Genomic DNA, 50,916 nt, shown 5'->3' with positions numbered 1-50,916 from the left:
AATAAATTTGAGACAGCTTCTTCTGTTTATATAGACTTATATCTTTAAAACTTATAACTCAATGCAACCGCAGCATTTCTTGGATCGATCTGATTAATAAAACCACCGCGGAAGTATGAATTCAATCCGATCTCATTGGTGATATTATTTACAAAGACTTTCGCATCAAATTTGCGCCATTTGTATCCCACCTGCGCATTTAATGTGGTATATGCTGGCATATTGAAAGGTTCTGTACCATAATATTCGCCGTGCCCATTTGGGGTTAAGCTATATTCATTGACAGGTCGGTCTCCAACATAATAAACTCCGGCACTTAAGCTCAGGTTCCGAAGAGCTCCTTGATTAAATACATATTGTATCCATGCATTTGCCGTATGTTTTGGCGCATTCATCGGTGCCGATCCATCCATATAAGATGGTGAATTTTTATAACGTGCGTCTAAATACGCATAGCCCAACATCACTGTCAAATTTTCCAATACACGACCGTTCAACTCTGCCTCAATACCATCGCGCACCAAATCCCCGGCCTTAAAGTATAATCCTGTGGCGACATTCGTGCCTGGTGTATACTCCGCATTCGTCAAGTTTGAGGTATAAATATGGAAATAGGTTAAATTGAAACGTAAACGATTATTCAGCCAATCGGATTTAATTCCCCCCTCAAATTGTTCGGTTTTAGAAGCACCTGCCGCTGTACCATCTGTTAAAGGATTTGCCGCATTTCTTAAATTCGTTGAGTTTGTATAAGATCCAAATACGTTGAAATTCTCAAATGGCGTAACAATCACTCCCGCCATTGGATTCCAAGCCGACTCCCTTTTATTACCGTTTGATGTAAAATCTTTTGTTGTAATTTCGGAATAACGTAAACCTAATACAGCCTTAATGTATTTGTTAAATTCAATAACGTCTTGCCCCATAAATCCTATAGAAGAATAATAACTCCGTACAGGAGTTCCTGCTGTATAGACAATTTGCTTTCCTTTCCGCTGGTTACCCAACGAATCGACGTATACCACTTCCGAAAGATCATTCACCCAATCACCATGGATATCAATAATATCAATTACATTGCTATTTTGATCGGCTTTTTTCAAAAGAACATTTTTCTCCAGTGGACTTAATTTTCCGGCAAAAGAAGTTGTTGTCGCATCAGCAATACGATAGTCCACCCCTGCCTGAACCAAATGTTTTACTTTACCCGTATAAAGATCTTTTCCGATCAAGTCAAACTGAAAAGTTTTATTCTTGTCATCGCGCAGGCTCTTACTCATGGAACGCGAGAAGGTATTATATTGTTTTGCATCGTCTTTAATCAATGTGGAAGAAGATGACTGGTTATCAACCTGATAAGAGGACGTTGCAATAGAAGCTCTGATGCTCCAGCGATCGGTCAATTCATGATTGATCTGGGCCATAAAGCTCTTCATCTCTGTATTATTATTATCGGAATTGAAGCCCAAAAACTTATTGTTCGGGATAACATATAGCGCATTCACCCCTTGCGAAGGATTTAAATTGACTGCGGAATTAACGGGCGTACGATTATCATTAAAATAATCACCCTCCAAAGTAACTGTCGTCTTATCCGTTGGTTTCCAAGCTAAGGATGGATTTAGATAAACACGGTTGGAGGATACACTTTTGCGGTAGCTATCACTACGTTCATAAGCGCCATCCATTCGAAAAGCAACGGTCTCTTTCTTATCTAGTACCGTTTGGAAATCAAAGGTTGGGCGGAATTGCCCCCAGCTTCCTGCACGGACACCAATCTCTCCAGAATTCGTGAAATTAGGGGTTTTAGTGACCACATTAATTACCCCTCCTGCATTACCGATATCCGTAATAACACCCTGCGTAACCGCAGCAGACCCTTTAATCATCTGAATAGACTCCACACCTTGCATATCAACGACTCCAGATGCAGTCTGAAATTGAGAGTCCATCCGCACACCGTTCTTCAAGACAGGTACCCCTCTGAAACCACGTGTTGACAAAGATTCTTTAACACCGCCATAAGAACCGAACAAGGTTACACCCGGAATATTTCTTACAGCATCCGTCAACGTAAGAATACCCTGATCTTGAATGACCTTATTGGAGATGACAGAAATACTCTGAATTTGATCCGAAGGTTTTAATGGCATACGTGTAATCATTTCCAAGCCTTTTGGCTTTTTGTTGCGTTCACCAAACACTTCCACCTCATCAATGGCCTGCTCATTGCTCACCAGGATAATTGGATCAATAATCACTTCAGGGCTCTTCGTGCTAAAAACATAATCAATAACGGTTGTTTGGTAGCCCATATAAGTGAATTTAATGACCGTATTTTGGTCAATGCCATGTAGTCTAAAATGACCTCTATGGTCTGTACGGACCTTTTTATCTCCGATTGAAACGGTTACTGAACTTAAAGGATTATTTTGTGTATCGACGACTTTACCTTTGACGATTCCCGAGGTTTGACCATATACTGCACCTCCGATTAAAAATGTAGAAGCGAGAGCTCGTAAGTGTTTGTCCATGTTAATAATTTTGGTAATTATTTTTAATTATTCTAAATAATAGCGCAAAGGTATAAAAAATAACCTATTTAGAATGATTAAAAACAAAAAAAGTCCTGAACCACCTCAGGCTCAGGACTTTTTTATGTCGTCAGACAGTTATTTTATAGTCAGACAGGTATTTTAGTCAAATTTCCATCTTACGAACGCTTCAATAGCTTCATAATTTGCAAGACCTAATTGGTCATATAAAGCTGCGGTTTCGCTTGTACGGTCTTCAGCACGTACCCAGAATTCACGTGGATCATCTCCAGGGAATACAGGTAAATCTTTTTGAGATTGGTGTTTGAAGATGGCTAAACGTTTGCGATAAACTTCTTGCGGAGATAATGGAACGGCCATTTGGATCTCGTGGATTGGGTATTCATGCCATGCACCTCTGTATAACCATAACCAACAATCTTTGGTCCATTCATCTGTTTTGCTCAATCTGCTCAATGCTTCAAACAAGATATCGAAACATACTTTATGCGTACCGTGTGGATCTGCAAAGTCACCCGCAGCAAATACCTGATGTGGTTTTACCTGACGCAACAATTCCATTGTTTGTCGAATATCATCTTCAAAAGATACATTTTTTGAAAACTTCTGTCTATCATAGAAAGGTAGATCCTGGAAATGGATATTCTCATCTGGCAAACCAACCAAACGGGCTCCTGCGATCGCCTCACCCTTACGGATTAATGCTTTGATTTTACGGACAAGTTCAGTATCGATCTGATTTGGTTTTTTTGTTGCAAAAATTGCTCTTTCTTCATCATAAATGCGGCCGATCTGAGAAGCTTCTGCCTCTGCCCCAATTTGTTTTGCAAGATCTTCAGCAAACTCCAGATAACGTACCACATCATCATCCCAAACTGCTGTATTACCACAAGTTTGGTAAGCAACATGGACATTGTGTCCTTGATCTGCCAGGCGAATAAATGTACCGCCCATCGAGATGACATCATCATCCGGATGTGGAGAAAATACAATCACATTTTTCTTCGCTGGGTTAGCACGCTCAGGACGTTGTGAATCGTCAACATTGGGTTTACCTCCTGGCCATCCCGTGATCGTATGTTGAAGTTCGTTAAATATACGGATGTTAATATTATATGCTGGACCGGTCTCTGTAACCAACTTGGCCATCCCGTGCGCATTATAATCCTCGTCGGTAAGTTTCAGGATTGGTTTTTTGATCTCTAAAGCCAACCAAACGACTGCTTTTTTAATTAATGAAGGTGTCCAGGTAACATCTTCTGCCAACCAAGGAAGATCAAAACGTGTCAATAATGATGCTGCCGCTTCATCAAGAATAAATTCAACGTTGTCCGATAACTGAAGATAAGTTGCAGGAATCTCCGAGGAGATTTCACCTTCAACTGCTTTTTTAATGATCTCAGCCTTTGTCTCGGTCCAAGCCATTAAAATAATCTCTCTCGCTTTGAAAATTGTACCTACGCCCATGGTAATCGCTTTTGTCGGTACATTTTCTTTTCCACCAAAAGCACGGGAAGCATCGCGACGAGTCAAATCGTCCAACGTTACGACACGTGTACCTGAGTTAGGTGCAGAACCTGGCTCATTGAAACCGATATGGCCTGTACGGCCAATACCTAATAATTGAATATCTAAACCTCCTGCTGCTGTAATCTTCTGTTCGTAAGCTTCACAGAATGCATTTACTTGGTCAGGAGCTAAGGTACCATCTGGAATATTTACATTAGCCGCATCAATATCTACATGATCGAACAAGTTTTTGTTCATAAAGGTCACATAACTCTGATCGGCATCAGGTTGCATAGGGTAGTATTCGTCAAGATTGAAGGTAATCACGTTCTTAAAGCTTAAACCTTCTTCTTTATGCAAACGAATCAATTCTTGATAGACTTTTACCGGAGTGGCACCGGTAGCAAGGCCCAGAACAGCTTTCTCACCTTTCTCTTGCTTTGCACGAATAATTTCAGCAATACGATTTGCAACGTTTTTCGAAGCTGAATTTTGATCTGGATAGACGCTCACAGGGACTTTTTCGAAGCGTGTTTCTTCCAATAAATTTAATCTAGCCATTTTATGGGTATGTTGATAAACGTGAATTACAAATTTATAAAATTAGTACCTCAAGTTGAAGTAAAATTTTAATAAAGTGGTTCTTTCTTAGCGATATTTTAAATAAAACCTTTTAGCTATTCTTTTACCCCAATAATACAGCTATACCTTATTCAGAATCTCGACAGCTTTTAATAGCGTTTCATCCTTTTTAGCAAAACAAACCCGCAAAACTTGTTGATTTGTAGCTTCTTTATAGAACGCTGAAAGTGGGATGGTTGCAATTTTGTGCTCCCTGGTTAACGAGCAAGCAAATTCAAATTCCTTCTCCTGACTGATCGCGCTATAATCGATATTCAGGAAATAAGTTCCTTCGCAGGGAAGAATCGTAAACTGGGATCCCTTTAATCCGTCTTTCAATAGGTTTCTTTTTCGCTCAAAAAATTCCGATAGACCTTTGACATAGCTTATATCCTCCAAATATTCCGCGATAGCGAATTGCATGGGTGTATTTACGCTAAATACATTGAATTGATGCACTTTTCTAAATTCTTGCGTTAATTGCGGCGGGGCAATGCAATAACCAATCTTCCAACCCGTGGTATGCAACAACTTTCCAAAGGAAGCAATAACAAAGCTTCGCTCGCGCAAAGTCGGGATTTCCAGCACCGATTGTGGGGAAGCACCATCGAAAACAATATGCTCGTATACCTCATCGCTCAGCAACAACGCATTGGTACCTGATAACAAATCTCCAAGTTTAATCAATTCTTCTCTACCAAGTACTTTGCCTGTTGGATTATTCGGATTATTGATGATGATTAAACGGGTTTTGGAATTAATTAACGTAGCGACGTAATACCAGTCAATCTGAAAATCCGGAGCTAATAATCGCACGGGAACAACTTTACCGCCGAACAATTCGATCGTCGGCGCATAACAATCGTATGCCGGTTCAAAGATAATAACCTCATCTTGTGGCCTAACAACTGTGGCAATAGCTGTAAAAATTGCTTGTGTACCGCCAGATGTCACAGTAAGCTCCGCTGTTGCATCAACCGCCACGTCATAAACTTCACGATATTTTTTAGCGATCGTATCACGTAATGCCTGTGCCCCAATCATTGGCGCATATTGGTTATGCCCCTGTTCCATTGCCTTAGACACTAATTGAACCAACTTCGGATCAGTCTCAAAGTCAGGAAAACCTTGCGACAGATTTAAGGCTTGCTGCTCATTAGCAAGCATCGTCATTTTGGTAAAAATCGTCGTGCCGACATGTGGAAGTTTAGAAGTTAGGTTGAAGTTCATTTTTTGACATTTTATTAATCTACTAAATTAGTGGATTTTCTTATATTTGTAAATATATATAAGAATAATAACATGATAAAATACATCACACTACTTTTTTTAGTTCTGCCATTCTTTGGTTCTGCACAAAAAAAAGAACTTACCAAAGAGGAGTATATTGCACGCGTTAAGGCCGCCCCGGATTCTATATCGACATTGGTTGACTTGCGTAGAGTCGGCGGTTATGACCCTGTATACCCCGAGCTTCAGGCGCTTTATAATACCTTGAGTAAAAATGTCAAGAATTCAAGTGAAGGGAAAGAGTTCCAAGACTACTTAAATACATTGGAAACGGTTCAAGTTGGAAAAACAGCTCCCGCGTTTACGCAAAATGATACTACTGGTAACCCTGTAAAGCTTTCGGACTTTAAAGGAAAGTATGTTCTCCTTGATTTCTGGGCATCTTGGTGTCCGGATTGCCGTGTCGAAAGCCCAGATCTTGTAAAAACATACCAACAATTTAAAGGTGAAAACTTTGAAATATTGGGTATATCCTTTGATAAGGATCGCAATTCTTGGATTAAAGCCATCCATGCAGATAAATTGCACTGGAGTCATGTTTCGGATCTCAAACGTTGGCAAAATGATGTCGGAACATTATATGGCGTAAAATCTATTCCTCAGAATGTACTGATCGATCCCAATGGGAAAATCGTCGCCAAGAATTTACATGGTGATGCTTTACGCGCAAAATTGAAAGAAGTCTTGAAAAAGTAAACTATAGACGATCCATAAAAAAGACCATGTTTTAGTAAAAGCATGGTCTTTTAATTTTTATTCTTTGAAGAAGGCCATTTTTCTGAAAAAATCTATTTTAAGATGATCCCAGTAAATTAGGATATTAAACGATTGATTACCCCTTTTTGTCGCTTAGCCAAACAAGGCACTGAAGATGTCCTCCAATTTGGCAACCGGACGGATGGCAATATTATATTTTTTAGCGTCCAATCCTTTGGTATTGAATTTAGAAATAAAAATACCATCAAAGCCCAGCTTCTCAGCCTCCTGTATCCGCTGTTCTATACGGTTTACAGCTCTGATCTCGCCCGATAAACCAATCTCACCTGCGAAAGTCAGATTGGAGCGAATCGCGATATCCTGTTGTGAAGAAATAATTGCAACAACAACAGCCAAATCGATCGCAGGATCTTCGACACGTAACCCACCGGCAATATTCAAAAACACATCCTGTGCACTTAACCTAAAGCCAAAGCGTTTCTCCAAAACAGCCAGCAGCATATTTAATCGTTTCGTATCGTAGCCTGTAGAAGAGCGCTGAGCATTTCCAAACGCCGAATTACTCACCAGTGCCTGCACTTCAATCATCATAGGGCGCACTCCTTCGAGCATCGCCGCAATGGAAACGCCACTAACAGGTTCATCGCGCTGGGAAATCATAATCTCCGAAGGATTCGACACTTCCCTAAGCCCCGACCCCTGCATTTCATAAATACCCAGTTCTGAAGCAGATCCAAAACGATTCTTTACGGCCCGTAAAATTCGGTATACATGCTGACGATCACCCTCGAATTGAAGCACCGTATCCACCATATGTTCTAAAACCTTGGGACCTGCAATAGATCCGTCCTTGGTAATATGTCCTACAATAAAAACTGGTGTACTGGTTTCTTTTGCAAACCGCAGCAATTCTGCGGTACATTCGCGTACCTGAGAAACCGATCCTGGCGCCGATTCAATTTGTGCGGAATGTAAAGTCTGTATAGAATCTATGACAATGACATTCGGCTGTACCGTCTCGATCTGCTTGAAAATATTTTGAGTCGATGTCTCGGTAAGGATATAACAATTTGCTTTAGAAGATTGTGACAATCGCTCTGCCCGCATCTTAATTTGCTGTTCGCTTTCTTCCCCAGAAATATAAAGTGTCTTGACTTGTGGGATCGATAACGCGAGCTGTAACATCAACGTAGACTTCCCAATACCAGGTTCGCCTCCGATAAGTACCAATGAACCCGGAACGATACCACCACCAAGAACCCGGTTAAACTCCTGATCAGGAGTCAATATCCGTAATTCATCCTGATAGACAATTTCGTGGATGATCGCAGCTATATTCGCTCTTTTCGTGCTTCCACCTGTGGTAGAACTACGCCATTCGGGCACTTTTGAGCTCGTCTTTTCGACGACTTCCTCAACAAAACTATTCCATTGCTTACAAGAAGGGCATTGTCCCATCCATTTGGGCGATTCGTAGCCACAGTTTTGACAGAAGTATGCTGATTTTGATTTTGCCATGCTACGAAATTACAAATTTATAGCTGTTAAAAGCGCAATATCATCGTCGTACGTATTATATATTCACCAAGACCATACGCAAGGACTGGTTAGCCTTATCCTTCATTTTCTTTTAAGATCCGCAAGAAATTTTGTCCCATAATCTTCGCAACATCCGTCTTTGTATATCCTCTATCCAACAGCGCTTTGGTTAATAACGGAAATTTAGAAACATCTTCTAGACCTTGGGGTGAGGATTCTATACCATCGAAGTCCGAGCCTACAGCAACATGGTCTATACCCACTTTTTTGACCAAATAGTCAATATGATCCAATAATTTCGACAGTGGAGCATCGGCTTGCCGTTGAAGTTCCTTTGGCAACTTTTCATACATGGCCCAGGTACTCAATTTTGTATCTCCGGTATCGCCAAATTTACTTGCATACAAACCCTTAAGCCTTGTTTCATAGGCAGGATCCAAAAAACCTGAATAAAAATTCACACCAACAACGCCGCCATTTTTTTTCAGCGCCTCTAATTGTTCATCTTTCAGATTACGGAAATGTGGACATAATCCATAGGCGTTGCTATGCGAAACCAAGATCGGTTTGGTCGTTATCGACAGCACGTCATAGAAAGTCTGCTCTCCTCCATGAGACAGATCAATCATCATTCCCAATTCGTTCATTTTGCGGATAATTGCTCGCCCTTGCGCTGTCAACCCCTTATCTTTGGAACGCATATCTCCCGATTCCATCGCGGCACAGCTTGCCCAAGGCAAATTGTAGTTCCAGGTCAAAGTGAGGTATTTGGCGCCGCGCTCATGAAGCCGGACCAGATGGTCAACACTTCCTTCAATCATATTTCCACCTTCCACACCGATCAACGCAACTATTTTACCTGTTTTTAAGATCGCATCGATGTCACCTGAAGATTTTGCCAAACTTATTTTATCGGCATTTGCTGCAATCATCTTTTCCAATGCATCGATCTGGTCATTGGCATGCTTAAATGCTCCGGATTTCCACTTCGCGTCATCGGACCACACAGCAAAGACCTGCACATCTACACCGCCTTCCCGCAGTCGAGGCAAATCTGTCGCTCCCGTACTTATTCGCTGGCCGATATCTTTTCCCTGGAAAATGGACTCATAAATCACATCATTGTGTCCGTCGACGACCACCAAATCTTGGTGTATCTGTTTATAGTCTTGACTATATCCAACATTGCTGAGTGTTGTCATTGCTAGTCCAAGTAATAAGAGGCCTTTTATCATTTTTGAATTTCATTGATCGTTTCATAAATAGCGTCCTGAATCCTGCTCCTGATATTCAGATCCAAAAGTCTGGTACTCACCTGAGGATGTACCCGATTGGATAAAAAGATATAAATTAACTGATTTTGCGGATCGATCCAAATACATGTTCCTGTATAGCCCGTATGTCCGAATACAGTGCTATTCGCTAACTTAGATGGATATTCATTTTTCGGATTCGGATCCCAGCGGTCAAAACCTAATCCCCGCCGACTGCTTGCCGATTGCCTAGAGGTAAATAAATCGATGGTTTCTGTTTTAAAGTAACGCTCACCTCCATACTCGCCTCTATTCAATAGCAACTGACCATAGATTGCCAAATCATTTGCGGTAGCAAATAATCCAGCATGCCCAGCAATACCGCCAGCCATTGCCGCACCCTGATCGTGTACATAGCCTTCTAACAATGTTTTTCGAAAGGAGGTATCCTGCTCGGTAGGAACGATTTCATCCTTTGCAAAACGCTCGCGTGGAAGGTAACCCGCACGGGTCATCCCCAATGGTCTATAAAAGTTTTCCTGCACATAATCTTGCATAGGCTCAGCAGTCTGATGTTCTGCAACTTCTTTCATCACATACATGCTGATATCACTATACACATAATTTCCCGTGGGTTTTACCGGTGATTTTAGCATTTCGGGCCACATGACATCACGGTAATAATTGTTGAGGATATAGCTGTTATCGGCCATTTTCACCTGATGGTTATCGTCGGCTGCCGACACAACATCGCCCCCCTTCAGATATTTATAAAAGGGAATAAAAGGTGTAAATCCCGCTTCATGTAACATGACGGAACGAAGTTTGATATCCTTTTTATTGGTATACTTTGCCTGCCACAGGTAGTGCCCCATAGTACTATCCAAATTAATAATATTCCGCTCGGTAAGACGCATAATGACAGGAGTAGTACCCGCAATCTTACTGACAGATGCGAGATCAAAAATATCAGTTGTTTTTGTGGGTATATCTTTGGAATACGTGTGAAAACCGTAAGATTTCTCCAAGAGTACTTGCCCGTCTTTCACGATCATGACAACAGCTCCCGGTGTTGCTTGCTTATCGATGGCTTCTTGTGCAATGGCATCAATTTTCTTCGTCAATTTGGTCAGGTTCAGATTAGAACTTGAGGCAGCGCCATATTGTATTCTTGTCTGTGTGGTTTTGACGTTACCGGCGGTAATAGAAATCCCACCAAAAATAGACATTGCCATCTGCTGCTGTCCAATTTCTGAAAAAGGAGCAAGCAATTCGATCAAATCAGATTGTGGATGCTCAGATAGGCTCTTTTTGTTTTTGTCATTTTCAAAAAAATGGCAAAGGATAACTTTTTTATTGTTTAATACAGCCTGCTTCAACTGTGTTAGACAATCGGCATCTAAATCATCTTCCTTTCCCGCCACAATAATGGTATTATAATATTTGATGTCCTCATCAAATTTATTAAAATCGAAAACTTTGGTGTTTGCATAACGAGCCAGTTGGTCCGTAAACATCCTATATTTTGCCGCGTTAGGAACAACAACTGCGATACGAAGTTGATCCAGATTTTTTAAAGGCAGCAACTGATCAAGGTTATTAAACAGTATCGTTTCGTTTTTAATTGTAGACTTATATTGAGCAAACAGGGGGCTAATACAGAACAAACCTGCAAATAATGCCCCAAAAAATCGTTTTTTCATTCTGCTTTTATCGTTTTTTAGGTTCTATCAAATAAAAATACGAATTATATAACGAAGGAATAGGTTCGTACGAAAAAAAATCAATTTTGTTACTTATACCTATTGCGCATTTCCAAATTGATGTATTATTATTTGCCATCCTCTTCAGGCTAAACGCAGCGACGTTCCTGAAACCTGAATTGGCATTGCCCCCAATTGCATCATGAAGGTTTTTTCTGTAAGTTTGACTAATGCCAGAATTGATTCAAGATAAAACGATATTTTCCTTACTGGAAGTCAGCCGCAGTATCCAAAAGACACTTGCAGAGCGGTATAAGAGTTTGTACTGGATCAAGGCTGAAATGAACAAGCTCAATCATTATACGCATTCTGGCCACTGTTATCCTGAACTGGTAGAAAAACAGGATGGTAAAATTGTCGCTGAAATTCGGTCGATCCTATGGAAAGCTGATTACAATCGTATCAACAACAATTTTCTTAAAGCTGCCCAAGAACCTTTACGAGAAGGGATCACGATGTTATTTCAGGCAAGTATTTCCTATGACCCCATGTACGGGTTAAGCTTGCGCATTGTTGATATTGATCCGACTTTTACCTTAGGTGAACTTGAAAAGGAGAAGTTAGACAGTATTCGAAAGCTGAAAGCAGAGGGCATATATGAGTCTAATAAATTATTGGACTTTCCTGTCGTTCCCAAAAGATTGGCAATTATTTCAGTAGAAACAAGTAAGGGGCTTTCTGATTTTTACAAGATTATTAATCAAAACCCTTGGGGTTACCGCATCGAATCCACCCTCTTCCCTGCATTGTTACAAGGAGACAAGTCAGTACCTTCTATTATAAATCAGCTTGCCATTATTGCTGAAAAAATAGACAGGTACGATGTGGTCGCCATCATCCGTGGTGGAGGCGGTGAGGTTGGTCTTTCCAGTTATAATAACTACTTGCTAGCTCGTGCTATCGCTATATTTCCCATCCCCGTATTGACGGGTATTGGGCATTCGACGAATTATACAGTTAGCGAAATGGTAGCCTATAAAAACGCGATTACGCCCAGTGAGCTGGCCGATTTTCTGATTCAGAAGTTTCATAATTTTGCTATTCCAGTCGATCGGGCTGCAGAGCGTATACAGCAGCTCATTCTTACCCGATTTAAAGAAGAGCACAATATCTTATCTCAACTGGCAACGCATATACAATGGATCGGAAAGAGAGAAATTCAGACCTCGAGGGCGGCCATCCAGCAATTTCAACATGATCTTAACGCCTTGTTAAAATTGCGCTTTTATGAGCACAAAACGGCACTGGCTCATACCGAACGAATTATTCAGCTATCTGATCCAATTAGACTATTAAAACAAGGGTTTTCAATTACTAAGGTTAACGGAAAATTACTGCAGTCGGTGACACAAGTATCTCAAGGCGATGTAATACAGACGATACTCGAATATGGAGAGCTTACCAGTACTGTGACAGATAAATCTCCGAAGGAAGACCTAGATGAGAACAATACTTAATTTGGCATCGCCATACAAAATTTAAAGAAAGCATATCAAGCATAGCATAATGGGACAGAATTATACCTACACAGATGCCTTTAACGAGTTACAAACTATCGTGAGGGAAATAGAAAATGGCACAACAAACATTGATGAGCTCGCGGGAAAAATCAAGAGGGCTTCCGACCTCATTCAAGTCTGCAAAGCCAAGTTAACAGCGACGGAGGACGAAGTAAACAGTTTATTACAGCAGATAACCCCGACTCAGGAAACGGATGATGATGAATAAATAAAGCAAACAATATCGTAATTCCTTAATATTGATAGGCCACCACCTGCCTATCACGCCGCAGGGTTTCTACAAGCGCTCTATGCTGGTTAACATTCCCCGTCAATCGCCATACGGTATTCAAACTTTCTTTGTTATACCGTTGACTTATGACGACAGCTTTAAAGCCCATACTTCGGATTAACTGTTCCGTATGTTCAAAATCTGCCTCAGATAAGGTCTGCAGTTCATAGTCTTTTATCTTGTGATAATTGTCAATATAGGTTTGTAGATAAGTTAGCAGCGCTAATATCATCAGAACCAAGCCCACACCAATAAAAGCTAAAAATATATATCCGGCACCAACACACATACCTAAAGAAGCTGTAGCCCAAATTGTCGTAGCGGTCGTTATACCACTTACTTTATTGTCTTCTTTGAAAATCACGCCTGCACCTAGGAAACCGATACCCGTAATAATATTTGCGGCTAATCGATCTGGATTTGCCAAGCCAATTTTTAACGAAAGAATCGTAAAAAGACAAGATCCAAAGCTCACCAATATAAACGTCCTCAAACCCGCAGACTTATTGCGATATTCACGTTCAATCCCGATCAGCAGGCCTATTAAGACTGATAACATAATAAGCAAAATGTCTCGCGTTTCGAAAGGTTGAAATAGGTTATCCATGAGTTTATATCTTCTTCATCCAATTTAAGAAAAATAGGGAGATCTATCAAATGACCTCCCTATTCAAGAATAACTCTTTATCGATCCAATACATCGGAGCTTTAATCAGCAATAACGATATATCATAGTAAGCTTCATTTTCATCGACCTAATACATCGGCACTTCAATTAGCAGCAATGATGCATCATAGTAAGCCTCAATGCTTATTTTTTCTGTTTCGTATAAACCAATGGCATCCCTTCTTGAAAGCATTTCATTTGCTACAGCGATCTTTCCTTCCAAAACAAAAAGATAAAGTCCATTTTGCTCCGAATGAACAGTATAGTCTATCTTTTTACCCGCCTCTAGGTCTCCCAAGTTAAAATAGGCATCCTGATGTATATGTACAGCATGGTGATCCATTTTATCCGGTGAAACAATGGTTGCAAATTTATTGTTCCGACCCAGTTGAAGGTAGGATTTCTGATCGTATCTGGGCTCCAACCCTATTTCGTTGGGGATTACCCAAATTTGTAAAAATTTAACAAGATCCTTCTGATTGCTATTAAACTCGGCATGCTGCACACCTGTACCTGCAGACATGATCTGCACTTCTCCTGTTTGAATCGTACGGCCATTGCCTAGACTATCCTGGTGTATAAGTGTCCCTTCGAGTGGTATACTAACAATTTCCATATTGTGGTGACCATGCCGATCAAAACCTTGTCCGCCCTCTACCTGATCGTCATTCAATACCCGCAATGCACCAAAATTCATTCTTTCGGGATCAAGATACTGTCCAAAACTGAATGAATGTGCACTTTTCAGCCAGCCGAAATCAACATGGCCCCGATCATTTTCACGGTATATCATCTGTTGCATCTTGTCCTCCTTACTGCATAAGCTTCTACTTACAAAGAGGCAAAACCCACACCAACAGTAATTTACGTTGACAATATGACAATTTGTAAAAAGAGATCACTACAATGGTTTTAGCTTATCCGGAGCAAACGAATGAACAAGTGCACGAGCGAGAATTCTATTCGGGTCTATGAGAATCATCCCATTGTGATCCCGTTCGGGAATAGCAAAAGGCAACTCTGCACAACCCAAAATAATGACCTGTGCGCCTTTCTTTTTCAGGTCGTCCATAACCAACAATAGATCTTCTCTCGCTTTATTCGCGATCGGTACCGGCTGGGCCTTTATTCCATAGTCTTCATCATAGATTGCATTATTTACCTTCTCTTGTTGTGTTCCTTCTGGCTCAACAAAAACGAAACCTTTTCGAATAAAAGCTTCCCGATATAAACTGCAGATCTGCTCTCCAGCGGTAGATAAAATGCCTACTGTTGTGTCGGGATAGTTTTCCACTACAAACCGAACCGTTTCATGAACGATATGCAAGAGTTTCAACCCACTTCCCACACGCGCCATTTCATCTTGAACGACGGAAAAAATAGGCTCTGCATGTGCTGTATTGGATGGAATCGCGGCTATCGTCGCTCCAGCAGTTTCAAGTTGTCTTAAAATTGCAGCAATAGCCTTACCGGGATTAACATTGGATTTATCAAATAAATAAGCCGTTCGGTCAGGGATCAAATTTGGACATGAGAATAACAAAAGCGGCAAGTGTTCCTGATCGGACCTTGCCGCCGTCTCATCTATAATTTTCTTCGTAATATCTAAGCCTCCATAAGGGCCTAGTCCGCCTACTATTCCAATCATAAAAACTATTTTTATATCATAGATATAACCAATAGTCCTAAAAATGGTTTGTAGAAATTACCATTCTATCGCTTGGTCCTCATCAGGAATCTGTGTGTTTAATTTTCGTTCCAACGTAAGTGAGCCAGCAACCTTATAGCGAATCGGTACATTCGGAATCATGGTATAATCCGTAAATTCATAATCAATATTATTAATCGTCAGCCAACGCCACTTCAGATACGGGCGAACTTTATCCATTGCTTCCGAGACTGTATAACTCGCATCTTTATTCACAACAAACTTGATATTGGGGTTGTCCGAGCGGAAAGTTACTGTCCCCGTCTTCGTAAAGGTTGCGTATATCTTATAATTCCGTCGATCTTGTCTTTCCTCGTCAATATTCCCCGCATAGAAAAAAACAGTATTTTCATCGACCACATAACTTCGGATTTCGCTTTTTACGACTGGTGTCTCATTTTCTTGTCCCTCCATTCTAGTTAAGAGAGCTGCTCCCGAATAATTGCCGGAATAATCGTTGAATGGATTAACCCGAAGTATTGCTTTCTTGTAATACTTTCGAGGATGTCCTTTATAGTTTGCAGAGGGGTCATCCATAATCGTCAGCGGCAACACCCATTTTTCAGTCATGTCAATGCCCTTTAAAGAGAAATCTATTGCCAGTAAGCCCGTGTTTTCGCCCGAATTGATATTGACTGTCGCGGGAAACGAAAAATAATTGCTGCTTATTTGTTGGTAATAAAAGTCTTTCCGATTTTGGAACCGTTCAAAATTCACCACATTTAAGGTATCCGCATCAATTCCGACCCGAACCGCAAAATTTGATTCGTTATTGGTTGATCCACTCACAATCAAAGGCTGTAAAAAGGTACTTTTCGCAGCATCTTTATAGCGAACATAAATATTGGAAACTCCGTTGTTATCTAAAGGAGCTTTAAAGGAAATATAATGTTCATATTGTTCTTCCTTCCATTCATCATTGCATGCTCCAAAAATGAAGAGTATGAGCAATAGAAAGAATTGTATATATAACTTGTTCATAAGATATCTATTTGATTAATCGTTATAAGTCCATCCTGGATTTTGTGTTAAGTTCTTATTGCGTTTTAGTTCACTATGACTAATCGGCCAAAACCACATTTTATCTGCAAAAGTTGTTTTCAAAGCCCATACCGCAACCGGCTGATGAAAGAGATCCCGATCTTTTTGGTTCATGAGGATATTACAACCATAAATAGGCAAAGCCTCTTCGACGGGAGCATCCATCCAACGGCGTAAATCATAGTAACGTTGCCCCTCTCCCATAAGCTCGATAAAACGTTCGCGTTTTAATGTTTTTCTCAGCTCGACTTTATTGCTATATACACTTACACCGTAATCTGGTACGCCACCGCGAATCCGTACAGGCTGTATTCCTTTTTTCATCTCTGCAATATCTCGGCTAATGGTGTAAACACCACCTCGCCAAGATGGAATACTATAGGATCCGCCCAGCTCATTTAATGCTTCAGCGTACATGAGTAAAATATCCGCATATCGAATTGCTGGCTCCGCTTTTGGCACGATACGAGCCATACTTCCCCCTTCATAAGTATCATTTTGATGAACAAACTTTTTAACACCGAAACCTGTGCGGAGCCAATAGGCATTGGACGAGTTAAACCCATTCCCCTTGTCATTATCGCGGTAATAGAACACCTGTTGGTTCCGATTGCGTTCTTGTGTTTCGTTTAACAATGTCCAGAAACTACCATTGAAAGCAACAGAAGCATAAAAGCGAGGTTCGCGATTCGCATACTGCAAAGAGACTCCCGGGCGCAGGGGCTTGTATTTTCCCTTGTCATAATCTTCTTGTGAAACATAGCCGCTCAAGCGATTTGAACCATTTCCACGACCGATTTCTTTATCCATTCCCGGTACATCCAAACCATTATCCATGTAGTAAGCGTCTACAAGTTTTTGCGTCAGCCCGTGTGTGTTCCATCCCGTTGCCGAACGTGGAAGCTGATGGGCAACCATAGCATCAATCCCTTCGTTCTCCTGATTGGTACCACGTGTGAAGATTAGCTCAGGGTTTCCAGAGGCTGGCAACGTACCGTCAAATACCTGGGCATAAGATTTAGCCGGGTCGATATTTGCCCAGCCATCGGGCCAGCTCTTTTCCGAGAAATTATTGTCTTTAGGCGGTATTACGGTGGCATCATTTCCTGTTGTTTGTAATCCGGTCCAATACAGTTGATACACGCCTAGTTCCATAACATCTCGCGCTGCTGCCGCAGCCTTAGCCCACTTCTCTTCTTTATATTCTGCGGAAAGGAGACGTTTTCCCTGATTGTCAACCAACCTTGCCCCAATACTTGCATTATTACCATTGGCCAGCGGACTTGCAGCATACAGTAAGGCTTTGGCTCGCGTTGCCAAAGCTGCACCTACACTCGGACGGGCAGAACCGTCTTGGCTCCTTTTCATACCTAAAGCTTCCATTTCTTTTGCCGCCAACAACATTTCATCACTAATATAGTTAGCGCACTCTTCATACGTATTACGTGGAACCGCCAAATTATCATAGCTATCCGTATAGTCTAAGCCCTCATCTGGCAACAATGGAATCGGTCCATATTTACGAAGCAAAAGCCAGTATAAATAGGCCCGTGCAAAACGCGCTTGCCCGCGGTAATCCGCAATTTCAGCAGTAGACATTTCAGTATTCATATAAATATGCTGAATAAAGGTGGTTGCATTCCGAATCCCACGGTAACATTGCGCCCATGTCCCCTGTTTATCATTCTCCGTATAAAGGCCCATCTTAAACATGTTGTAAGACAATTCATTTTTTGATGGATCATAATCTTTATCGCGATCACCATAGTACATATCATCTGCAAAACAATGCGGAGTAAGCCCTTTACTTGCTACATCTGCATTTTCACCCTTGAATTCTAAAAATACATTGGCAAGCCACTCTTCCGAATAGAGCTTGCTCTTAAAGACTTTCTCGGTTGTGAGGCGGTCTTTGAAATATTGATCAGACTTTAAATAATCTTTTGTACAGGAAGAAATGACGCCTGTGCCAAGTAGAAGCATGAATACAACATATAATTTCTTATTTTTCATTTCTCTAAATTTTAAAGGTTAACATTGACACCAAAAGTGAACGACTTTGGCAATGGATAATCTTCTCCCCTTGGGCTTGCTAATTCGGGATCCCATAATTTAAATGTTGACCAAGTCAGGAGGTTGCTACCAATGACAAAAAACCGAATGCTATTTGCCCGGATACGATTGGCTAGATGTTTGGGCAAGCTATAACCAATATCTACAGTTTTAAGTCGGAGATATTGACCATTACGCAGCCAAAAGGTAGACTCCCGGAAGTTATTCGGATTAGGGCCATAACTCAGGCGCGGGTACGAAGCATTCGGATCTTCCGTCGCTGGATTTCCAGAAATATCGGCTGAAATCCACCGATTATCGCCCATACTTCCTTTCATTACTTGTCCCCACTCGCCTTCGCTAAAGGCATATACAGTCTTTCCATAGGTAAAGAAAGTAGATTTACCTGCTCCCTGAAAATGCACACTGATATCCAAATTTTTCCAGCTTGCCGACGCGCCCACACCATAGATTAGATTGGGTCTTCTGGTTGCTCCGACAGCGACCCGATCGCCATCATCGATAACGCCGTCGCCATTTACATCTTTGTATTTGATATCACCTGGTTGGTAGGTCCCAAATGTTTGTTTTGGACTATTGCGGATATCATCGTAATCTTTAAAAAGCCCTAAAGCGATCAATCCAACAGCTTGATCTACACGGTAGCCTTTTCGATTTTGATAACCATACACATTATTTTCTTCATCGATTGTCGTAATTTCATTTTTACTGTAGGTAATATTACTTCGCCCTGTCAGATTCACCTCGCCCAATTTTCCCTTATACTCCAACCGTCCATCGAAACCACGTGATTTAACCGCCCCCACATTTGCCCTTGGTGTACTTTCCAAGCCCACCAAGCTTGGCAAATACCTACGCTCCATATAAATTCCGGTCCGTTTTTCATCAAAGAAATCCAAGTTGGCAATAACCTTGTCCTTAAAGAGAGCTAGATCAAATCCCAGATTTTTCTTAACAGCCATCTCCCAGGTCACATATGGCGAAGCAACTTGGCTATATCTTAAGCCCGTATAATTCCGATCAACGCCATAGTCTCCCCACTTGTAAGCACTAGAAACTCCAGAAATTGTGTATAAATAAGGGAAACGCTCTTGATCGTTTCCAATTTTTAGCTGATCGTTCCCCACTTTACCCCAAGAATAGCGGATCTTGAACATATTCATCCAAGGCATATTTTCTTTGACAAATGTTTCTTCTGAAACATTCCAAGCCCCTGAAAATGCCGGAAAAAATCCATACTGCTGACCGATGGCAAAGTTCTCTGATCCATTATAACCGAAGTTAAAATCAACAAAATAACGTGATTTCCAATTGTAGGTGACTCGACCGGCCATCCCCTGATTACGTCTTGCTATACCATTTTTTATATCATCGCCGAGATCTACCGTTTTTACAAGAGCATCGCGTGTAAATCGAGCAACCGCTCCGATATTATGATCACTAATATTTCGATCATAATTAAACATCAGATCATAGAATTCACGTCGATCTCCCTTGGAGAAACTGTATTGATACATTTCTCTCGGATCTGATATATGCCGATAAACTATTTGACCATTTTCATCTCTTGCACGTTCGGCAAGCCATTGCTCAGGCCATTTTCGTCGCTGTATATTATTTTCGTTAAAAGTGTCGTAGCCGACAATTCCCCGGAAGCGAAGGCCTTTAGTAATAAAATCAAAATTTTGTTCGAGGGTAATATTGGTCTGCACTTTATTGGTCCAATTCTCATTGAAACCTGTTTGTGTTGCCACGACCCATGGATTTGTCATATTGCCTCCACCGATCGCCGGAACTCGGCCATCAGAGTACATTATCGGGGTTCTTATGGGTGAATATCCAAATAATACTCCCCAAAAGAAATCATCACCTAATCCGGGGCTATTCCTTTTACTGAGATCTCCAGCCACACCAACCTTAAGCAAAGTCGATTTTGTTATATCGATATCGGTATTTAAGCGATAGTTCCAACGTCTAAAATTCGCATTTGTATTATAGTCTTTACGCAGGGCTTCATCTGTTTTGTACATCCCGCCCTCATCAACGTAACTTCCTGACACAAAATAACGGGCAGTTGGTCCGCCGCCACTTAAATTTAAATTCGCACGATAGGTCATCGCTCCTTTTTTGAGCAACATATCTTTCCAGTTTACATTCGGATAAAGATCGGGGTCTAGGCCCAATCGCAAGATTTCGAGTTCTTCCGGTTGATAGACCGGAGCATTGTTTCGCGTAATACGCGCTTCATTCAATAGGTTTGCATAAGTTACACCGTCCTCAAACTCGGGCGTAATGGTCCGCGTGTTGTAAATATTTTCATCTTTTACGTTAATGCTGATTTTTCCCTCTTTACCATGTTTGGTTGTAATTAAAATAACACCATTAGCCCCCTTAGATCCATAAATCGCCGTTACAGCGGCATCTTTGAGCACTGTAATGGTAGCAATATCTTCGATGTTGATATCATTGATATCCCGTTCAATATTGTCAACGAGGACCAAGGCAGCGGTCCCACCGCCAAAAGTTGAGATCCCACGTATCCAAAATTCAGAAATGTTTTTACCGGGTTGGCCAGATTGCATCATCGCCATCACGCCGGGTACATTTCCGGCGAGCGCATTTGTAATGCTGGATGTAGGATTTGATTTCATGGTCTCGACATCCACTGTACTGACAGCCCCTGTTAATGTCAACCTTTTTTGTGTACCAGTACCCGTTACAACAACCTCATCTAACACACTCGTTTCCGCCTCCAGCAAGGTTACGTTGATAGTCAAGTTATCTTTTACCAAAACCTCCTTTTTTTGATAGCCAACAGAGGAAAAAATAAGTGTTTTATAGCGATCGACTTTAATTTTATATCGTCCATTATTATCGGTTACCACACCCCATCCCGGAGCATCTTTTACCGACACGCTCACACCGATCATAGGTGTCTTTTGAGCGTCGGAGACTAGCCCAATAACCTCCACGCTTTCTTGGGCCATGGTTAAGCCAATTACCGTGAGCAGTAGCGTACATAGCAGTAATAATCTTTTCATAATTCTTTTTAGTTTATTGGTTTTGGCTAGCTTGGTCCATCTCTTCTAGCGCAATCTTACGAATACGACGATTGGCTTGATCTCCAATATAAAACGCTCCTTCCGCTTCATTATAAGCAATACCTGAAGGGCGATCAAAACGCGCTTCTAGTCGCAGGTCCCCGTTTACATAACCGTAAGGATTACTATTGAGGCTAGAACTTCCCCTACCTGCAAAGGTTGTAACGCTTGCTTCAGGGGTTAAAATCCGTATCGCATGGTTCATCTGATCCGTGAAATAGAAATCATACGCATCATTCTTACCCGCATCAACATAGGCTTGATTTTTTACAAATACACCTTGATAGGGATTATTTAAGCGCGCTGAAGAGCCGACGCCATCTTGATAACCAAAAGCTCTAATTTGACCACACACGAGGTAGGGCTGTGTAAATCGTTTCTTTTCCCAGTTGTAGTTTACCCGGAGAATATAGCCTTGATTAATGACAACGATATAGGCATAGTTGCCCGTCGGATGGATGAAAATCTTGTACTCCCACTGTGGATCATGCACCACAAATAATGTCTCATAATCTTTAACACCCAGCCCTTCGCTAAAATATTTATTGAGGTCGAATCGAAAAAATTGTCCCTTTTCATAACTATTGAAATACATTTCTCCATTCACAGGATGGATTGAGGCACCATTACACTGTTTATAAGTCGTTAGAACTTCTCTATCCTGCCAGTTTCTGTCACGAGATAAGCGATAAGTCGCCCGATCATTTTCTCCGCCACGATCCTCTGCAATAATCATATACTTTTTATCGAGCGTAAAATCAACACTACGGGGGCGGTCAAAATCCGAACGTTTTTTGGTGATGGTACTATCCTCGAAATTGACGAGGTATAAGCCATTATTGTTATCAAAGGTCATCCAGAGATGTTTGGGGTTGGCAGGATCAAACTTCATAAAAGAAGGTTCCCAAAAACCGCTGGCCATTTTATTTTCATCAGCATGCTTAAATTTTCCATCCCGCCAGGGTTCATCACCACGCGCATTTCTATAGCCTGCAAGCGTTGAGACAACCATCTTACGTTGATAATCGAACAGCCTTTCTGCTTTACCAACAATCTGTTTGTCCTGATTACCCACGCGAACCTCAATATCCCCTCTAAAAGCCTGTTTAGGCACAAGGCAGTACAGAGACTCACCCAATACATTGACAACGACTGCTTTCTTTCCGCCAATAAGGACCGAAACATTCTTTGGATCGTTCCCAAAGTTTTTGCCATAGATAACAAGGCGCTGGCCAACACCTCCGGATGTCGGTGCAAAATCAGACACAACTACAGGCTGAGAAGGATCAAAAGGAATTCCTTCATTTACAGCGGCAGGCTTATCCTCTTTACAACCTACAACGCTTAAGCTTAGCCAGACAATAGCCCAGATTAATCGATACAATAGCCAGCAGCCGCTTGCTTCTTGTTTAGTTTTCATAAGATATTATTATTGGTTAGAATTTATTCTATAAACATTACATATAACCGCCAATGAATCCCAGAGTCATTGATCTTCTGATACATCCATTAAAATTTCGTCAGCATAAAAGCTATTTCGGGGGTATTTTTAGGACTAACGGATTGAGGCCCGCCTCATCATCGAGCGAACGCTTAGTTTTAATTTCCACATAATTGGTTACTTCTACATTAAGCTAAATGGTATTAGCTTTTTTAAGCTAAAAAAGACTTTATGACAGTTTCTTCAAAGTCTTCCGGTTTTTAAAATTACTTTTCTACTAATTTTCTATTTTATACACCCAATAGATATTGACCTTATCCGCTCACGTTCCGACGTTCTACATTTTTTTCTTCACGAAGAAAATGGACGAATGATTTCTGATTTGACTTTCTAAATGCTTCTCTAAGGTTTTCTTTCTATAATTGATTACTCAAATTTAGGGATTGTAAAGATGCTGATACTATAGAATTTTCTCAATAATATGCTTATTTGTATCACACAAAATAAAGAGGATACGCATATTTTCGCATACACCTTTCTCTGGCTATTATCTCGAAAAAAGTATTGTTATGTGAAAAACTCTTCTCTTTGGCTAATTTTGGAATTATCCGGTCTTCAAGAATTGTCGATTGTGAGGTGAAATATCCGATTAGTACCTTATGAATCAAACGGTATCATATATTGTTCTCTCGAATACAAACAAAAAAACCTGCAAAATATTTGCAGGTTTTTATCTTTTGTAGCCCGTAGGGGAATCGAACCCCTGTTTCAAGAATGAAAATCTTGCGTCCTAACCCCTAGACGAACGGGCCTTTTTATGCAACTCCAATAACATTGTTGTTTTTGGAGTTGCAAATATAGACCTTAAAATCAGTATTCCAAAAATAATTTTAAATATTTTTTAAATAAGGTCGAAACCGATATCTCTTCTGAAGTATTTACCTTCAAAATATATCCTTCCGGCATCTGCAGTTGCCTGCTGAAGGGCTTCGAACAGCGAATCTTGCAATGTGGTAACAGCAATTACACGTCCTCCTGCAGTAACAATCTTACCATCTAATTCTTTCGTACCTGCTTGAAATACGATGGATTCTTTGACATTTTCAATATTGGCGATCTCTTTTCCCGACTCATAATCTCCAGGATAACCTCCCGCAACCAACATGACAGTTACGGCAGTTTTAGGAGATACTGTATAGGAACGTTGCTCCAGATTACCCTGTGCAACACCTTCCAGCAAATCTAACAGATCCGATTCAATACGCGGCAATACAGATTCAGTCTCTGGATCTCCCATACGAACATTATACTCGATGACATAAGGCTCTCCTTCCACATTCATCAAACCGATGAAAATAAATCCTTTATATGGAATGCCATCTTTTTTAAGTCCTTCAACTGTCGGCCGGATAATACGCTCTTCTACTTTATTCAAAAATGTCTCATCTGCAAAAGGAACCGGAGATATCGATCCCATGCCCCCCGTATTTAGGCCTGTATCGCCTTCTCCAATACGTTTATAATCTTTTGCAGAAGGAAGTACTTTATATGAATTACCATCTGTCAAAACAAAAACAGACAATTCAATTCCTTTTAAAAATTCTTCAACAACCACAACCCGGCTAGCTTCTCCGAATTTTGAGTCTGCGATCATCGCTTTTAGCTCCGCTTTGGCATCTTCCAGCGTCTCACAGATCAATACTCCTTTGCCTGCTGCTAAACCATCAGCCTTAAGCACAATCGGCAATTTTTGCGTTTCAAGGTAAGCCAATCCATCTTCCAATGATGTTGCATCAAACGATCTTGAAGCGGCAGTAGGTACGCCATGGCGATCCATAAACTGCTTTGAAAAATCTTTTGAGCCCTCCAATTGAGCGCCCTCTTGCTGCGGCCCTATTACCGGGATATTTTTTAAATCTTCCCGATTTAAAAAATAATCATGAATACCTTTTACCAAAGGCTCTTCGGGACCGACGAGCACCATTTGCACATTATTCTCCAAAACGAAGGAAGCAATAGCAGCAAAGTCGGTAACTTTAATATTTACATTCTGACCATACGCACCTGTTCCAGCATTTCCTGGAGCAATAAACAATTGACCTAAACGTGGACTTTTCGACAACTTATAGGCGAAGGCTGATTCACGACCTCCTGAACCGATTATTAGGATATTCATAACACAAAGATATTTTTTTTATGCTAATTTTAAGGTATCAGATCGTTTAAAATGAGACTAATATTTTGATTTATAAATTGATTAAAGGAAAATATTTTCTAATTTTCGTAAAACATTAGTCATATGTACCCTAAATTACTGCTTTTAGTAAATTGCCTCCTATTCGCTTTGTTGGCGTCGGCCCAGATCGATCAGACCTTGCAGAAACTGGATACTTACCATGAACGGCACATCAAGGAAAAGATTTATCTCCATTTGGACAAAAATGATTATTCGGCTGGCGAAACCATGTGGTTTAAACTTTACTGTACCACCGCCCCTTTTAATTATTTGAGCAACATCAGTAAAATTGCTAATGTAGAATTGATTTCTCCCACCAATAAGATCATTAAAAGTATCAAAATTCCAATTACACTCGGTCTAAGTATAGGCGACTTCAATCTGCCGGACACCTTGGAAGAAGGCTCATATCGCGTTAGATCATTTACCAGATGGATGCAAAATGACTCTGTAGCCAATTTCTATGAACGCGTCGTTCCCATTACAAATGGTCGATCTGATCATATCATAACGAGAAGTGAACTGGTCAAAAACGGAACAGAAAACTTGTTCCAGATTAATCTCAAAACCATTCAGGGAGCCCCACTGATTAATAACAGCATCAGTTATACCCTACAACCGAACAACAATAAAGAAAAATCCGGCCGACTGAAATCGAATGATAATGGAACAATAGCGTTGGAATTGAAAGATGACTTTAAAGGCGGGACACTGTCTTTACAATTTCTTTCGCTGGATAAAAGACGTATTCTAAAAAGTTTTGTCATCCCGGATCCAAACAACCAAAATAGCATCCAAATTTTCCCCGAAAGTGGCGAACTAGTCAACAACATATTATCCAAAACTGGGTTCAAAATCCTTAGCCCTAATGGTTTAGGAAAAAAAGCAAAAATAAAAGTTGTGGAGGAAAATCAAACAACAGTTGCCGATTTTGAAACCAATTCACTGGGAATGGGAAGTATCCCGCTCGTCTTACAGACGGGAAAAAAATACGTCGCTACAGCCCTCTTCGAAGATGGATCGTCAACAAGTGCGTCATTACCGCCTGTACAGAATTCCGGATATGTTCTAACCGTAAATTCGGTACTAAAGGATAAGATTGCAGCGCAACTTTCCGCTACTGCAGACTTGGTCAATGGCAAAGATATTTATCTAATAGCCCAATACAATGGCCTTGTACTTCATGCCGCCAAGCAGAAACTAAACGGAGCGGAGATCCTATTCAATATTCCCAAAAAAAACCTGCCATCCGGAGTTTTACAGTTGTCCATCTTAACAGACCAAATGATTCCTATTGTGGAAAGACTCGTGTTTAACTACAATACGACATCGACTTTACTTCCTGTCTCCGTAGAACTCAACAAACCCAGCTTCACAACACGCGATAAAGTGATCGCAAATCTTTCCGTTAACTATGAAGATAGTGACACCACGAGGTTTGCTGCGCTCTCTGCATCAGTGGTAAACCTCAGTAAGGTTGATTCTACGACAGACCGCTATTATTCATCTATTGTCTCGGAGCTTCTATTGAAATCTGATCTTCGCGGCTTTATTGAACGTCCCAATTACTACTTTGCGGATTTAACGAACATCAAACTCACAGAACTGGACAATCTCATGCTGATCCAAGGTTGGCGCAAGTTGGACTGGAAGAATTATACAAGTACAGCAACCCCTGCGTTCCCTCCTGAAAAAGGACTTACCATAGCTGGCACCATCAAGAAAACGGCCCGCAAGGCTGTCGTTCCAAATGCCAAAGTAACAATTATACCGACGAGCAACATGTTGCTGAGTATAGATACACTGACCGATAATAATGGCCGATTTTCATTTGACGAACTTTTATTTGCAGACAGTGTCAAGTTTATTGTGACAGGTGATGGCCCTAAAGAGAAAAAAAGAGTTGATATTGTTATCGACAACCCGCTCACCCCACCACCTAATGCAAGTAAAGATCAACCCTTGTTGCTTAACGACATCAATACCACCTTGCTTACACAACTGAAAAATAGTCAACAGTTTCTTGGCGAATTGGAAGCGGCTGGTATTATAGAAAAAAGTATCCGATTGGAAGAGGTACAGGTCAACAGGGTAAGAACAACTAAAGCCGACAAAAACTCCAGAAACCTCAATGGGCCAGGAAACGCCGATCAAGTCATCTCTGCAGACGAATTATCCGGCTGTGCTACATTTGCTCAATGCCTCAATGGACGGCTAAATGGTGTTATTTTTCGAAATGGTATCCCTTATAGCACAAGATCGATGAATAGTCCGATGCAAGTTGTTCTCGATGGAATGTATATTGAACCCGAACAAATAGATATGATCAACACGGCCGACATTGCGAGTGTTGAAGTCTTGCGTAGTATTGGAAACACGGCAATTTATGGCATGTATGGGGGCAACGGTGTTATCGTGATTACCAGTAAATCGGGAGATGCCATCTCCTCATCGTATACCCCCACAGGCATTGTAACCATCACGCCAAAAGGGTTATATGTGCCTCGAACATTTTTCAAACCCCAATACGATGCAACAATCCAAAATAAGCTTACACGCGACCTAAGGACAACAATCGCCTGGGAACCGAATCTGATCACGCCAAAAGATGGGAAAACACATTTCGAATTCTTCACTTCTGACGAACCCGGAACCTACAAACTAACCGTTGAGGGAATAAGTATGGATGGCAAAATTGCTCATCTCGAATATTTAATAGCGGTAAAACCACAATAGCAGAGCAAACAAATCGTTAAATTTAGAAACAAGGTTATGGAACATATTAAAACCAAAATAGAAGATCATATTTTAAGCATTTTCCTCGACAGGGGAAAGTCAAACGCCATAGACACACAGCTATTGAAGGAACTGATAGATACCTTGGAATCTTCCCAGCAAAATGAAGCTATTTATGGTGCAATATTGATTGGCAAGGAAAACTTCTTTAGCGCAGGACTTGATCTAATTACCCTATTCCAATATGATGAAGAACAAATTCGCGAATTCTGGAATTTATTTCTGGAAGCGACATCGCTACTCGCCGCTTTTCCAAAACCAATAGTTGCTGCAATATCTGGTCATAGCCCCGCTGGGGGCTGCGTACTGGCGCTCTGCTGTGATTATCGGATTATGGCCGAAGGGAATTTCGTGATCGGTCTTAACGAGATTCCTGTCGGACTAATCGTCCCTGAAAGTATATTTCAGCTTTATGCGTTTTGGATTGGAAAACGGAATGCGTATCAGAATTTGCTCGAAGGTAAATTGCTTTCTCCTGTAGAAGCAAAAACACAGGGTCTTATTGATGACATTGTTCCCGCTAATATACTCTTCAATACCGCAGCAAAAAAATTAAAACAGATCACGCAGTTCAACCAAAAGACATGGCAGACATCCAAATTGAACTTCCGAAAGGAAATAATCCTTAAATTGCGCGAGAATAGAGAAGAGACAATCCAGCACATCCTCGAACAATGGTGGCTTCCGTCAACGCGCTCTATTTTAAAGTCAATCATTGAAAACTTGACTTCTAAGAAGTAATACTAAACAAAATCATCATGAGAAATCTCTTTTTCTTTATTCTTATTTGTCTCACTGCAAGCACGATCTCCTGCAGAAATAGTAAAAAAGAAGATAAGGCTGTAAAAATCATTCAGGATTCAATTCCTGTGGATACCCTACAAAAACCTGACACGACTGAAAAGGAAGTAAAGAAAGAGAACTCCGAAACGCTGGAGGAGGTATTGGAGAAACTTGCCAAGGCATATGCAGAACAGGACAGTAAAACAATAAATTCCTATGTACATCCCAAATTGGGAATTTATATGATCTACCGTCCCGGCGCACTTGACTCTTATGTACACCAAAACAGTTTTAATTTTTCTAAACCTGTGCCAGAATATCATTCTTATGAAAAGTTAACGTACAAGGGCCCTTTGAAGTCCGGAAAACTACCTATTTTTGATTGTGGTACGATGAAGTGGGATAAATCCGGATTCTATTATGATAAAAAATCCCGCCCGAATGAACTATCTCAAACGGCAAAGTTCATGAATGAAATTCTTGATGCCAAAATTAGTAATACTGAATTACAGCGACTAAGAAATATAGAATCCAGAAGTTATAGAGCCATTATGACCTCCAATGAGCATGAGGAACCCTTTGTTTTTCATGTGACAAAAGAGGGAGAAAAATGGTATATTACAGTCATAGACCGCGCTTATGCCGGATGTGACGCATAGTATTTTGTAAATTTTAACCAAACTTAACGATAATGAAAAATTTAGATAAGGACATACAAAAGAAAATCGAAGATTGGTTAACCCCAAGTTATGATGAAGGAACTCGAAAAGCAGTTCAGGATTTAATCGACAATAATGAGGAGACGGAACTTACGGATTCTTTTTACAAGGATCTTGAATTTGGAACCGGAGGTTTAAGAGGCATTATGGGCGTTGGCTCTAATCGTATGAATAAGTATACGATCGGCAAAGCCACGCAAGGATTAGCCAACTATCTAAAGAAACAGTTCCCAGATCAGGAGATTAAAGTAGCGGTATCTTATGACAGCCGTAACAATTCGCAAGCTTTTGGCCAGCTGGTTGCCAACGTGTTTGCAGCCAACGGCATCAAGGTACATCTGTTCACGGCATTGCGCCCGACCCCAATGCTGTCGTTCGCCATCCGCCATTTCGGCTGTCAAAGTGGTGTTATGCTAACGGCTTCGCACAACCCAAAGGAATACAATGGTTATAAGGCTTATTGGAATGATGGATGCCAGCTGACTGCGCCACATGATAAAAATGTAATCGATGAAGTAAACGCAATCAATGCTGTGAACGACATTAAATTTGAAGGGAACACACACAATATCATTCCCGTCGGCGATGAAATTGATCAGCTCTATATTGACGCCAATAAAAAATTAAGTATTCATCCTGAAGCGGTACTCGCTCAAAAAAACTTGAAAATTGTTTTTTCGCCGATACATGGAACCGGAATTACTATTGTCCCTAAAATGCTGGAAGCCTGGGGATTTGAAAATGTTTCAGTCGTTGCTGAACAAGCCACCCCTGATGGCAACTTTCCAACAGTAATCTATCCAAACCCCGAAGAGGAAGATGCGATGGCCTTAGCAAAGAAAAAAGGAGAAGAAATTGATGCTGATCTTGTATTAGCAACAGACCCTGATGCCGATCGTGTAGGTATTGCCGTAAAAAATAGTAAGGGCGAATTCCAACTGCTCAATGGTAATCAGATCGGAAGTCTACTGATATATTATGTCTTAAGCGCAAAAAATGAGCTAAAGCAGCTAGGGGCAAATCCTTATATTGTAAAGACTATCGTAACAACAAATCTAGAGTCAGAAATCGCAAAATATTTTCGGGTCCCTTGTTATGAAACCCTTACAGGCTTCAAATATATCGGTGAATTGATCACAAATTTAGGTGATTCAGCACAGTATCTGGTGGGCGGGGAGGAAAGTTATGGTTACCTAGTAGGTGATCTCGTGCGGGACAAAGATGCGCCGAACTCTTGTGCTTTCCTAGCCGAAATGACCGCCTATTTCAAAACAAAAGGAAAAACAGTTTACGAAGTCCTGTTAGATATCTACAAAGAATTTGGCTGTTATCAAGAAAAGCTCATTTCTCTTACAAAAAAAGGAAAAGCTGGTGCCGAAGAAATTCAAGCCATGATGAATGGCCTACGTCACAATCTACCAACGATACTGGGAGGAATAAAAGTCAAAGAAATCAGGGACTACCAACTTTCCCAAACCACAGATATGAGTACAGGGGAGCGAAGAGCAATCTCGTTACCAAAGTCTGATGTGTTGCAATTTATTACAGTAGATGGCGATGTGATCTCTGCCAGACCCTCAGGAACAGAACCCAAGATTAAATTTTACTGTTCTGTAAAAGAAAACTTAACGGATACTGCAGATTATGTCGATGTGCAAACTGTTTTGGAAGAGAAGGTTGACCGTATGATGAAAGATATTGTAGGCTAATGGACAAGTGGAAACTATTATCCTCTGCATATATCTGTAAAGAGCCTTGGGCCACGCTGCGCAGAGATACTTGTGAGCTTCCGGATGGACGGATCAATGATCATTATTACGTACTGGAGTATCCCGATTGGGTCAATATGATCGGAATCACTGAGCAGAACGAGCTTTTGGTCATTAAGCAATACCGCCATGGAGCCGGCATTATTGCATTGGAGATTCCCGCAGGGACAACAGAAGCGGGAGAAGATCCTAAAAATGCCGCTGTGCGTGAAATGCTTGAAGAAACAGGCTATCAATTTGATCAGATTGAAGAGATCGCCACACTTTATGCCAATCCGGCGACAAGTGGCAATATCACTTATACTTATCTGATGACAGGCGGCAAAAAAGTTCAGGAACAGGACTTAGATGAACATGAAGAAATCGAAGTCTATCGTATACCGCTTGAAGAAGCGAAAAGGATGCTACTGGACAACAAATTCAACCAGGCACTCCATGCGAGTGCGCTATTCTATGCTTTTAATAAATTAGGCTTGTTATAAAACAAGCCTAATTTTATTCTGTTTTTTTCATTCATACTTTTAATTTTCACTAGCATGCTGATTTTTGTACCTTTGCGTCATGGCAAGAGAAATTTTTGAAACCAAACGAAAGGCCCTGAAAATAAATCTGAACCCAGAGATTTATGGAACCTTTGCAGAAATCGGTGCTGGACAGGAAGTCGCACGTAACTTTTTCAACGCAGGAGCAGCATCAGGCACAATTGCTAAAACAATGTCGGCTTACGACATGGCTTTCAGTGATGCGATTTATGGTGAAGAGGCTGATGGTCGTTACGTCAGCAGAACACGTTTAAAGAAAATGCTCTCCCATGAATTCGATCTTCTTACCCAACGGCTTCATGGCGATAAATACTGCAACAAAAAATTCTTTGCCTTTGCAGATACCGTAACAACGCTCAATTTCACGAAGACAAATGAACCTCATGGCTGGATCGGACTTCGCTTCCAGCATGAAGTGGGAGGCCCTACAAATGATATTATTGTCCATGTAAGACTGCTAGACAGCGACAACCAATTACAACAAAAAGTTTTAGGTATCATTGGTGTTAACCTGTTATTTGCAGCTTATTATTATACAGACAATGTGCAGACCATGATCGAATCATTGGTCGATAACCTTTCTGTTGGTTCCGTTGAGATTGACCTGGTTAAATTAAACGGACCGCTGTTTGAAAACGTCAACCAACGTCTCATCAACTTATACCTGATCGCAAAGGGATTTGCTAAAGCCGCAATATTCCAGCCTGATGGCAAAGCAGTACAAATCAAAGATTATCTGTACAAAAAGAACATTATTTTACTTCGTACCAAATACCGTCAGAAATCCCTTCCAAACTTTGATCTCTTCAATCTTGCCGTTGAACAGTTCAAAAAAAATACGGGTGCAACTGACGCAGACACCATTGTATTAATTGAGGTGCTGATGGGAAATGTCCTGGAAGACACGCATGAAATTACAGGTGAGGACCTTCAGGAATTTGCTTCTAGAGCTGACGAATTATGTGCAACAGGCAATAATATTATCGTTAGCAACTTTAGAAGAAATAATCATTTAGCAGAGTTTATAAGCAACTTTAAGCCCAAAAACATTGGAATTGCAACCAACGTTTACAATTTAAAGAACATTTTCAATTCAGATAATTATAATAAAGAGCTATACACAAATGAACTCCTTTCCTATATCTCTGGAATGTTCAACAAAAATGTGAAACTCTATGCATATCCTTATCTCTTGAAAAAAGAAAATAAGATTATTACGACGCACAATATGCCCGTTTCTGAAGAAGCCAAACCTTTGTTTGAATTCTTAATTAAAAACGGCTATATCATCGATATTGAAAATTACGACGAGAAATTTGTAAAAACCGTATAAGCAAATCGTCTGCAAAATTTAAATTCTTTATCTAGCCCAATTTTCTTAAATTGGGCTATCTTTATTTTTATGCCTTATGACGCAAGAAAATGTAATCCTGGTTGACAGCAATGACAATATGATTGGTAGCATGGAGAAATATGAAGCCCATGAAAAAGGGCTATTGCACCGTGCTTTTAGTGTATTTTTGTTCAATGATCAAGATGAATTACTGCTGCAACAAAGAGCTTTAAGTAAATACCACTGTGGCGGACTTTGGACCAATAGCTGTTGCTCGCATCAGCGTCTGGGAGAAACTAACGTAGAGGCCGCCAAAAGGCGCTTAATGGAAGAACTGGGCATTATAGCAATGGACCTTCAAGATACCTTCTCGTTCGTTTATAAGGCTCAATTTGACAACGGACTTACGGAGCATGAATTCGATTATGTCTTATTTGGAAAATTTAATGGAACTCCAGAATTTAACGAAGAAGAAGTTGCCGAAACAAAATACTTGAATCGGCAGGAAATTCAAGATGCAATACAACAGGCACCCCAGCAGTTTACGCCCTGGTTCAAACTCATCTATGAACGTGCTTTTGATACGTATTTCAGTATATATAAAAACAAATTATAACGGTCATATACCATACAAAAAAGATCCTGCCTTTTAAAAAGCAGGATCTTTTTTCTTTCGTTTGGTGAAGCACTATAAGGATTTTTTATAGATGGAATAAAGAATCTTAAGGTCATTCTCTCCCATGAACGCTGTATTTACGTCCTGCTGAATGTAGTGAATCTTAAATGCTTTTATTGCTGCATCCGGGTTACTCACATCGTATCCGATGATACGTAATGCCATTTTCGGATTAAAGTCTGCTGGCGGCGTCTCTAAATAGTCCTCATACCAAAAACCGAATCCTTGATCAGCCAGTTTTTTCCAAGGAAAACGTGATGGATCGTTTTTTCGAGTTGGTGCCAGATCCATATGTCCAATAAAATTTGCCTGCGGAATTCTATAAGTCGTTTTTAAATAGGCCAGCAACTGCGTCAAGGCATTTATCTGTGCATCAGTCCAAGGGTCAGTGATCCCATTATTGTCTAGCTCAATGCCAATAGAAGAAGAATTGAGGTCCGTATCATTGCCCCATTTCCCCAACCCTGCATGATGCGCACGATAGAGGTCATTGACCATCTGCACTACTTTCCCATCCCGACCGACCACATAATGGGAGCTTACACCTGCTTTCGCGGAATGAAATGTACGGATGGTCTGTCCCAAGGAATCCTGTGCTGTATGATGAATAACAACAAAATTGGGCTTACGGATACCGAAATTAATCGAGGCGATCCATTGTTGATCTTTGACATTCACCTTCTCCAATTGACCGGTAACAGGCGATTGTTTATAGAGTTTTGACAATTCTTTTGCTTGCTTCTTATATACCTTTTCAGTCTTTGCGTATTTCCCCCCCGCACAGGACGCAAGCAATGCTGTCGCGACAAGAAGATTGATTGATAATTTTACAATTTTCATAACGAAATGTTTCAACGCAAACTAAAGCAAATTTGCCAACAAAAGCAAATTTATTAAGTCCATCTTATTGTCCGGGATATTTTCCAAACGCTCTTTTCTCATGCATATGTGGGACAATGTTGGTTGTTAAACTGGGACAATACAGTTTTAAAAAAAGCCCAAACCAATGTTTGAGCTTTTCCCTATCAACTATGCATTTCTTCTTTATAGAATAATTACGTTTTTATTATTTTAGTGCGCTGAGGTTTAATTTTGGCAAAAAACCTTTTAGCTCGTCCAGGCTATACCCATTTCCCCGAAGGGTAATTAAATAGCGATCTTTCTCGAGATAACTTATTTCGGAATTTTTCGCCGTTGAGCCTTCCACTCCTTTGCTATCCGTTGTTTTTGCCCGTTTGCCTTCAAACTCGCCAGTTTTTTCTATTTCAGTATCTGTAATTTTCTCTGAATCTACCATGAAGCCCATTTGCGCTAAGCCCACGATTGCCGAAGCTGTCTCGCCCGCCCCATCAATAATATTGACTTTAATTTCCTTTTGGTTATCTACAGTATATGTCGCCTCTCCAGATACAACCTCTGCCCCATACATGGATCCGCCAGAATAGGAAGTTCTTTTTAAACCATCTAAGCTTTCCGGTAAAAAAGCCTTCAACTCTTCCGAACTTAATGGTTTTTCGGATTTAAGTTTGGCTTGAAGGTCTTCCAATTTTTTTGCTCCATCACTCAGGTTATCCAAGTTGGATACTCCTTTAACTACATCCGAAATCCCAGCCTCTTTCTCCTTAGCATCTTCACTCCCTTCACTGGATTTGCTGTTGCCGCAGCTCGCGACCAAAAGGCCCAGTCCTAAGAGAACAGGCATTACTTTCCATTGTCTTTTCATCATTATCAGTTTTAATTAAAACGCCAAAAAGAACAAAATAATATAATTAATCTAAATTTTAAAATCTGTTTGTATACGATCCTTCGACGGTAAAGTTTAACCAGAGTTCCATTCTATTTTTCTTTTACCCATGCACCTGAACAGATTGCACAAAAAAAGGCCCCTATACGAATATAGAGGCCTTCATTATATTATAGCTACCGAGACTATGCTTCGGCGTACTCTTCAATAGATGGACACGAACAAATCAATGTACGGTCACCTTGAGAGTCGTTTACACGACCTACCGAAGGCCAGAATTTCCGTTCTCTTACATACTCCAATGGGTATGCGGCTGTTTGACGGCTGTAAGGTCTATCCCACTCGTCTGCGGTTACAACCGAAGCAGTATGTGGTGCATGTTTCAGTACATTGTTAGCTTGATCTACCGCTCCTGCTTCAACCGCTGCGATCTCTTCACGGATAGCAACTAATGCATCACAGAAACGATCCAATTCAGCCTTAGACTCTGATTCAGTAGGCTCAACCATCAATGTTCCTGCAACAGGGAAAGAAACAGTTGGTGCGTGGAAACCATAATCCATCAAACGTTTTGCAATATCTGCAACCTCGATACCAAAGTTTTTGAATCCACGGCAATCTAAGATCATTTCGTGTGCACAACGTCCGTTAGTACCTGAATAAAGTACTGGATATGCATTTTCTAAACGCGCTTTAATATAATTTGCATTTAATATTGCTGTTCTTGTCGCATTTGTCAAACCTTCACCACCCATCATCGAAATATAGGCATGGGAAATAAGCAAGATTGATGCTGAACCAAATGGAGCTGCAGAAACGGCAGAGATGCCCTCTTCACCAGAAGTAGAAACCACTTCGTGGTTAGGTAAGAAAGGAACCAAGTGTTTTGCAACACCGATAGGCCCCATACCTGGACCTCCTCCACCGTGAGGAATACAGAATGTTTTATGGAGGTTCAAGTGACAAACATCAGCGCCAATATGGCCTGGGCTTGTCAATCCAACCTGTGCATTCATGTTCGCACCGTCCATGTAAACCTGACCACCATTTGCATGAACAATTTCACAGACTTCAATAATAGACTCTTCAAATACACCGTGTGTAGAAGGATAAGTCACCATCAGTGAGTTCAAGTTTGCAGCATGTTCAGTCGCTTTTGCTCTTAAATCTGGAATATCGATATTTCCCAATTCATCACATTTCACAACAACCACTTTCAATCCAGCCATAGAAGCAGAAGCAGGGTTCGTTCCGTGTGCAGAAGCAGGAATCAAACAGATATTACGTCCGTGATCACCACGGCTTTCATGGTAAGCACGAATAACCATCAGACCAGCATACTCACCTTGTGCTCCTGAGTTTGGTTGGAAGCTCATTTTTGCAAAACCAGTGATCTCAGACAACCAATCGTTCAATTCGCCAATCATTTGCATATATCCAGAAGTTTGATCTGCAGGAGCAAATGGATGCAAACCACCAAATCTCGCCCAAGTAACTGGTACCATTTCGGCTGTAGCATTCAATTTCATCGTACATGACCCCAATGGAATCATCGAGTGGCAAAGCGATAAATCTTTTGCTTCCAAAGATTTGATATAGCGCAACATCTCATGTTCAGAATGATAGCTATTAAAGTTTGGATGTGTTAAGTAGGCAGAAGTACGTACTAAATCGGCAGGAATTGAAGAACCTAAATTCTCTTCCAATGCATCGAAATCTACGTCATTCAATGTTTTACCTTGAATTTTAGCAAATACTTTGACAATTGTCTTGATATCTTCGTATGTCGTTGTTTCGTCGATAGCAATTGAAACTTCCGAACCATTGTAATAGAAGTTTAATTCGTTATTTAATGCTTCAGATTTCAAAGCACCAGCATGACCACCTAAGTCTACACGTAGTGTGTCAAAATAAGCTGCATTCAATTGCGTATAACCCAATGATTGTATTGCTTGATCCAATAGGTTGGCCAATGCATTGATACGTGATGCTATATTTTTGATTCCTTCAGGGCCATGGTATACGGCATAGAAAGAAGCCATAATCGCTAAAAGAGCTTGTGCAGTACAAATATTAGAAGAGGCTTTATCACGGCGGATGTGTTGTTCACGAGTCTGCAAAGCCATACGCAATGCATACTTTCCATTTGAATCGGAAGTAACACCGATAATACGACCAGGGATATTACGTTTAAAGCTGTCGCGTGTCGCAAAATAGGCTGCATGAGGACCACCAAAGCCCATCGGTACACCAAAACGTTGGGAATTACCAACAACAACATCTGCACCCCATTCTCCCGGAGGCGTTAATAATGCTAAGCTCATCAAATCTGCCGCCGCACACACGGTAATATGCTTACTGTGAGCTGTAGCCGCAAATGATTTATAATCGACAATGGAGCCATCAGCAGCAGGATATTGAACAAATGCAGCAAATACATCATCTGTTAATTCTGATTCAGCAATAGCCGCAATTTTAAGCTCGATACCAAAAGACAAAGCGCGGGTCTTCAATACATCAATCGTCTGCGCATAGGCATTGTTCGACACCAAGAAAACATTAGCATCTTTATTTTTCCGAGCTGAATAAAGCATAAACATGGCTTCAGCTGCAGCCGTAGCTTCATCCAACAAAGAGGCATTGGCAATTTCTAAACCTGTGAAATCACAAATTACAGTCTGGAAGTTCAATAAAGCTTGTAACCTACCTTGTGCAATCTCCGCCTGATAAGGCGTATACTGCGTATACCATCCTGGGTTTTCAAATACATTGCGTTGAATGACGCCCGGAAGGATTACATCGTAGTAACCTTGACCAATAAAAGATTTAAAAACTTTATTTTTCTCAGCGATTTCCGCAATACGCTTTAAATAGGCTACCTCAGACAATGCTTTGGGAAGATTTAAAGGCTTTGGAGCACGAATTTGAGAAGGGACCGTTTGGTCAATAAGCTGGTCAATTGACGAAACGCCTAATTTAGCCAACATTTCATTCGCTTCAACTGGACTTGGGCCATTGTGGCGACTTTCGAATTTTTCTTGGAAGTGTATATTGCTCATGTGTGCAAAAAGTTAACGCTTATAGATAGTTAGCGACATAATAATTAGGCAATTAACTCTCTTATAAACAGTCGTTTTTTGGATGAGCAAAGATAGCAAAATAAATGACTGAAAACGAAGCAAAAAAGTGGATAAAAAGTCAGTTTTACTGAGCTACCGAAATGCATTCGATTGTCTTTGTCAATTAATTTTTGGATTAACCTCAAACATACAGGTTGTTCATTATAAATATAACAAACAATACAACAATCGCTTGCCACAATTTTAAAAAAAGATAGGGTTATCTGTTATTTCACCCACGCATTTCTTTCATTACTTCACTATTCTTTTTTGCAATGCCCATGAATTTTCAATAAATTAGTATATGTACCAATTGTAAAGTGACTTCGAAATAACGATATACACTTTTTTGCTAAGAACAACTGATATCAAGGGTATGTTGCGATCAGAAATCTTAACAAAGAAAACATTATCCAGCTAGGGAAGCATCTCTTTTGACAAATGTAAATTATCACAAAAAACGAATATCATTTCTTTTTAACGAATATAAAACAGCGAAGTAACGATTATAAACCATGAGAAAACAGGTAACAGACAGCGTTCTTTTAGTAAGACCCTCTGTCTTCCGTAAAAATGAACAGACTGCGGTCAACAACTTCTTCCAAAAGGATATCGAAAATCTCAGTACAGAAGAAGTCAACAAAGAAGCGCAAGGAGAATTTGACGCGCTAGTAAATGAATTGAAGTCACATGGAATTTTGGTGACTGTCATTCAGGACGACGAAAAATCAGAAAGCCCCGACAGTATATTCCCCAATAATATTGTCTCCTTTCATCAGGATGGAAAAATAATTTTCTATCCTATGTTTGCTCCAAATCGTCGAAAAGAACATTTATTGGATTTCGAAGGTCCATTGAAGCAAAACGGTTATTATGTAAAACTAACTAAGGATCTCAGTGAAGCCGAAAACAACAAACAATATCTGGAAGGCACTGGCGCACTCGTTTTGGACCGTGCGCACCGTATAGCCTACTGTGCCTTATCCGAAAGGGCAGACAGAAGTATGCTCGATGAATATTGCAGAACTGAAAACTATACACCTGTTGTATTTCACGCCTTCCAAACTGTCCATGGAGAGCGGAGACCTATCTATCACACCAATGTGGTGCTAGCCGTAGGCGAAGACTTTGCCATCTTATGTCCGCAGGCAATTGACGATCCCGCCGAGCTCAAAACCCTACTGAAGAGTTTGAAAGATACAGGCAAGGAGATCATTGAAATCAACGAGAACCAACTCGAATCTTTTGCGGCAAACTGCCTACAGGTAAGAAATAAATATGGGAATCGGTTTATTGTCCTGAGCAATCAGGCTTTATCCTCATTGACTTTATACCAAACAGCGCAATTAGAAAAGCATGGTAAAATTATTCATCAGGATCTTCATGTTATCGAAACATGTGGTGGTGGAAGTGTACGCCACATGATGGCCGAAGTTTTTCTTCCGAAAGAAAAAATACTGAGCTAGCCATCAAATATCACGATGCTAGCGGAAAACATCCTTTTAGCAGGTCTACTCTACCACTTTAGGCTTACGAATAAACAAATAAAATGCCCCTTGAAGCCATTGCTCCAAGGGGCATTACCTTTTCTAAAACAATCTAATTTCTCCAGCCAATTTAGAACGAATACCTTAATCCCAATTGGAATTGATAAGGGTTACCCGAAGGTGATACAATTCCAGAGTTGTTTACATTATAATTAAACTGCTGTTTCGTAACATCAAAAGGCACCAATTTCTCTCCCGCGGCATCCTTTCCGCCTAAAGCATATAGATTTTGATTACCCAAAGACTCATTTACGCCCCAAGTCTTCTTAAATAAGTTGGCAACATTGAAAAGATCTCCCGATACCTCCAATGCATGGTTTTTATATAAATTGAATTTTTTAGCGATTCTAAGGTCGATCAAGCCATAAAAACCATTCACTCCACCATTACGCTCAGCTATTTTACCTTGATATTTTTTAATAAAATCTTTAAGGCTCTGACTCGCTTCTGGATTATTCAACAAATTATTCAATCCAGTAATCAGCTGTTTTGACGTATTGGGATTATTGGGATCAAAGATAAAGGCCAGATCATTGTCCCCAGCAACAAAGTCTCCATTTATATTTCCGCCGGCCAACAAACTGTATCGCGTACCGCCAATACCGGAGTACCGTACTCCCACGCTGACACCATAAAATGTTGGTAAAGTGCCATAGATCACAATCTTATTGCGGAATTGATTGTTCGAATAACTCATTTTGCTCAAATCGCGCGGATCATCTTTTACTGCCAAAGATAAGGTCGCTGTATTCGCCACGTTTCCATTGAAAGAAGTATTATCTTTCGCATCATTCCAGGTATAGCTAACCGATATAGATCCATCTTTGTAATATTGATAACTTGCATCCAATACGACTGCAAACTGATTCACTTTTCCTTCAGAGTTCAATTCTAGTACGCGGCCGAATTTATTGGAAATCCTTCCTTTTTTCCAATCCGGAGCCCCATCAACAATCGATGCCGCAGGAACAAAAACTCCCCTATTGTCTTCATTCGCTAATCTGAAGAACGGATCTTTCACCATATTACGATCCACATACATATAGTTATTACGCCCAAGATTCATATACCCTGAAAGACTCGCTTTTAACTTTTCGGTAAAGAAATGCGTATAAGATACATTTGCCTTGTAGACTACTGGAATTTTAGCGTCGGGTCCATAGGTATTGATCGTAGGTACTTGAAACTGCGCCAATGTTGGTGTTGTTAACGGGTCCTTTCTATAGCCCACAAAATTAGGTGTAGGTACATCATTACCTCGGACATCAACCGTCGCAAAATGCTTACCGTCAAAAGTCAAGTTATTGATGGTCATATAATTGTTAATATCTGAAGCGAAAACACCTGCTCCTATCCGGAAAAAGTCCTTTCGTTCTTCATTCACATCCCAAGTCATCTGGAAACGCGGCTGTACAACAAAAGATTTCAATTTATGATCTGTACGTACCCCAACTTCTTTCAGCAATTCTTCATTCAAAGGAGAGGTTGGATAATGACCATAATCCAATCGTAATCCCGCAACTAGATCCAACCCCTGTGCCAACTTGGTCTGTAACTGACCATATGCACCGGCATTGAATATCTTACCGACCACAGCTGGATCACTTACCAAAGGAACTTCACGATAATAAGCATATGGCTTCATGTCGTCAAAGTTTTGCATGGCTGTCTTTCCATCACTCGGCCTAAAGTGAAAGCGTCCATTGACCTCACTTCCATAAATCGAGTTTGCATGGGTATACATCAAGTCGACCCCAAAGGTATAATTGATATTATCGGTACTGTAATAGATATTATTAACAAGCTGAAATACATTATTTTTAAAAGATTCCTGTGCAAAACGATGTCCGCCCAATTGCAATGTGGTCTTTTTATCTTCTCCAGCGACCTTAGATACTGCATCCTCTACAATTGCACGGGGAATATTTTGACTAGGTAAAAGATCTCCTGGACTACTTTTTTGATAGGTATAGAGATGTTGTACTTTCAATTCATTTGTTACCTTAGGTGAAATAGTCGTACGCAAAGTTGCCAATAGACTGTTATCAATGTTTTTATCATTTCCGTAAGATTCATACAAGGTAATTGGCTTATTATCCTGTAATCCCAACTTATTATTATCACTTGTAAAGTTATTTCGGATCGTCAATAAGTTTTTCTCATTAATTTGCCAGTCAATTCTTCCAAAAATCGCGTCAGACCCTCGCTTTTTATCAAAAGCGCCATATTGACGTTCATTGCCCAATCCATACTTGTTACGTCCAATATTAACAAACTCATCCAAGGTGGCATTAGTAACATTAAATCTCTTCTCGTCGGCCTCAGAATTGATATCCGCAATAATCAGTGGGCGGGCATCCCGTTGATGATCCCATGCAACAAAATAATGCAATTTGTCTTTAATGATCGGACCGCCCAATGTAAATCCATATTGATAGGTAGAAAAATCATTGCTTCGTTTGTTTCCTCTGATATCGTAGGGACTGGACAACCAATCGGCCCTTGAATAAAGCCAAGCGCTTCCGTGCGTTTGATTTGTTCCCTGTTTGGTCACCGCACTAACGGTTCCGCCGCCCGCTCTTCCGTAGGTTACGTCATACTGGTTGGTGACCACTTTAAATTCCCGGACTGCTTCTATCGAAATGGAGAAAGGTGCGCCGCTACGGCTGGTTGTCGAACCTGCAGAAGTCGGATTTTTGGCATTCATACCATCGATGGTAAAATTGGTAGAAGAGCCCAACTGGCCACCGATATTATCTCCCTTACTCAAAGGAGACAAATCCATTAGCGACGTAAAATTCCGGCCGTTGACAGGCAACTTCGCGATATCCCTGGCTGTAACCGCGGTAGCGGCACCTAGATTTTCTATTTTATTCTTCAGCGTACTTATTCCTGTTAATTCAACAGTTTCCAATACATTCGACGTGTTTTGAATAGGAATGGTCAAGCGTACAATATCACCCTGATTTAAATTAAATCCCGAACGAACTTGTTCGCCATAACCTATATAAGTTACTTTGACGGTATAGGGACCACCTAAAGGCAACTCCTTAAAGTTGAAATCACCATTTGCATTGGTTGAGGTCTTCGTTGTGAAACCGGTCGATTCATTCCGTACTTCGATGGAAGCACCATGAACCCCTTTGTTGTTCTCGTCCGTAATCTTTCCGGAAAACCCGGCTTGGGTCGTTTGTGCGTACAACCCTGTTCCAAGTGCGATGGCACACGTTGTAAGTAGAAATTCTTTCATTTAGTTGTTGGTTGTGATAATGAAAGCAAAACTACATCGGAACTGTAAACAGAAGCTAAACGAAATATTATGAAATTATAAACAAAGCATTTCAACGTGTATATAAACAAAATGAAACTTCTTTAGGAAAAAAAGACAATATCGGAAAAGGCAACAAAAGTATTTTAATATAGGGATAGAAATATCCCGATACTGCAAACATCATGATTTAGCAGACAGTAACAAAACGAACGCAAACTGAAAATTCTTTCTGGCCAATAATATCACAAAAAAGTCAGCCGAAGCTGACTTTCTAATATAAAATTGTAAACTTAAAATCCAATGGATTAAAGTACTTATAAAGGTCCCTAAAGAGGCTATCACCATATTTGACATAAAGCAAAGCGAAATTTTCAGAGCGCTCCTGCAGTCCTCCACCCGGAAAAAGCTTTTCCTTCACGTTATCAATATCCGTTAAAGCATGCTGATGGTTCCGCTTCTCAGCTTTCATCAGCTTTTTCTCCAAATTATTGATCGCTTTCTTTAACCTTGCTTTTACGGCTTCAGTGCTAGGACCCAAACTTGGATCTATTTTATGAGTTCTTAACCTTATCTTACCAAAAATGGCGTTCAGCTCCATCCATTCGTCATTGAGATTCAGTCGTTCTTTGGTATGACGTCGAACATACTCTTTTTTCAGCACTTCTGCCGGCCGAAAAATACTCTTAAATGTAAGATCAACACGAAACAACTTAGCTGCAACGTTGTCCTCGGTAATCATTGCTGAGTTACGAGGGATCAAAATTGGAAAATCTACCTGATATTGGTCAAAGTTGGATTTTAACTGCATCCAATAGACCATTTCGGCGCCACCGCCAATATAAGCAAGATTGGGAAGTATAATTTCTTGATACATCGGCCGCATGACCACATTTGGACTGAAACGCTCTGGATAACGCTCGATCTCCTGCTCCAGCTCTGCTTTGGTAAAATAAATATGCTGGTGCAATACTTCGTATCGGCCGTCAGCAGTCAGTACTAAACGCTCTCTAAATTCGTCCGTCAAATAAAAGAAATTAATCTCACGGGCATGCACTTGGGTAGAGAAACCATTTGATTCCAACTCTTCCGATCGCGCTGTTATTGCCTTAAAGCTTTTTTCAGAGAAGATATCTTCCTTAATAATTGGCTTGAACAGTTCCTTCAATTCCCGGTCATCTGCATCGACGATCAAAAGACCGTAAGACTTAAACAACTCATTGACCATATACCGTGTTGCATCTGCTAATCGATCATGGTTCAAATAGGCTTCTTCTACAATGCGTGTCAGCCTGGTCGAATTTTCGGAAAGCCCTAAAATATTGGTATACTGCTTCACAGCATCAACGATTGTTGCGGTATCCATTCGCCCCGTAGCAGAAACAGCAGGAGTATCCCAAGCAATTTTCTTACCGAAGACTTTGGTGTGGTTGATCTCTTCAAAATCATGATCTTCGGTTGCCATCCAATATACTGGAATAAACGTTTTATCAGGATGCTTGGCATGTAAATCTTCAGACAAACGTATTGCCGTCATGATTTTAAAAATAAAATATAAAGGCCCTGTAAAAATATTGAGCTGATGCCCAGTTGTAATGGTATAGGAATTTTGGTCGAGCAACAGTTCTATATTGGCCGCTACAGCAGGAGAATCCTTTAATAGTTCGCCATATTGTTTTTTAAGACGCTCAACAAGAATTTCCCTGTGTTCAAATTTCTTCTTTTCGTTCAATTGCTTTTCAAAACCAGCCCAGGTAGGCCAATTCCCAACAAAAGGTTTTAAGGCTTCATCATGTGCCAAATAGGCTAATAAAGTCTTGGAGAAGCTATTTGTTTCACTATATTCAATATAAGTTGCCTTCATCTGCAAATTTTATTAATTATTCTCTATTCTTAATTGATAACCAAAATCCCCCAAAGCAACCTGACATGGCAGTGAATCTTTTCCGTTAATAGAACCTATTTTCAATTTCAATCAGAAGGCTGATTCATCCTGAAACTACAGGCTTTCTTGAATCTGATTTTAAACGGCTATAGATTGTTTAAAATGGGGATTGTACGTTTACAAATGTATCTAGTTTGCCCCGACAAAATAGTGAATTTTCACAAAAAGCTTGTCCCGCTTTTAAATTATATCATTTTACTGACAATTGCCTATAAACAAACGGGCCTCCCTNNAGGGAGGCCCGTTTGTTTATAGTATCATCTATAAGCTTTTATACTTATTTCCTTACAATCTCACCATATAGATCGAAATCTTCAGCTCGGTCGATTTTTACCTGAACAAAATCACCAATGCGTGCATAAGAATCTACCGCGGGAATCAAGACCTCATTGTCGACCTCCGGAGAATCGTATTCTGTCCGGCCAATAAAGTAATCGCCGTCTACCCGATCAACCAGTACTTTATAGGTATTACCGACTTTGGACTGATTGATATCGTACGAAATACCTTGCTGTATTTCCATGATGGCTTCCACCCGTCCTTCTTTTACTTCCTGTGGCACATCGTCCTCCAGAGAATGTGCGTGCGTCTTTTCTTCATGAGAATAGGTAAAACACCCTAATCTGTCAAAACGGGTTTCTTCAACCCAATCCAACATCTCCTGAAAATCCTGTTCAGATTCACCTGGATAACCACAAATTAATGTTGTACGCAAAGCGATATCTGGAACTTTGTCACGTATTGCGTTGACAAGATCAATCTGTTTCTGTTTTGTTGTACCTCTTCGCATAGACTTCAACATCGGATCAGATATATGTTGTAGTGGCATATCCAAGTAATTACAGATATTCGAACGTTCGTTCATTGCGTCCAAAATATCCATTGGGAAACCCGAAGGATAGGCATACTGCAGTCTGATCCATTCGATACCATCAACATCTGACAAATGGCGCATTAAATCAGAAAGATTGCGCTTTCCATAAATATCTAAGCCATAATAGGTCAGGTCTTGTGCAATCAGAATCAATTCTTTCGTGCCGTTCGAGGCAAGAAATTTTGCCTCTTTGACAAGATCGTCAATGGATTTAGAAACGTGTTTACCACGCATCAAGGGAATTGCACAAAAAGAACATGGTCGGTTACAACCTTCAGCGATCTTAAAGTAAGAAAAATGCGAAGGTGTTGTCAATAAGCGCTCACCCAATAACTCGTGTCGATAATCAGCACCAATGGATGACAATAGCTCCGGTAAATCGTTCGTACCGAAAAAGGCATCAACATTGGGGATTTCAGCCTGTAACTCCGGCTTATATCGCTCAGAAAGACAACCTGTAACGATCACTTTGTTGATTTTACCCTGATCTTTTAGATCCGAATATTGTAAGATCGCATCAATTGACTCCTGTTTGGCATTATCAATAAAACCGCAGGTATTGATTACGACAATATCATTCGCTTGTATATTGGATGCTTCATGCACGACTTCCATCTGATTGCCCTTTAACTGGCCCATCAGGACTTCACTATCGTGAATATTTTTCGAACAGCCCAAGGTTACCACATTGACACGTGGTTTATTTATCAAAGGGGCTGGTTTCGCGTATTTTGTCTTCATATGATTAGACGGTAGACTCTATTTGAAAAGGGAGTCGACAAATTCCTTTTTGTTAAACAACTGAAGATCACCAATTTTTTCACCTACACCAATATATTTCACCGGGATCTTAAATTGATCAGATATACCAATAACCACCCCGCCCTTCGCCGTTCCATCGAGTTTCGTCAATGCTAAAGCGTTCACATCGGTTGCCTGTGTAAATTGCGTACATTGCTCAATGGCGTTTTGCCCTGTTGATGCGTCCAAGACCAACAAGATTTCATGTGGTGCACCTGGAACAACCTTTTGCATAACATTCTTAATCTTCGTGAGCTCATTCATTAGCCCAACCTTATTGTGCAAACGGCCTGCGGTATCAATGATACACACATCTTCGCCATTTGCTACTGCCGATTTCACGGTATCATAAGCCACTGAAGCAGGATCCGAGCCCATGGCCTGAGCGACAACACGCACGCCAACACGCTCACCCCATAATTTAAGTTGATCAACAGCAGCCGCCCGAAAGGTATCCGCTGCCCCCAATACAACTTTGCTTCCAGCTTGTTTCAGCTGATGAGCCAGTTTGCCAATAGTCGTTGTCTTGCCAACCCCATTGACACCTACAACCATAATAACGTATGGTTTATGATCGCCATAATTGAAATTCTCGAAATCAGCACTATTGTTCTCTGCCAGTAGCGTTTGAATTTCTTCTTTCAGGAGATTGTTGAGCTCAGAAGTAGAAACGTACTTATCTCGGGCAACACGGGCCTGTATGCGATCAATGATTTTTAAGGTAGTCGTAACCCCAACATCAGAAGTAACCAAAACCTCTTCCAGATTATCCAGCACATCGTCATCTACTGTTGATTTACCAACGACAGCTTTTGTAATCTTGGAAAGAAAGCCTTCTTTTGTTTTTTCCAAACCTTTGTCTAAGGCCTGTTCTTCTTCTTGTGTTTGTGGTTTTTTCTTAAAAAAATCAAATAATCCCATGGAGTGTAGTAGTGAAAATTGATGTTCAAATATAAACAAATGTCCTCAACAAAAAAAGCCCTTTCGGTAGGATACCAAAACGGCTATTTTTATCGAATTCTTTTTAAAGAAAAACTTTAAAAAAGGAAAATGCTACTCGTTATTTTTGAGCTGCAGCAACGACGTCTTTCACTTTATCGTTGTGAACCATACCTTCTTTGAAAGTATACGCGCCAGTTTTTGCAGATTTAGTAGTAATAATAACCTTTGTAAATTCTTTACCGCCACCTTTTTGTAACGATGCAACTGCTTTCTTTGCCATGGTATATTAATATTTTACTTAGCCTCTCTTTCAAGTGCTAAGATGTGTGACTTACTTAATTTCTTTATGAACAGTAACTTTTCTCAATACTGGGTTGAATTTTTTCAATTCCAAACGTTCAGTTGTGTTCTTTTTGTTTTTAGTAGTGATGTAACGAGACATTCCCGGAAGACCACTTTCTTTGTGTTCAGTACATTCTAAGATAACTTGTACTCTATTTCCTTTTTTAGCCATTGTTTTACTTTATTTTGAATCCTATTATAGGATTGAAATTCATGAATAATCTTAATGTAACAGGCGCGACAATCAATTAGATTGACCCTTTAACGATAAATTTATTGATCGCTGCTGTAATCCCGTTCTTATTGATAGTCTTGATAGCAGAAGTAGATACTTTCAACGTAATCCAACGATCTTCTTCTGGAATGTAAAAACGTTTCGTTTGTAAATTTGGATAGAATTTACGTTTAGTTTTAACGTTTGAGTGAGAAACGTTATTTCCTGTTAACGCCGCTTTGCCTGTTAAATCACAAATTCTTGACATGATATTATTTTTTTGTTGTCTTTATTACAATATGTTAATCCTTTGCACTCTCTGCAAAGAGTTTGCAAATATCTATATTTTTTTTTGGATAAGCAACAAGATAATTGGAATTATTTTTAAAAATAGTTCTACATAGGAATGGTAAGGGCAAAAATAAAGGATTTTATTGTATTATATTTGCTCTGTAAAGAAAAATAGTTTTCAACAATTCACATTTATGAACAAATATCTTCGCAAGGGCTTAAGGGAAATAATCATTGGTGTCGTACTTGTGATCTTGGGATATTATCTCATGGAACAGCGTTCCAACTGGTATAAACTTGCTATGCTTGTCGGAGTTATTGCATTTAGTATCGGTGTCCTGACTTTAATCTATCGCATGATTCGTAAGGTAGACCGAAATGCCATTATGGAGATGCGTGAAGAATCGCATAAAAAAGATAAAGAAGGAGATGCTGAACAAAACTAGGGGTATAGTCTTAAAAACAACCAACTATTCGGAGAGTAGCCTTGTGGCGCAGATATACACCGAACAGTTTGGTATGCAATCCTATCTCATTACGGGCGCAAGGAAGCCCAAAGCAAAGATCAAGGCCAATATTCTTCAACCCTTACATTTACTGGAAATTGTCGCTACACATAAAGATAATGGTTCTTTACAGCGGATCTCCGAAGCGCGTCAAGTCCCTGTCTTGCAAGAAATACCTTATGATATTGTTAAAAGCTCGCTCGCACTTTTTCTGAATGAAATACTCTATAAAATTCTGAAGGAACAAGAAAATGACGATTATCTTTTTGAATTCATCCATCAGTCTGTACGTTGGCTAGATGAAACGCATTTAAATCTGGCCAATTTCCATCTTGTTTTTTTAATCAAGCTAACCCGCTTTCTCGGGTTTTATCCCGCTGAATCAAAACAGGCCCACCCTTATTTTAATCTTCATGAAGCTACCTTCTCCGATAGCCTTCCTGAACACCCGCTTGTATTACAGGAACCACATACGTCAATTTTCAGAAATTTAATCGAATCCGAATATTCGAATTGTGACCGCATAAAAATGACCGCTTCTGATCGACAATTCCTGCTGGAAAAAGTGCTCGACTTCTATCGTCTCCACCGCACAAATTTTAAAGAAATAAAATCGCTCTATATACTCGAAGAAATATTTAGATAAGCTACGCACAGCTTTCTCCTTTGAAAGCGAATTCTATGCTGCCTTTAGATCCAAAACAGGCGGATGAACGCGGCTATTCTTTTGCGCAAGCGCAGCAACTGTAGCTCTTCCAAACACTTACCCTTTTATAATAATTGATCTCTCGGATAAATTCTTGGTACATTTATTGTAACAAAATTGAAATAACATTTTGATTTACTAGCATCATTTTCACCTAAAAAAGTCTTAAAATATGGAACTTAAAGAAAACTTTTTAAAGGTTGTTCGAGACAACTATGCCAACTTTGAAGGAAGGGCTCGCCGTAAGGAATATTGGATGTTTTTCCTTGCAAATCTCATCATTAGCGCAATATTTGCAATACTTGGACAAATTGCAAGCTTATTTACGTATGTCTCAGGTTTAGTAAGTTTAGCTTTACTAATTCCTGGAATAGCCGTTACGGTCCGAAGATTACATGACACCAATAAATCAGGCTGGTTTATATTAGTTGCATTGATTCCATTTATTGGTTGGATCTACCTGCTTTACTTATTGGTACTGGAAGGCGACAAGGCTTCAAATCAATATGGTCCAGATCCCAAAGCGCTGGAAAACGTAACAAATCATCCTTTTACTCAAAGCCAAGATCCCTTCGGTTCTTCTCTGCCACAGGACCCATTTGGAAGTTCACAACCATCAAATCCTACGCCACCAGCACCTGATAAAGATCCTTTTGCTTAGATGCTAACAGCATAAAAAAAGAAGCTGTCTCAA

38 protein-coding genes and 1 tRNA gene are annotated in these 50,916 nt (G+C 40.3%); 14 read left to right on the top strand and 25 right to left on the bottom strand.

Features of this window, described 5'->3' with window-relative positions:
- Positions 1 to 44: 44 nt before the first annotated feature.
- From B2O97_RS16075 to B2O97_RS16065, 3 genes are all read right to left on the bottom strand, one after another.
- A complete protein-coding gene (locus tag B2O97_RS16075) occupies positions 45 to 2,534 on the bottom strand; it encodes a TonB-dependent receptor (protein ID WP_286767700.1) in 2,490 nt (829 codons plus the stop codon).
- Positions 2,535 to 2,696: 162 nt separating this feature from the next.
- On the bottom strand, positions 2,697 to 4,625 hold the full coding sequence (gene nagB / locus B2O97_RS16070; protein WP_414711304.1) for a glucosamine-6-phosphate deaminase: 1,929 nt from the start codon (positions 4,623 to 4,625) through the stop codon (positions 2,697 to 2,699).
- Between the two features lie 141 nt (positions 4,626 to 4,766).
- Positions 4,767 to 5,915: a methionine aminotransferase gene (locus B2O97_RS16065; RefSeq protein ID WP_286767699.1), complete on the bottom strand. Its 1,149-nt coding sequence runs from the start codon at positions 5,913 to 5,915 to the stop codon at positions 4,767 to 4,769.
- A gap of 72 nt (positions 5,916 to 5,987) precedes the next feature.
- Between B2O97_RS16065 and B2O97_RS16060 the strand changes: the two genes are divergently transcribed.
- Positions 5,988 to 6,671 carry a peroxiredoxin family protein gene (locus B2O97_RS16060; protein ID WP_201639921.1) on the top strand — a complete coding sequence of 228 codons (684 nt, stop codon included), beginning with the start codon at positions 5,988 to 5,990 and terminating at the stop codon, positions 6,669 to 6,671.
- Positions 6,672 to 6,824: 153 nt separating this feature from the next.
- On the opposite strand, the gene radA is transcribed toward B2O97_RS16060, so the two are convergent.
- The 3 genes from radA to B2O97_RS16045 form a co-directional block, all read right to left on the bottom strand.
- Positions 6,825 to 8,210 (bottom strand): DNA repair protein RadA, encoded by a 1,386-nt coding sequence (gene radA, locus B2O97_RS16055; protein ID WP_286767698.1) that lies wholly within the window; start codon positions 8,208 to 8,210, stop codon positions 6,825 to 6,827.
- A 95-nt stretch (positions 8,211 to 8,305) separates the two neighbouring features.
- Complete coding sequence (locus tag B2O97_RS16050; RefSeq protein ID WP_115045989.1) at positions 8,306 to 9,466, bottom strand: dipeptidase; 1,161 nt, start codon at positions 9,464 to 9,466, stop codon at positions 8,306 to 8,308.
- Positions 9,463 to 11,187, bottom strand: coding sequence for a serine hydrolase domain-containing protein (locus tag B2O97_RS16045; protein ID WP_145328227.1), 1,725 nt, complete (start codon positions 11,185 to 11,187; stop codon positions 9,463 to 9,465). The genes B2O97_RS16050 and B2O97_RS16045 overlap by 4 nt, the downstream gene beginning before the upstream one ends.
- A 230-nt stretch (positions 11,188 to 11,417) precedes the next feature.
- On the opposite strand from B2O97_RS16045, the gene xseA reads away from it, so the two are divergent.
- Both xseA and xseB read left to right on the top strand, forming a co-directional pair.
- Positions 11,418 to 12,704, top strand: a complete 1,287-nt coding sequence (xseA, locus tag B2O97_RS16040; protein ID WP_115045992.1) for an exodeoxyribonuclease VII large subunit — start codon at positions 11,418 to 11,420, stop codon at positions 12,702 to 12,704.
- A 49-nt stretch (positions 12,705 to 12,753) separates the two neighbouring features.
- A complete protein-coding gene (xseB, locus tag B2O97_RS16035) occupies positions 12,754 to 12,975 on the top strand; it encodes an exodeoxyribonuclease VII small subunit (protein ID WP_070562394.1) in 222 nt (73 codons plus the stop codon).
- A gap of 25 nt (positions 12,976 to 13,000) precedes the next feature.
- Here the strand turns inward: xseB and B2O97_RS16030 are convergent, their stop codons facing one another.
- From B2O97_RS16030 to purD, 9 genes are all read right to left on the bottom strand, one after another.
- Entirely contained in the window at positions 13,001 to 13,645 is a 645-nt protein-coding gene (locus tag B2O97_RS16030; RefSeq protein ID WP_070562397.1) for an MgtC/SapB family protein, read from the bottom strand.
- Between the two features lie 148 nt (positions 13,646 to 13,793).
- A complete protein-coding gene (locus tag B2O97_RS16025; RefSeq protein WP_070562400.1) occupies positions 13,794 to 14,507 on the bottom strand; it encodes a pirin family protein in 714 nt (237 codons plus the stop codon).
- 99 nt (positions 14,508 to 14,606) lie between these two features.
- Positions 14,607 to 15,353 (bottom strand): aspartate/glutamate racemase family protein, encoded by a 747-nt coding sequence (locus tag B2O97_RS16020; RefSeq protein WP_115045994.1) that lies wholly within the window; start codon positions 15,351 to 15,353, stop codon positions 14,607 to 14,609.
- Positions 15,354 to 15,410: 57 nt separating this feature from the next.
- Positions 15,411 to 16,394 (bottom strand): DUF4973 domain-containing protein, encoded by a 984-nt coding sequence (locus B2O97_RS16015; protein ID WP_115045996.1) that lies wholly within the window; start codon positions 16,392 to 16,394, stop codon positions 15,411 to 15,413.
- 15 nt (positions 16,395 to 16,409) lie between these two features.
- The gene (locus tag B2O97_RS16010; RefSeq protein WP_115045998.1) at positions 16,410 to 18,467 is read right to left on the bottom strand and encodes a RagB/SusD family nutrient uptake outer membrane protein; all 2,058 of its coding nucleotides are present in this window, start codon (positions 18,465 to 18,467) and stop codon (positions 16,410 to 16,412) included.
- Between the two features lie 11 nt (positions 18,468 to 18,478).
- Positions 18,479 to 21,568: a SusC/RagA family TonB-linked outer membrane protein gene (locus tag B2O97_RS16005; protein ID WP_286767697.1), complete on the bottom strand. Its 3,090-nt coding sequence runs from the start codon at positions 21,566 to 21,568 to the stop codon at positions 18,479 to 18,481.
- Between the two features lie 13 nt (positions 21,569 to 21,581).
- Positions 21,582 to 23,048 carry an IPT/TIG domain-containing protein gene (locus tag B2O97_RS16000; protein ID WP_286767696.1) on the bottom strand — a complete coding sequence of 489 codons (1,467 nt, stop codon included), beginning with the start codon at positions 23,046 to 23,048 and terminating at the stop codon, positions 21,582 to 21,584.
- Positions 23,049 to 23,809: 761 nt separating this feature from the next.
- Positions 23,810 to 23,881: transfer RNA gene (locus B2O97_RS15995), tRNA-Glu, on the bottom strand.
- Between the two features lie 89 nt (positions 23,882 to 23,970).
- On the bottom strand, positions 23,971 to 25,245 hold the full coding sequence (purD, locus tag B2O97_RS15990) for a phosphoribosylamine--glycine ligase (protein WP_286767695.1): 1,275 nt from the start codon (positions 25,243 to 25,245) through the stop codon (positions 23,971 to 23,973).
- A 123-nt stretch (positions 25,246 to 25,368) separates the two neighbouring features.
- Here purD and B2O97_RS15985 point away from each other — a divergent pair, with 123 nt between their 5' ends.
- From B2O97_RS15985 to idi, 7 genes are all read left to right on the top strand, one after another.
- Positions 25,369 to 28,041: a carboxypeptidase-like regulatory domain-containing protein gene (locus B2O97_RS15985; protein ID WP_286767694.1), complete on the top strand. Its 2,673-nt coding sequence runs from the start codon at positions 25,369 to 25,371 to the stop codon at positions 28,039 to 28,041.
- 36 nt (positions 28,042 to 28,077) lie between these two features.
- Positions 28,078 to 28,842 (top strand): enoyl-CoA hydratase/isomerase family protein, encoded by a 765-nt coding sequence (locus B2O97_RS15980; protein WP_070562530.1) that lies wholly within the window; start codon positions 28,078 to 28,080, stop codon positions 28,840 to 28,842.
- A 17-nt stretch (positions 28,843 to 28,859) separates the two neighbouring features.
- Positions 28,860 to 29,543, top strand: a complete 684-nt coding sequence (locus tag B2O97_RS15975; protein ID WP_286767693.1) for a hypothetical protein — start codon at positions 28,860 to 28,862, stop codon at positions 29,541 to 29,543.
- Between the two features lie 32 nt (positions 29,544 to 29,575).
- A complete protein-coding gene (locus B2O97_RS15970; protein WP_070562536.1) occupies positions 29,576 to 31,312 on the top strand; it encodes a phospho-sugar mutase in 1,737 nt (578 codons plus the stop codon).
- On the top strand, positions 31,312 to 31,854 hold the full coding sequence (locus tag B2O97_RS15965; RefSeq protein ID WP_201639932.1) for an NUDIX hydrolase: 543 nt from the start codon (positions 31,312 to 31,314) through the stop codon (positions 31,852 to 31,854). Before B2O97_RS15970 ends, B2O97_RS15965 begins: the two co-directional genes overlap by 1 nt.
- Positions 31,855 to 31,933: 79 nt before the next feature.
- A complete protein-coding gene (locus B2O97_RS15960; protein ID WP_201639933.1) occupies positions 31,934 to 33,247 on the top strand; it encodes a nicotinamide mononucleotide adenylyltransferase in 1,314 nt (437 codons plus the stop codon).
- Between the two features lie 76 nt (positions 33,248 to 33,323).
- Positions 33,324 to 33,863, top strand: coding sequence for an isopentenyl-diphosphate Delta-isomerase (gene idi / locus B2O97_RS15955; RefSeq protein ID WP_201639934.1), 540 nt, complete (start codon positions 33,324 to 33,326; stop codon positions 33,861 to 33,863).
- Between the two features lie 72 nt (positions 33,864 to 33,935).
- Here idi and B2O97_RS15950 read toward each other — a convergent pair whose 3' ends face one another.
- From B2O97_RS15950 to gcvP, 3 genes are all read right to left on the bottom strand, one after another.
- Entirely contained in the window at positions 33,936 to 34,763 is an 828-nt protein-coding gene (locus B2O97_RS15950; RefSeq protein WP_286767692.1) for an N-acetylmuramoyl-L-alanine amidase, read from the bottom strand.
- Positions 34,764 to 34,989: 226 nt separating this feature from the next.
- On the bottom strand, positions 34,990 to 35,649 hold the full coding sequence (locus B2O97_RS15945) for a hypothetical protein (protein ID WP_286767691.1): 660 nt from the start codon (positions 35,647 to 35,649) through the stop codon (positions 34,990 to 34,992).
- 203 nt (positions 35,650 to 35,852) lie between these two features.
- Positions 35,853 to 38,726, bottom strand: a complete 2,874-nt coding sequence (gene gcvP / locus B2O97_RS15940) for an aminomethyl-transferring glycine dehydrogenase (protein ID WP_286767690.1) — start codon at positions 38,724 to 38,726, stop codon at positions 35,853 to 35,855.
- 575 nt (positions 38,727 to 39,301) lie between these two features.
- Between gcvP and ctlX the strand changes: the two genes are divergently transcribed.
- On the top strand, positions 39,302 to 40,252 hold the full coding sequence (gene ctlX / locus B2O97_RS15935; RefSeq protein WP_070562556.1) for a citrulline utilization hydrolase CtlX: 951 nt from the start codon (positions 39,302 to 39,304) through the stop codon (positions 40,250 to 40,252).
- 151 nt (positions 40,253 to 40,403) lie between these two features.
- On the opposite strand, the gene B2O97_RS15930 is transcribed toward ctlX, so the two are convergent.
- From B2O97_RS15930 to rpmB, 7 genes are all read right to left on the bottom strand, one after another.
- On the bottom strand, positions 40,404 to 43,583 hold the full coding sequence (locus tag B2O97_RS15930) for a TonB-dependent receptor (RefSeq protein ID WP_112375185.1): 3,180 nt from the start codon (positions 43,581 to 43,583) through the stop codon (positions 40,404 to 40,406).
- A 292-nt stretch (positions 43,584 to 43,875) separates the two neighbouring features.
- Positions 43,876 to 45,465, bottom strand: coding sequence for a bacillithiol biosynthesis cysteine-adding enzyme BshC (gene bshC / locus B2O97_RS15925; protein WP_112375184.1), 1,590 nt, complete (start codon positions 45,463 to 45,465; stop codon positions 43,876 to 43,878).
- A gap of 358 nt (positions 45,466 to 45,823) precedes the next feature.
- Positions 45,824 to 47,161, bottom strand: a complete 1,338-nt coding sequence (rimO, locus tag B2O97_RS15920) for a 30S ribosomal protein S12 methylthiotransferase RimO (RefSeq protein ID WP_286767689.1) — start codon at positions 47,159 to 47,161, stop codon at positions 45,824 to 45,826.
- Between the two features lie 18 nt (positions 47,162 to 47,179).
- On the bottom strand, positions 47,180 to 48,142 hold the full coding sequence (gene ftsY / locus B2O97_RS15915; protein ID WP_046672598.1) for a signal recognition particle-docking protein FtsY: 963 nt from the start codon (positions 48,140 to 48,142) through the stop codon (positions 47,180 to 47,182).
- Positions 48,143 to 48,281: 139 nt separating this feature from the next.
- Positions 48,282 to 48,443 carry a DUF4295 domain-containing protein gene (locus B2O97_RS15910; RefSeq protein ID WP_070562566.1) on the bottom strand — a complete coding sequence of 54 codons (162 nt, stop codon included), beginning with the start codon at positions 48,441 to 48,443 and terminating at the stop codon, positions 48,282 to 48,284.
- Between the two features lie 51 nt (positions 48,444 to 48,494).
- Positions 48,495 to 48,677, bottom strand: coding sequence for a 50S ribosomal protein L33 (gene rpmG / locus B2O97_RS15905; RefSeq protein ID WP_002998409.1), 183 nt, complete (start codon positions 48,675 to 48,677; stop codon positions 48,495 to 48,497).
- Between the two features lie 76 nt (positions 48,678 to 48,753).
- Positions 48,754 to 48,987: a 50S ribosomal protein L28 gene (gene rpmB / locus B2O97_RS15900; protein ID WP_046672597.1), complete on the bottom strand. Its 234-nt coding sequence runs from the start codon at positions 48,985 to 48,987 to the stop codon at positions 48,754 to 48,756.
- A 217-nt stretch (positions 48,988 to 49,204) separates the two neighbouring features.
- Here rpmB and B2O97_RS15895 point away from each other — a divergent pair, with 217 nt between their 5' ends.
- The 3 genes from B2O97_RS15895 to B2O97_RS15885 all read left to right on the top strand — a co-directional run bounded on the left by B2O97_RS15895 (position 49,205) and on the right by B2O97_RS15885 (position 50,883).
- A complete protein-coding gene (locus tag B2O97_RS15895; RefSeq protein ID WP_112375183.1) occupies positions 49,205 to 49,456 on the top strand; it encodes a signal peptidase in 252 nt (83 codons plus the stop codon).
- Positions 49,440 to 50,162, top strand: coding sequence for a DNA repair protein RecO (recO, locus tag B2O97_RS15890; protein ID WP_112375182.1), 723 nt, complete (start codon positions 49,440 to 49,442; stop codon positions 50,160 to 50,162). The genes B2O97_RS15895 and recO overlap by 17 nt, the downstream gene beginning before the upstream one ends.
- 232 nt (positions 50,163 to 50,394) lie before the next feature.
- Positions 50,395 to 50,883 (top strand): DUF805 domain-containing protein, encoded by a 489-nt coding sequence (locus B2O97_RS15885; protein ID WP_112375181.1) that lies wholly within the window; start codon positions 50,395 to 50,397, stop codon positions 50,881 to 50,883.
- Positions 50,884 to 50,916: the final 33 nt, after the last annotated feature.

The organism is Sphingobacterium sp. UBA865 (assembly GCF_002295765.1).
GTDB classification, from domain to species: Bacteria; Bacteroidota; Bacteroidia; order Sphingobacteriales; family Sphingobacteriaceae; genus Sphingobacterium; species Sphingobacterium multivorum.
This window is presented reverse-complemented; position numbering and strand designations above follow the sequence as displayed.

Bases quoted from the DNA above. Each gene is read 5' to 3' on its own strand.
- B2O97_RS16075 (WP_286767700.1), bottom strand. From the start codon at position 2,534: ATGGACAAACACTTACGAGCTCTCGCTTCTACATTTTTAATCGGAGGT.
- nagB (WP_414711304.1), bottom strand. From the start codon at position 4,625: ATGGCTAGATTAAATTTATTGGAAGAAACACGCTTCGAAAAAGTCCCT.
- B2O97_RS16065 (WP_286767699.1), bottom strand. From the start codon at position 5,915: ATGAACTTCAACCTAACTTCTAAACTTCCACATGTCGGCACGACGATT.
- B2O97_RS16060 (WP_201639921.1), top strand. From the start codon at position 5,988: ATGATAAAATACATCACACTACTTTTTTTAGTTCTGCCATTCTTTGGT.
- radA (WP_286767698.1), bottom strand. From the start codon at position 8,210: ATGGCAAAATCAAAATCAGCATACTTCTGTCAAAACTGTGGCTACGAA.
- B2O97_RS16050 (WP_115045989.1), bottom strand. From the start codon at position 9,466: ATGATAAAAGGCCTCTTATTACTTGGACTAGCAATGACAACACTCAGC.
- B2O97_RS16045 (WP_145328227.1), bottom strand. From the start codon at position 11,187: ATGAAAAAACGATTTTTTGGGGCATTATTTGCAGGTTTGTTCTGTATT.
- xseA (WP_115045992.1), top strand. From the start codon at position 11,418: ATGCCAGAATTGATTCAAGATAAAACGATATTTTCCTTACTGGAAGTC.
- xseB (WP_070562394.1), top strand. From the start codon at position 12,754: ATGGGACAGAATTATACCTACACAGATGCCTTTAACGAGTTACAAACT.
- B2O97_RS16030 (WP_070562397.1), bottom strand. From the start codon at position 13,645: ATGGATAACCTATTTCAACCTTTCGAAACGCGAGACATTTTGCTTATT.
- B2O97_RS16025 (WP_070562400.1), bottom strand. From the start codon at position 14,507: ATGCAACAGATGATATACCGTGAAAATGATCGGGGCCATGTTGATTTC.
- B2O97_RS16020 (WP_115045994.1), bottom strand. From the start codon at position 15,353: ATGATTGGAATAGTAGGCGGACTAGGCCCTTATGGAGGCTTAGATATT.
- B2O97_RS16015 (WP_115045996.1), bottom strand. From the start codon at position 16,394: ATGAACAAGTTATATATACAATTCTTTCTATTGCTCATACTCTTCATT.
- B2O97_RS16010 (WP_115045998.1), bottom strand. From the start codon at position 18,467: ATGAAAAATAAGAAATTATATGTTGTATTCATGCTTCTACTTGGCACA.
- B2O97_RS16005 (WP_286767697.1), bottom strand. From the start codon at position 21,568: ATGAAAAGATTATTACTGCTATGTACGCTACTGCTCACGGTAATTGGC.
- B2O97_RS16000 (WP_286767696.1), bottom strand. From the start codon at position 23,048: ATGAAAACTAAACAAGAAGCAAGCGGCTGCTGGCTATTGTATCGATTA.
- purD (WP_286767695.1), bottom strand. From the start codon at position 25,245: ATGAATATCCTAATAATCGGTTCAGGAGGTCGTGAATCAGCCTTCGCC.
- B2O97_RS15985 (WP_286767694.1), top strand. From the start codon at position 25,369: ATGTACCCTAAATTACTGCTTTTAGTAAATTGCCTCCTATTCGCTTTG.
- B2O97_RS15980 (WP_070562530.1), top strand. From the start codon at position 28,078: ATGGAACATATTAAAACCAAAATAGAAGATCATATTTTAAGCATTTTC.
- B2O97_RS15975 (WP_286767693.1), top strand. From the start codon at position 28,860: ATGAGAAATCTCTTTTTCTTTATTCTTATTTGTCTCACTGCAAGCACG.
- B2O97_RS15970 (WP_070562536.1), top strand. From the start codon at position 29,576: ATGAAAAATTTAGATAAGGACATACAAAAGAAAATCGAAGATTGGTTA.
- B2O97_RS15965 (WP_201639932.1), top strand. From the start codon at position 31,312: ATGGACAAGTGGAAACTATTATCCTCTGCATATATCTGTAAAGAGCCT.
- B2O97_RS15960 (WP_201639933.1), top strand. From the start codon at position 31,934: ATGGCAAGAGAAATTTTTGAAACCAAACGAAAGGCCCTGAAAATAAAT.
- idi (WP_201639934.1), top strand. From the start codon at position 33,324: ATGACGCAAGAAAATGTAATCCTGGTTGACAGCAATGACAATATGATT.
- B2O97_RS15950 (WP_286767692.1), bottom strand. From the start codon at position 34,763: ATGAAAATTGTAAAATTATCAATCAATCTTCTTGTCGCGACAGCATTG.
- B2O97_RS15945 (WP_286767691.1), bottom strand. From the start codon at position 35,649: ATGATGAAAAGACAATGGAAAGTAATGCCTGTTCTCTTAGGACTGGGC.
- gcvP (WP_286767690.1), bottom strand. From the start codon at position 38,726: ATGAGCAATATACACTTCCAAGAAAAATTCGAAAGTCGCCACAATGGC.
- ctlX (WP_070562556.1), top strand. From the start codon at position 39,302: ATGAGAAAACAGGTAACAGACAGCGTTCTTTTAGTAAGACCCTCTGTC.
- B2O97_RS15930 (WP_112375185.1), bottom strand. From the start codon at position 43,583: ATGAAAGAATTTCTACTTACAACGTGTGCCATCGCACTTGGAACAGGG.
- bshC (WP_112375184.1), bottom strand. From the start codon at position 45,465: ATGAAGGCAACTTATATTGAATATAGTGAAACAAATAGCTTCTCCAAG.
- rimO (WP_286767689.1), bottom strand. From the start codon at position 47,161: ATGAAGACAAAATACGCGAAACCAGCCCCTTTGATAAATAAACCACGT.
- ftsY (WP_046672598.1), bottom strand. From the start codon at position 48,142: ATGGGATTATTTGATTTTTTTAAGAAAAAACCACAAACACAAGAAGAA.
- B2O97_RS15910 (WP_070562566.1), bottom strand. From the start codon at position 48,443: ATGGCAAAGAAAGCAGTTGCATCGTTACAAAAAGGTGGCGGTAAAGAA.
- rpmG (WP_002998409.1), bottom strand. From the start codon at position 48,677: ATGGCTAAAAAAGGAAATAGAGTACAAGTTATCTTAGAATGTACTGAA.
- rpmB (WP_046672597.1), bottom strand. From the start codon at position 48,987: ATGTCAAGAATTTGTGATTTAACAGGCAAAGCGGCGTTAACAGGAAAT.
- B2O97_RS15895 (WP_112375183.1), top strand. From the start codon at position 49,205: ATGAACAAATATCTTCGCAAGGGCTTAAGGGAAATAATCATTGGTGTC.
- recO (WP_112375182.1), top strand. From the start codon at position 49,440: ATGCTGAACAAAACTAGGGGTATAGTCTTAAAAACAACCAACTATTCG.
- B2O97_RS15885 (WP_112375181.1), top strand. From the start codon at position 50,395: ATGGAACTTAAAGAAAACTTTTTAAAGGTTGTTCGAGACAACTATGCC.